At 72.2% G+C, this 57671-nt stretch carries 36 protein-coding genes (2 of these 36 cut by a window edge); 12 read left to right on the top strand and 24 right to left on the bottom strand.

Annotation, left to right across the window (positions count from 1 at the left end; genetic code table 11):
* The 4 genes in view from ABT245_RS06115 to ABT245_RS06100 are tightly spaced (at most 6 nt apart) and all read right to left on the bottom strand, a layout consistent with a single transcriptional unit that may run on beyond the window.
* Positions 1 to 64: the beginning of an ABC transporter ATP-binding protein gene (locus ABT245_RS06115; RefSeq protein ID WP_351729216.1), read on the bottom strand. The gene continues 911 nt to the left of window position 1, outside the view; the window shows 64 of its 975 coding nt (coding positions 1-64); it begins with the start codon at positions 62 to 64; its stop codon lies beyond the left edge, outside the window.
* Positions 65 to 69: 5 nt separating this feature from the next.
* Positions 70 to 1047 (bottom strand): ABC transporter permease, encoded by a 978-nt coding sequence (locus tag ABT245_RS06110; RefSeq protein ID WP_351729213.1) that lies wholly within the window; start codon positions 1045 to 1047, stop codon positions 70 to 72.
* Positions 1040 to 1963, bottom strand: coding sequence for an ABC transporter permease (locus tag ABT245_RS06105; RefSeq protein WP_351729211.1), 924 nt, complete (start codon positions 1961 to 1963; stop codon positions 1040 to 1042). The genes ABT245_RS06110 and ABT245_RS06105 overlap by 8 nt, the downstream gene beginning before the upstream one ends.
* Before the next feature lie 6 nt (positions 1964 to 1969).
* On the bottom strand, positions 1970 to 3592 hold the full coding sequence (locus ABT245_RS06100; protein ID WP_351729209.1) for a peptide ABC transporter substrate-binding protein: 1623 nt from the start codon (positions 3590 to 3592) through the stop codon (positions 1970 to 1972).
* A gap of 187 nt (positions 3593 to 3779) precedes the next feature.
* Between ABT245_RS06100 and ABT245_RS06095 the strand changes: the two genes are divergently transcribed.
* From ABT245_RS06095 to ABT245_RS06070, 6 genes are all read left to right on the top strand, one after another.
* Entirely contained in the window at positions 3780 to 4514 is a 735-nt protein-coding gene (locus ABT245_RS06095) for a class I SAM-dependent methyltransferase (RefSeq protein WP_351729206.1), read from the top strand.
* Between the two features lie 245 nt (positions 4515 to 4759).
* Positions 4760 to 6634 (top strand): ABC transporter substrate-binding protein, encoded by a 1875-nt coding sequence (locus tag ABT245_RS06090; protein WP_351729204.1) that lies wholly within the window; start codon positions 4760 to 4762, stop codon positions 6632 to 6634.
* Between the two features lie 43 nt (positions 6635 to 6677).
* Positions 6678 to 7742, top strand: a complete 1065-nt coding sequence (locus ABT245_RS06085; protein ID WP_351729201.1) for an ABC transporter permease — start codon at positions 6678 to 6680, stop codon at positions 7740 to 7742.
* Entirely contained in the window at positions 7739 to 8650 is a 912-nt protein-coding gene (locus ABT245_RS06080) for an ABC transporter permease (RefSeq protein ID WP_351729199.1), read from the top strand. The genes ABT245_RS06085 and ABT245_RS06080 overlap by 4 nt, the downstream gene beginning before the upstream one ends.
* Positions 8647 to 9645 carry an ABC transporter ATP-binding protein gene (locus tag ABT245_RS06075; RefSeq protein WP_351729196.1) on the top strand — a complete coding sequence of 333 codons (999 nt, stop codon included), beginning with the start codon at positions 8647 to 8649 and terminating at the stop codon, positions 9643 to 9645. The genes ABT245_RS06080 and ABT245_RS06075 overlap by 4 nt, the downstream gene beginning before the upstream one ends.
* Positions 9642 to 10634 carry an oligopeptide/dipeptide ABC transporter ATP-binding protein gene (locus tag ABT245_RS06070; RefSeq protein WP_351729193.1) on the top strand — a complete coding sequence of 331 codons (993 nt, stop codon included), beginning with the start codon at positions 9642 to 9644 and terminating at the stop codon, positions 10632 to 10634. The genes ABT245_RS06075 and ABT245_RS06070 overlap by 4 nt, the downstream gene beginning before the upstream one ends.
* Before the next feature lie 15 nt (positions 10635 to 10649).
* Here ABT245_RS06070 and ABT245_RS06065 read toward each other — a convergent pair whose 3' ends face one another.
* The 9 genes from ABT245_RS06065 to ABT245_RS06025 all read right to left on the bottom strand — a co-directional run bounded on the left by ABT245_RS06065 (position 10650) and on the right by ABT245_RS06025 (position 22190).
* Complete coding sequence (locus tag ABT245_RS06065; RefSeq protein ID WP_351729190.1) at positions 10650 to 11030, bottom strand: PIN domain-containing protein; 381 nt, start codon at positions 11028 to 11030, stop codon at positions 10650 to 10652.
* Positions 11027 to 11284, bottom strand: a complete 258-nt coding sequence (locus ABT245_RS06060) for a hypothetical protein (protein ID WP_351729187.1) — start codon at positions 11282 to 11284, stop codon at positions 11027 to 11029. Before ABT245_RS06060 ends, ABT245_RS06065 begins: the two co-directional genes overlap by 4 nt.
* 170 nt (positions 11285 to 11454) lie before the next feature.
* Positions 11455 to 12603 (bottom strand): ABC transporter ATP-binding protein, encoded by a 1149-nt coding sequence (locus ABT245_RS06055; RefSeq protein WP_351729185.1) that lies wholly within the window; start codon positions 12601 to 12603, stop codon positions 11455 to 11457.
* On the bottom strand, positions 12596 to 13654 hold the full coding sequence (locus tag ABT245_RS06050) for an ABC transporter ATP-binding protein (RefSeq protein WP_351729182.1): 1059 nt from the start codon (positions 13652 to 13654) through the stop codon (positions 12596 to 12598). The genes ABT245_RS06055 and ABT245_RS06050 overlap by 8 nt, the downstream gene beginning before the upstream one ends.
* A gap of 11 nt (positions 13655 to 13665) precedes the next feature.
* Positions 13666 to 14616 carry an ABC transporter permease gene (locus tag ABT245_RS06045; protein WP_351729179.1) on the bottom strand — a complete coding sequence of 317 codons (951 nt, stop codon included), beginning with the start codon at positions 14614 to 14616 and terminating at the stop codon, positions 13666 to 13668.
* Positions 14609 to 15541 (bottom strand): ABC transporter permease, encoded by a 933-nt coding sequence (locus tag ABT245_RS06040; protein WP_351729176.1) that lies wholly within the window; start codon positions 15539 to 15541, stop codon positions 14609 to 14611. The genes ABT245_RS06045 and ABT245_RS06040 overlap by 8 nt, the downstream gene beginning before the upstream one ends.
* Before the next feature lie 140 nt (positions 15542 to 15681).
* The gene (locus tag ABT245_RS06035) at positions 15682 to 17310 is read right to left on the bottom strand and encodes a peptide ABC transporter substrate-binding protein (RefSeq protein ID WP_351729174.1); all 1629 of its coding nucleotides are present in this window, start codon (positions 17308 to 17310) and stop codon (positions 15682 to 15684) included.
* A gap of 629 nt (positions 17311 to 17939) precedes the next feature.
* Positions 17940 to 19856, bottom strand: a complete 1917-nt coding sequence (gene typA, locus ABT245_RS06030; protein WP_351729172.1) for a translational GTPase TypA — start codon at positions 19854 to 19856, stop codon at positions 17940 to 17942.
* A 138-nt stretch (positions 19857 to 19994) separates the two neighbouring features.
* Positions 19995 to 22190 carry an ABC transporter family substrate-binding protein gene (locus tag ABT245_RS06025; RefSeq protein ID WP_351729169.1) on the bottom strand — a complete coding sequence of 732 codons (2196 nt, stop codon included), beginning with the start codon at positions 22188 to 22190 and terminating at the stop codon, positions 19995 to 19997.
* 323 nt (positions 22191 to 22513) lie between these two features.
* Between ABT245_RS06025 and ABT245_RS06020 the strand changes: the two genes are divergently transcribed.
* The 4 genes from ABT245_RS06020 to ABT245_RS06005 all read left to right on the top strand — a co-directional run bounded on the left by ABT245_RS06020 (position 22514) and on the right by ABT245_RS06005 (position 26535).
* The gene (locus ABT245_RS06020) at positions 22514 to 22807 is read left to right on the top strand and encodes an Rv0250c family protein (protein ID WP_351729167.1); all 294 of its coding nucleotides are present in this window, start codon (positions 22514 to 22516) and stop codon (positions 22805 to 22807) included.
* A 68-nt stretch (positions 22808 to 22875) separates the two neighbouring features.
* Complete coding sequence (gene sdhC, locus ABT245_RS06015) at positions 22876 to 23694, top strand: succinate dehydrogenase subunit SdhC (RefSeq protein WP_351729165.1); 819 nt, start codon at positions 22876 to 22878, stop codon at positions 23692 to 23694.
* A gap of 19 nt (positions 23695 to 23713) precedes the next feature.
* The gene (locus ABT245_RS06010) at positions 23714 to 25762 is read left to right on the top strand and encodes a fumarate reductase/succinate dehydrogenase flavoprotein subunit (protein ID WP_351729161.1); all 2049 of its coding nucleotides are present in this window, start codon (positions 23714 to 23716) and stop codon (positions 25760 to 25762) included.
* Complete coding sequence (locus ABT245_RS06005) at positions 25759 to 26535, top strand: succinate dehydrogenase/fumarate reductase iron-sulfur subunit (RefSeq protein ID WP_351729158.1); 777 nt, start codon at positions 25759 to 25761, stop codon at positions 26533 to 26535. Before ABT245_RS06010 ends, ABT245_RS06005 begins: the two co-directional genes overlap by 4 nt.
* A 55-nt stretch (positions 26536 to 26590) precedes the next feature.
* Here ABT245_RS06005 and ABT245_RS06000 read toward each other — a convergent pair whose 3' ends face one another.
* Positions 26591 to 27658, bottom strand: a complete 1068-nt coding sequence (locus ABT245_RS06000) for a glycoside hydrolase family 18 protein (RefSeq protein WP_351729589.1) — start codon at positions 27656 to 27658, stop codon at positions 26591 to 26593.
* Positions 27659 to 27664: 6 nt separating this feature from the next.
* On the opposite strand from ABT245_RS06000, the gene ABT245_RS05995 reads away from it, so the two are divergent.
* A complete protein-coding gene (locus tag ABT245_RS05995) occupies positions 27665 to 28930 on the top strand; it encodes a hypothetical protein (protein ID WP_351729628.1) in 1266 nt (421 codons plus the stop codon).
* A gap of 173 nt (positions 28931 to 29103) precedes the next feature.
* On the opposite strand, the gene ABT245_RS05990 is transcribed toward ABT245_RS05995, so the two are convergent.
* The 6 genes from ABT245_RS05990 to ABT245_RS05965 form a co-directional block, all read right to left on the bottom strand.
* Positions 29104 to 31692 (bottom strand): SpoIIE family protein phosphatase, encoded by a 2589-nt coding sequence (locus tag ABT245_RS05990; RefSeq protein WP_351729155.1) that lies wholly within the window; start codon positions 31690 to 31692, stop codon positions 29104 to 29106.
* 364 nt (positions 31693 to 32056) lie between these two features.
* Positions 32057 to 32485 (bottom strand): ATP-binding protein, encoded by a 429-nt coding sequence (locus ABT245_RS05985; RefSeq protein WP_351729152.1) that lies wholly within the window; start codon positions 32483 to 32485, stop codon positions 32057 to 32059.
* A 100-nt stretch (positions 32486 to 32585) separates the two neighbouring features.
* Positions 32586 to 32996, bottom strand: coding sequence for a (deoxy)nucleoside triphosphate pyrophosphohydrolase (locus ABT245_RS05980; RefSeq protein WP_351729149.1), 411 nt, complete (start codon positions 32994 to 32996; stop codon positions 32586 to 32588).
* Between the two features lie 30 nt (positions 32997 to 33026).
* Positions 33027 to 33218, bottom strand: coding sequence for an SPOR domain-containing protein (locus ABT245_RS05975; RefSeq protein WP_351729147.1), 192 nt, complete (start codon positions 33216 to 33218; stop codon positions 33027 to 33029).
* A 290-nt stretch (positions 33219 to 33508) separates the two neighbouring features.
* On the bottom strand, positions 33509 to 34261 hold the full coding sequence (locus ABT245_RS05970; protein ID WP_351729145.1) for a GntR family transcriptional regulator: 753 nt from the start codon (positions 34259 to 34261) through the stop codon (positions 33509 to 33511).
* Positions 34262 to 34410: 149 nt separating this feature from the next.
* Positions 34411 to 35703, bottom strand: coding sequence for a DUF4190 domain-containing protein (locus ABT245_RS05965; RefSeq protein ID WP_351729143.1), 1293 nt, complete (start codon positions 35701 to 35703; stop codon positions 34411 to 34413).
* Between the two features lie 177 nt (positions 35704 to 35880).
* Here ABT245_RS05965 and ABT245_RS05960 point away from each other — a divergent pair, with 177 nt between their 5' ends.
* A complete protein-coding gene (locus ABT245_RS05960) occupies positions 35881 to 37080 on the top strand; it encodes a serpin family protein (protein WP_351729140.1) in 1200 nt (399 codons plus the stop codon).
* Positions 37081 to 37218: 138 nt separating this feature from the next.
* On the opposite strand, the gene ABT245_RS05955 is transcribed toward ABT245_RS05960, so the two are convergent.
* From ABT245_RS05955 to ABT245_RS05940, 4 genes are all read right to left on the bottom strand, one after another.
* Positions 37219 to 38466 carry an RICIN domain-containing protein gene (locus tag ABT245_RS05955; protein WP_351729137.1) on the bottom strand — a complete coding sequence of 416 codons (1248 nt, stop codon included), beginning with the start codon at positions 38464 to 38466 and terminating at the stop codon, positions 37219 to 37221.
* Between the two features lie 45 nt (positions 38467 to 38511).
* The gene (locus ABT245_RS05950; protein ID WP_351729134.1) at positions 38512 to 41976 is read right to left on the bottom strand and encodes a hypothetical protein; all 3465 of its coding nucleotides are present in this window, start codon (positions 41974 to 41976) and stop codon (positions 38512 to 38514) included.
* 193 nt (positions 41977 to 42169) lie between these two features.
* Positions 42170 to 42877 (bottom strand): type VII secretion system-associated protein, encoded by a 708-nt coding sequence (locus ABT245_RS05945; protein WP_351729131.1) that lies wholly within the window; start codon positions 42875 to 42877, stop codon positions 42170 to 42172.
* Positions 42878 to 42913: 36 nt separating this feature from the next.
* Positions 42914 to 57671 carry the 3' portion of a lonely Cys domain-containing protein gene (locus ABT245_RS05940; RefSeq protein WP_351729128.1) on the bottom strand. 8390 nt of this gene lie beyond the right edge of the window, so only the last 14758 of its 23148 coding nucleotides appear in the window; its start codon lies off the right edge, out of view — the gene reads right to left on this strand; it ends in the stop codon at positions 42914 to 42916.

Raw genomic sequence — 57671 nt, 5'->3', positions numbered from 1 at the left:
CGGCCCGGGCGACGCCGTCCCGCGTCCTGAACTCCACGCGCAGATCACGCACTTCGAGCAGCACCCGGCTCACCTCAGCCTCGGGTCGAGGGCGTCGCGCACCGCGTCGCCGAGCATGATGAACGCCAGAACGGTGATCGCCAGGGCGCCGGAGGGCCACAGCAGGGCGTGCGGGGCGTTGCGGATGTACGGGGAGGCGGCGGAGATGTCGATCCCCCAGGACACGCTGGGCGGTTTCAGTCCGACGCCGAGGTACGACAGGGTCGCCTCCAGCGCGATGTAGGTGCCGAGCGCGATGGTCGCCACCACGATCACCGGCGCGACCGCGTTGGGTGCGATGTGCCGCAGCAGGATGCGGGCCGGGGAGGCACCGAGCGCCCGGGCGGCCTGCACATAGTCGTTCTGCCGGGCGGTGATCACCGATCCGCGTGCGATGCGGGAGATCTGCGGCCAGCCCAGCAGCACCATGAACCCGACGACCGGCCAGACCGTGTTGCTGGTCACCACGGAGAGCAGTACCAGACCGCCGAGCACGACCGGGATCGCGAAGAACATGTCGGTGAGGCGGGACAGCACCGCGTCCCACATCCCGCCGAAGAAGCCGGCCAGGCCGCCGAGGACCGAGCCGAGGACGGTCACGCCCAGCGTGGCGCAGACCCCGACCGTGACGGACGCCCGTGCGCCGTACACGGTCCGTGTGTAGACGTCGCAGCCCTGGCCGTCGTAGCCGAAGGGGTGGCCGGGCATGGATCCCTCCTGGGCCTTGGAGAGGTCGCAGGCGAGGGGGTTGCCGGAGGCGATCAGCGAGGGCCACAGGGAGATCAGCACAAGGAAGAGGATCACCAGGCCGGAGCCGACGAAGACCGGGTCGCGGCACAGGTCGTGCCAGGCGTCGGACCACAGGCTGCGCGGCCTGCCCCGGGGGCCGGTGCCCTCGGGCCCGCCGGGCGCCCGCTCCAGGGTGGCCGCCTCGCTGGTCGCGAGGTCCATCGCGCCGCCCATGCCGGCGGCGGAGACCGCACCGTCGGGCTCGTGCCGCTCAGGCATAGCGGATCCTCGGGTCGAGTACGGCGTACAGCAGGTCGACCAGCAGATTGGCGATCAGGAAGACCAGCACGAGGACGGTGACGAAGCCGACCACGGTCTGGGTGTTCTGCCGCACGATCCCCTGGTAGAGCTGGTAGCCGACGCCATGGATGTTGAAGATCCGCTCGGTGACGATCGCGCCGCCCATCAGGGCGCCGATGTCGGCGCCGATGAAGGTGACCACCGGGATCAGGGAGTTGCGCAGCAGGTGCCGGGTGATCACCCGGCGCCACGGCAGTCCCTTGGCGACGGCCGTGCGCACATAGTCGGCGCGCCGGTTCTCCACGAGGGAAGTGCGGGTCAGCCGGGTGACGTAGGCGAGCGAGACGGAGGCCAGGACGAGGCCCGGCACGATCAGCTGGCCGAAGGCGGCCTCCGGCGGGACCGACGGTCTGACCCAGCCCCACTCGACGCCGAGCAGCAGTTGGAGCAGCAGACCGGTGACGAAGGTCGGTACGGAGATGACGACCAGGGTGGCCAGCAGCACGCCCGTGTCGACGGGCCGTCCGCGGCGCAGTCCGGTCAGCACGCCCAGCGCGACGCCGACGACGATCTCGAAGAGGATCGCGACGATCGTCAGCCGGACGGTGACGGGGAACGCCGTCGACATCAGCTCGGTGACCGGCCGGCCGTTGAACGCGGTGCCGAAGTCCCCGGTGAAGACCTTCCCCATGTAGGTCAGGTACTGCTGCCACACCGGCCGGTCGAGGCCGAGGTCCCGTTTCAGCTGGGCGGCCGTCGCCGGGTCGCACTGCCGCTCGCCGCACAGGCCGGCGACGGGGTCGCCCATCACGTTCACCATCAGGAAGATCAGCAGCGTGGCCCCGACGAACACCGGGATCATCTGGAGCAGCCGCCGTACGACATAGCGCCCCATGACGGCTCAGCCGACCTTGATCTCGTTGTAGACGGGGACGCTGAAGGGGTTGAGCGCCACATCGGACAGCCGCTGCGAGTAGCCCGCGCTGCCGTTCTGGTACCAGAGCGGGATGGCGGCCATGTTGTCCCGGACGACCCGCTCGGCCTGCTGGAAGGTGGCGATCGATCTGCGGGTGTCGGTCTCGGCGTTGGCCCGGTCGACGAGCCGGTCGAAGTCCTTGTCGGACCACTTGCCGTCGTTGGAGGAGGCGCCCGTGTAGTAGAGCGGCTGAAGGAAGTTCTGGATGAGCGGGTAGTCCATCTGCCAGCCGGACCGGAACGGGCCCGTCATCCGGTGCCGGCCGATCCGGTCGCGGAAGTCGGCGAAGGTGCCGACCGGGCTGCCGACGCAGACCCTGTCGTTGCCGAGCGCGTTGTTGATGGAGTTGCAGACGGCGTCCACCCACTCGCGGTGCGAACCGGTGTCCGCGTTGTAGGTGATCGTGACCTGGCCGCCGGGGATGCCGCCGCCCTCCTGGACCAGTTTTCTGGCCTGGGCGGGGTCGTGGTCACAGGCCCTGCCGCACAGGCCGGCCTGATGGCCGCCCTCGGCGCCGAGCACGGGCGAGGTCCAGTCGGTGGCCGGGGTGCGGGTGTTCCGGAAGATCGTCTCGGTGATCTGCTTGCGGTTGATCGCCATGGACAGGCCGGTGCGGACCTTCTCCGCGCCGGGCCTGCTCCAGTTCTTGTCGTAGTACGGGAAGGCGAGGGTCTGGATGATGCCGGCGGGGCTGTTGATGTAGCGGCCTTCGAGATCGCTTCTGACGTTCTTGAGCTGCGCGGCCGGTACGTCGTCGACGAGGTCGAGGTTGCCGGCCAACAGGTCGGTGTAGGCGGTGTTGTTGTCCGTGTAGACCGTGAGGTTCACCCCGTCGTTGCGGGCCTTGTCGGCGCCGGGGTAGGCGTCCCACTTCTTCAGGGCCAGCTGGAAGCCCCTGGTGTAGGACTCGATCCGGTAGGGGCCGTTGCCCACGGGTTTGGCCAGCCAGGCCGCGTGGTCGGTGAAGAAGGCCCTGGGCAGCGGGACAAAGGCCGCGTAGCCGAGGGTGTCCGGGAAGCTGGAGAACTGCTGGTTGAGCCGGACCGTGAAGGTGCGGTCGTCGACGACCTTCAGTCCGGAGAGGGTGTCGGCGCTCTGGGCGCCGCGGTCCGGGTGGACCTTGTCGTAGCCGTCGATATAGCCGAAGAAGTAGGCGTTCTTCTGGTTGTTCCTCAGGCTCGCGCCGTAGTTCCAGGCGTCGACGAAGGACCTGGCGGTCACCTTCTCGCCGTTGGAGAAGGTCCAGCCGCCCCTGAGCGTGATCCGGAAGTTCCGCGAGTCCGTGGTGTCGATCTTCTGGGCCAGCATGTCCATGGCGTGGCCGGTCTTCGGGTCGTAGCGCTTCAGGCCCCGGAAGATCAGGTCGAGCACCTTGCCGCCCTGCACCTCGTTGGTGTTCGCGGGCTCCAGCGGGTTCTGCGGATCGCCCCAGGACGCGCTGAACACCGAGCCGCGCGGCGCGCCGGTGCCGCTTTGGCCGCAGGCGGCTGCCGCGAGCACCACCGCGGCCGGCAGGGCGGCCCGCGTGAGGTGTCTGGCTCGGCGCATGGAGTGCCTCCTTAGGACCACGCGGGTATGCACCGTGACGCCCACCCCCGAGCATCGATCGATTGCCCGCTCATATCACCGCAAGAGCTGGATAAAAGGCATGAGGGACACTCGTCGGCGCGACAGTCCACCCGTACGAGGGGTGACGCCTGCCCTTCGATCAGGCGGCGTGTGACACACTGCCGCGGTGGTCGATCGCTCGTTCAAGGATCTTTCGCTCGCCTCGCTGTACGACGCCCTCAACCCATGGGGTCCGGGCGACGACTTCTATCTGGACCTGGTGATGTCCGCCCGCTCGGTGCTCGATGTGGGATGCGGTACGGGCCGGTTGCCGGCGCGGGCCAGACGCGCCGGGCACGACGGCCGGCTCATGGGACTGGATCCGGCCGCCGCGATGCTCGTACAGGCGCGCCGACGCGAGCCCGGCGTCGAATGGGTGCTCGGCGACCTGCGGACCCGGCTGTGGGACGGCGGATTCGACCTGGTCGTGATGACCGGGCACGCCTTCCAGACGCTCGTGGACGACGAGGAGTTGCGGCTGGCGCTGCACGCCGTCAGGGCCGCCCTGGCACCCGGCGGCCGGTTCGTGTTCGAGACCCCGCATCCGGCGGCCCGCGCCTGGACCTGCTGGACCCCGGAGCACATACGCACCGTCGACGCCGCGGACGGCCGGACCGTACGGGTGTGGCGCGAGGTCGACGGGCCGCTCCTCGGCGACCGCGTGCGATTCAGGGAGACGTTCGACGGGGAGGGCTGGGACCGGCCGCGGGTCAGCCGCTCCACCCTGCGCTTCCTCGGCCCCGACGCGCTGACACGGCTCCTCGGCCGGGCGGGACTCGGCGTGGTGGAGCGGTACGGGGACTGGGCGCACGGGCCGTTGACGCAGGACAGCGCCGAGATCATCACCGTCGCGGCGCCCTGACGCTGAGCGCGGCCGGCACGGCGCCAGCGCGCCACCAGGCCCCCTTCACCGGTCTACACCAATGTTTGCTGTATCGAACATCAACTCGCTGTTTCCGCAGGCCAAAGGCGTAGGACACGGGCCGTTGACGCGCGCAGACCGCCGCTGATAGACACACTCATCACCCGCCCGGCGCCACCAGACCAGATCCGGCTGAAGTCCGAACAGGCTGTCCCTGTGCGAGCGATGACGCGAGGTCACGATTCATGAGCACGCAAGACCGGTACGGCAGAAGGCGTTCACTACCGAGAAGCCCGCGATCCCGTGCGGCCCGGCTCGTCGCCGCCGCCGGCGCCCTCGCCGTGACGCTCACCGCGGGCCTCGCCACCCCGCTCGATCCGGCGCCCCGGCGGGCACAGGCAGCCCCGGCCGACAAGGTCCTCACCGTCGCCGTCGCACAGAGCGTCGACTCGCTCAGCCCCTTCCTGGCGGTCCGTCTGGTCAGCACGAGCATCCTGCGGCTGACGTACGAGTATCTGACCGACTACGACCCCGCCGACGCCCACCCGGTCCCCGGTCTGGCCACCAGCTGGGCGCCGTCCGCCGACAAGCTCACCTGGACCTACACGATCCGCTCCGACGCCAAGTGGTCGGACGGACAGCGGGTGACCGCGCAGGACGCGGCCTGGACGTTCAACAAGATGATGACCGACGAGGCGGCCGCCACCGCGAACGGCAGCTTCGTCACCAACTTCCGTGAGGTGACGGCCCCGAGCCCCACCAAGCTGGTCATCGAACTGAAGAAGCCCCAGGCCACGATGACCGCGCTGGACGTGCCGATCGTGCCCCGGCACATCTGGGAGAAGGTCACCGACTTCTCGAAGTTCACCAACGACAAGACCTTCCCCGTCGTCGGCGACGGACCGTTCGTGCTCAGCGACTACCGGCCCGACAGCTATGTGCGGCTGAAGGCCAACAAGACGTTCTGGCGCGGGGCGCCGAAGTTCGACGAGCTGGTCTTCAAGTACTACAAGGACCAGGACGCGGCGGTGGCCGCGCTGCGCAAGGGCGAGGTCTCCTTCGTCGCCGGCTCGCCCTCCCTGACGCCCGCCCAGGCCGCCTCCCTCAAGGGCGAGAAGAACGTCCGCGTCAACGACGCCCCCGGCCGCCGCTTCTACGCCCTCGCCACCAACCCCGGCGCCAGGGCCAAGAACGGCGAGAAGTTCGGTGACGGCGATCCCTCCCTGCTCGACCAGCGGGTGCGCAACGCCCTGTTCATGGCCGTCGACCGCAAGGCCATCGTCGACAAGGTCTTCCAGGGCCACGCGGTCGAGGGCCAGGGCTATGTCCCACCGCGCTTCGCCGGCTACTTCTGGAAGCCGTCCGCGAGCCAGGAGCTGGCCTACGACCCCGCGAAGGCCGCCCAGCTCCTCGACCAGGCCGGCTACAAGAAGAACAGCGACGGCAAGCGCGTCGGCAAGGACGGCAAGCCGCTGAACTACCGCGTGCTGTGCCACGCCACCGACCCGAACGACAAGGCGGTCGGCCAGTACCTCAAGGAGTGGTGGGGCGAGCTGGGCATCGGCATGCGGCTCGACTGCCTCGACAACGTCACCGACCCCTGGCTCGCCGGCAAGTACGACCTCGCCTTCGACGGCTGGTCCGTCAACCCCGACCCGGACTTCGTCCTGTCCATCCACACTTGTGCGGCCCTGCCCGCAGCGCCGAAGGACACCGGGGCCACCGACAACTTCATCTGCGACAAGACGTACGACGACCTGTACGCGCGGCAGCTGGCCGAGTACGACTCCGCCAAGCGGGCCACCCTCGTCAAACAGGCCGAGTCGAGGCTGTACGACCTGGGGTACATGAACGTCATGGCGTACCCGAACGCTGTCGAGGCCTACCGCACCGACCAGATCAAGTCGATCACGACGATGCCCAAGGCCGCCGGCAACATCTACGGCCAGGACGGCTACTGGAGCTGGTGGTCGGCGGTCCCGGCCGACGACTCCGGCTCGTCCGGCGGCGGCGGTTCCACCGGCATCGTCATCGGCGTCGTCGCGGGCGTCGTGGTCCTCGCCGGCGCCGGGCTCCTCCTCGCGAGCCGCCGCCGCGCCACCGCCGACGACCGCGAATAGCCGATGCGTCCGACCCTCGCACCCACGCAGCGGGCGGCCCGCCATGGCCGCTGACACCGCGTCGACGCCGGCCGAGGCCGCCGGTCCGGTTCCCACCGGGCCGGCGGCCCGTGGGCCGCGGGCCCGCTCCTGGACCGGATACCTGCGCTACGGGGCGGCGAAGCTGGGCGGCGCCGCCGTCTCCCTGCTCGCCGTCCTCGTCACCGGCTTCTTCCTGTTCCGGCTGATCCCCGGCGACCCGGTCAAGACCCTGACCGGCGGCCGGCCCGTATCCGCCGAACAACTGGCCCAGTACCGGCGGGAGTTCGGGCTCGACCTGCCGCTGTGGGAACAGTTCACGGACTACTGCGGCAAGGCCCTCACCGGCGATCTGGGCACCTCGTACCAGTTCCGCGCCCCGGTCATCGACAAGATCACCGAAGCCCTGCCGAACACCCTGCTGCTGACCGGCACCGCGTTCGTGCTGTACACCGCGCTCGGCATGTACCTCGGCACCCGCTCGGCATGGCGGCACGGCCGCCTCGGCGACCGGCTGAACACCGGCCTGGCGCTGACCCTGTACTCCGTCCCGCAGTTCTGGCTCGGCCTGCTGCTCATCATCGTGTTCTCGGTGGGCCTCGGCCCCGTGCCCGGCCTGTTCCCGACCGGCGGCATGGAGTCGGGCGGCGAGGAGGGCTTCGCCTACATCCTCGATGTCGCCCACCACCTCGTGCTGCCGGTGATCACCCTGGTCGCCGTCGAGTACGGGCAGACCCTGCTGGTCACCCGCTCGGCACTGCTCGACGAGATGGGCAGCGACTATCTGACGACCGCGCGCGCCAAGGGCCTGCGGGACGACCTGGTACGGCGCCGGCACGCCGTACCGAACGCGCTGCTGCCCACCGTCACCCTCGTCTTCGTCAACCTCGGCCGGACCGTCGCCGGTGTGATCCTGGTCGAGACGGTGTTCTCCTGGCCGGGCCTCGGCGGACTCTTCTACCAGGCACTGAGCGTGCCCGACCTGCCCCTGGTGCAGGGCCTGTTCCTCTTCTTCGCCTCGGCGGTGATCGTCATGAACACGTTGGCCGATCTGCTCTATCCGCTGCTCGATCCGCGGGTGGGCCGATGAGCACCGAGGCGGCACAGCCCGGCCCGCGGGCCCTGGCGCGGCAGCGCCGCCGCCGCTCCGCCGCACGCTTCTGCCGGCAGTACCGCACCCATCGCGCCGGACTGCTGGGCCTCGCCGGGCTCGTGCTGTTCGCGCTCGCGGCGCTGACCGCGCCGCTGACGGTCGGCTCCGGCGTCTCCGACGTGACCGACGCGCCCGGCAGCCCCCTGGAGGCGCCGAGCGGGCAGTTCCCGCTCGGCACGGACCGGTTCGGACGCGATCTGCTGGGCCTGCTGATCTGGGGCTCGCGGGTCTCCCTGCTGGTCGGGCTGCTCGCCGCCGTGCTGTCGGTGGCGATCGGCGCGGTGGTCGGGATCTGCGCCGGACACTTCCGGGGGGCGTACGGGACCGTGCTGATGCGGATCACGGACTGGTTCCTGGTGATGCCGACGCTGGTGCTCGCGATCGCGCTGGCCACCGTCATGTCCCGCTCCCTCGGCACGGTCGTCCTCGCCATCGGTGTCACCTCCTGGCCGACCACCGCCCGGCTGGTGCGGGCGCAGACACTGGCGGTGGAGTCCCGTCCGTACATCGAACGGGCCAGGGCGCTCGGCGGCGGCCACTGGCACATCATGACCCGGCATGTGCTGCCCAACGTGATGCCGCTCGTACTGGCGCAGACCACGCTGATGGTCTCCTCCTCCATCCTCGCCGAGGCGACCCTGGCGTTCCTCGGTCTCGGCGATCCGACGGTCGTCTCATGGGGCGGACTGCTCCAGGACGCGCGTGAGGCGGGCGCGGTCAGCGCCGGCGACTGGTGGTACCTGGTGCCGCCCGGCATCGCGATCGCCCTGGTCGCGCTGGCCTTCACACTGTGCGGCCGCGCGGTGGAGTCCGTGCTCAATCCCAGGCTGGGGGTGGCCCGTTGACGCTCCTCGAAGTCCGGAACCTGACGGTGACGTACGCCGGCGGAGCCGCCGCCGTACGCGGTGTGGACCTCTTAGTGGCGGCGGGAGAGAAACTCGGGATCGCCGGCGAGTCGGGCTGCGGCAAGTCCACGCTCGCGCTCGCCCTGCTACGGCTGCTGCCCGCCGGCGCCCGGGTGAGCGGGGAGATCCTGCTCGACGGCGAGGACATCCTCGCGATGCGCTGGGGGCGGGTGCGGGCGGTGCGCTGGGCGGGCGCGTCGATCGTCTTCCAGGGCGCCATGCACTCGCTCAACCCCGTGCACCGGGTCGGCGACCAGATCGCCGAGCCGATCCTGCTGCACGGCCGGGCGACGCAGGCGGCGGCGCGGAAGCGGACCGGCGAACTTCTGGAACAGGTCGGCCTGCCCACGGCGCGGGCGACGGCGTACCCGCATGAACTCTCCGGCGGCCAGCGGCAACGCGTCATGATCGCCATGGCGCTCGCCTGCGACCCGCGGCTGGTGGTCGCCGACGAGCCGACCACGGCCCTGGACGTGATGATCCAGGCGCAGATCCTCCGGCTGATCGAACAACTCGTCAGCGAACAGGACCTGGGGCTGATCATGATCAGCCACGATCTGGCGGTGCTCGCCGACACCTGCGACCGGCTGGCGGTGATGTACGCGGGCCGGGTCGTCGAGGAGGGCCCGGCGCGCACGGTCCACGAGGACGCCCGGCACCCGTACGGCAGGGCGCTGTCGACGGCGTTCCCGCACATCGGCGACCCCGCCTCCCGGTTCGCCCCCCAGGGGCTGCCCGGCGACCCGCCCGATCCGTTCGCGCTGCCCTCCGGGTGCGCGTTCCATCCGCGCTGCCCCGTCGCCCTGGACGTCTGCGCCACCGAGAACCAGGTGCTGCGCGAGACGGCCGGGGGACGGCGGGCCGCGTGCGTACACGTCCCGGCCACCGTCCCGGGGCCGGCCACCGGGGCCGAGGACACCAGGAGCACCGCATGACGACACCAGCGTCGCCCCTGCTCAGCGCCCGGGGGCTGCAGGTGACCTTCCCCGGACGACACGGCGCCCCCGAGGCACGGGCCGTGGACGGCGTCGAACTGGACATCCGGCCCGGTGAGATCGTGGCCCTGGTCGGCGAGTCGGGCTGCGGCAAGACGACGCTGGCACGCTCCCTGCTCGGTCTGGAACGGCCCGCCTCCGGAAGCGTGCGCTTCGACGGGAAGCCGCTGGCGTACACCTCGCGGGCCCTGCGGGCCTATCGGCGCCGGGTCCAGCTGGTGCTCCAGGACCCCAGCGGATCACTCAACCCACGGCACACGGTGTACGACGCGGTGGCCGAGGGGCTGCGCATCCACGGGCATACGGGGGACGAACGGACGGCGGTCGCCGACGCCCTCTCCCGGGCGGGGCTGCGGCCGCCGGAGCGGTTCTTCCTGCGCTACCCGCACGAGTTGTCCGGCGGCCAGCGGCAGCGCGTGGTGATCGCGGGCGCGCTGGTCCTGGAACCCGAACTCCTCGTCGCCGACGAGCCGGTGGCCTCGCTGGACGCCTCGGTGCGCGGTGAGATCCTGGCCCTGCTGCTGCGGCTGCGCACCGAACTGGGGCTCGCCGCCCTGGTCGTGACCCATGACCTCGGTCTGGCCTGGAACATCGCCGACCGGGTCGCGGTGATGTACCTGGGCCGGATCGTGGAGACGGGCCCGGTCGAGGAGGTGCTGACCGCGCCCCGACACCCGTACACCCAGGCCCTGTTGTCGGTGCTGCCGGAGGCGCCGGGCGAACCGGTCGTGCTGGCCGGTGAACCCCCGGACCCCTCCCGCATCCCCTCCGGCTGCCGCTTCCGGGCCCGCTGCCCGGTCCTCGCGAACGGCGAGGCCGAGCGGGCAGGCATCGCCGACCGCTGCCGCACCGAGGACCCCGGCGTACTGAACGCCGGCGGCACGTCGCAGGCCGCCTGCCACTGGGCCGCGCAACGGGTCGGTGCCTGAGGGCGGCGGACCCGCTCACGAACTGAGATCGAGGATCCGGACCTTGCGCCCCTGCCAGCTTTGCGCGACGACCGTGGCGACGACCGCCCCGTCGGGTCGTTCGGGCGTCGGCCGGGCCGCGTACTCGACCTGTGCCGGAGCCCAGGTAATGTCGCGCGCGAGGGCCAGGACCGCGGGCAGGTCCAGTTCGAGGACGGCGATGCCGGGCATGGCCGCAATGTGCTCGGCCGTACCCGGCCGGGTACGGTCGGCTTCCACCAGCGCGCACGCGGGCGCGTACAGGTACCAACCGGGTACGGCGTGGGCACGGTGAAACAGGCGGGACGCCAGGACGTTTCCCGAACCGGCGGCCACCATCGCCGTGGCGTCGAGGATCACATGCAGGGAGTCGGTCACGAGCCGGCCGCCGCGGCCAGCCTGCGGTCGAGTTCCGCGTCCAGGTCGGCCTCCTCTGCCCCGCTGGGGTCGTAGCCGTTCCACTCCCGCAGCACAGCACGGGCCTGCGCGGCACGCTCGGCACGCTCGGCGGGTGTGAGCAGACTGTCGGCGAGCCGGGCGAGGTAGGCACGGAGCGACAGGCCCTCGCCGGCCGCTATCTCGGCGAGCCGGTCGCGCGCCTCGGCGGGGATGCGGATGTTGGCGTCAGACACGGGCGTATCCCTTCACTCACTACCAGTTCGGGGTACGGGTACGCACCCGTGGTCATGCTACACATGGGCGAGCCGGGCGGTGGTACGAACGGTCGGGATTCAGTGGGGCTGCCCCGGAAAACGCCGGTTCCCGGCGCCTGGGAAGGTGCCGGGAACCGGGGCGGCGGGGGTCAGGCCGCGTGGACTATGTCCTTCTCCTCGGCGAAGTGGCAGGCCGACTCGTGGGCCGCCGGGGCGTCCGAGGTCTTGAAGCGCTCGGGGACCGCCAGCAGCGGGACCTCCTGGGAGCACTTGTCCTGGGCCTTCCAGCAGCGGGTGCGGAAGCGGCAGCCCGACGGCGGGTTGGCCGGGGACGGCACATCACCGGTGAGGATGATCCGGTCGCGGTTCTCGCGGGCGTCCGGGTCCGGCACCGGGACCGCCGACAGCAACGCCTGGGTGTAGGGGTGCGTCGGGTGGTCGTAGATCTGCTCGTCGGTGCCGATCTCGACGATCCTGCCGAGGTACATCACCCCGACGCGGTCGGAGATGTGCCGGACGATCGACAGGTCGTGCGCGATGAAGATGTAGGACAGGTTGAACTCGTCCTGGAGGCGCTCCATCAGGTTGATGACCTGTGCCTGGACGGACACGTCCAGGGCCGACACCGGCTCGTCGCAGATGATGATCTCCGGGTTGAGCGCGAGGCCGCGGGCGATGCCGATGCGCTGGCGCTGGCCGCCGGAGAACTGGTGCGGGTACCGGTTGATGTACTCGGGGTTGAGGCCGACGACGTCCAGGAGTTCCTGCACCTTGCGGCGCCGGTCGCCCTTGGGGGCCGCCTCGGGGTGGATGTCGAAGGGCTCGCCGATGATGTCGCCGACCGTCATCCGCGGGTTGAGCGACGTGTACGGGTCCTGGAAGACCATCTGGATGTTGCGCCGCACGGCCTTCAGGGCGCGCCCGGACAGCTTGGTAATGTCCTGGCCCTTGTAGAAGATCTCGCCGGCCGTCGCCCGTTCCAGGTTCATCAGGAGCTTGGCGACGGTCGACTTGCCGCAGCCGGACTCGCCGACGATGCCCAGGGTCTCGCCCTGGTGCAGGTCGAAGGAGACGCCGTCGACGGCCTTGACCGCACCGATCTGACGCTTGAACAGGATGCCCTGGGTGAGCGGGAAGTGCTTCACCAGGTCGCGTACCTGAAGGATCGGTTCGCCATGCTCGACGGGCGCCTCGATGGCGGTGACCGCCTCGTCCTCGCTGCGGGCCTCGACGACGTCCACCTCGGAGACGTTCGGCGTGGCGTCCTGCGGCTCGTCGTTCTTGCTGAGCTCAGCCATGGATCGTCTCCTTCCAGAAGTGGCATGCCGAGGCCCGGCCCACCAGTTCGGTGCCGTCCTGCTCGGTGACGGGCAGCAGCTGCGGTACCTCGGTACGGCACACGTCCTGGGCCTTGGGGCAGCGCGGGTTGAAGGCGCAACCGGTCGGTACGCGCAGCAGGTTGGGCGGCAGGCCCTTGATCGCGTACAGCTCCTGGCCCTTCTGGTCCAGGCGCGGGATCGAGTCGAGCAGGCCCCGGGTGTAGGGATGCGCGGGACGCTTGTACAACTCGTGGACCGGGGCACGCTCCACGATCCGGCCCGCGTACATCACCGCGATCTTGTCGGCGACGTCGGCGACCACGCCCAGGTCGTGGGTGATGAGGATCAGGCCCATGTTGTACTCGCGCTGGAGTTCCGCGAGCAGGTCCATCACCTGGGCCTGGACCGTCACATCGAGGGCCGTGGTCGGCTCGTCGGCGATGATCAGGTCCGGTTCGAGCGCCAGCGCCATGGCGATCATGATGCGCTGGCGCATGCCGCCCGAGAACTGGTGCGGGTAGTCGTTGACGCGGGCCGCCGCGGCCGGGATCTTGACCCGGTCCATCAGCTCGATGGCCTTGGCCTTGGCGTCCTTCTTGGACAGGCCCTGGTGGACCCGGAACATCTCGCCGAGCTGGTAGCCGACGCTCAGCACCGGGTTGAGCGAGCTGAGCGCGTCCTGGAAGATCATCGCGATCCGGCTGCCGCGAAGAGTGCGGCGTTCCTCGGCGCTCATCTTCAGCATGTCGTGGCCGCGGAAGAGGATCTCGCCCTGCGGGATCTTGGCCGGCGGCATGTCGAGGATGCCCATGATGGCCTGCGCGGTGACGGACTTGCCGGAGCCGGACTCGCCGAGCACGGCGAGCGTCTCGCCGGCGTCGACGCTGTAGTTGACGCCGTTGACGGCCCGGACCACGCCCTCCCGGGTGTGGAACTCGACGTGCAGGTCGCGCACTTCGAGCAGCGGTGCACCGTCCGCGCCGCCGTCGCGGGACGACGGCACGGGAACGACTTCTTCGATGGTGGTCACGTACGCCTCCCTCAGCGCATCTTCGGGTCGAGGGCGTTGCGTACGGCCTCACCGAGCATGATGAATGCCAGCACCGTGATGCTGAGCATGATCGACGGGTAGAGCATGATCCACTGGGCGACGCGGATCTGGGCACCGCCGTCGGAGATGTCGTTGCCCCACGATACGCCGTTGAGCCCCAGGCCCAGGAAGGACAGCGTGGCCTCGGCGCCGATGTAGACGCCGAGCGAGATGGTCGCGACCACGATCACCGGGGCCAGGGTGTTCGGCAGGATGTGCCGGAACATGATCCGGGGTGTGCTCGCGCCCAGCGCCTTGGCCGCGTGGACGTAGTCGGCCTGCTTGGTGGTGATGACCGCGCCGCGCATCACGCGGGCGATCTGGGTCCAGCCGAAGAAGCCGAGCGCGCCGATGACGACCCAGGCGGTGCGGTCGGTGAAGGAGTTCAGCACGACCATCGTGCCCAGCAGGAAGGGGATGCCGAAGAACACGTCCGTGAGCCGGGACATGATCGCGTCCACGACCCCGCCGAAGTAGCCCGCGATCATGCCGACCAGGCCGCCGATCAGGGTGACGACGATGGTGGTGCCGAAGCCGACGGCCACCGAGGCGCGGGTGCCGTAGATCACCCGTGCGTAGACGCTGCGGCCCTGCTGGTCGTAGCCCAGCCAGTCGGCCGCGCCGATGTCCCCGAGGCGCGGCTTTTGCAGATAGTGCTTGGACAGGTCACCGAGGACCGGGTCCGCACTGGTGAACCAGCCCGGGAAGAAGGTGATGAACAGCAGGATCAGGATCAGCACACTGGAGACGATGAAGATCCAGCTGCGGCGCAGATCGGCCCAGGCGTCGCCCCACAGGCTGCGGGACTTCTCCGGTTTGGTCTCCGGCAGCGGTCCGCCCACCGCCGCGACCGCCGCCTCCTCGGCGGCGGCCTCGGGAACGGTCTTGGTCACGTCAGGCATAGCGAATCCTCGGGTCCAGGACCGCGTACAGCAGGTCCACGAGAAGGTTGGCGACGAGGTAGACGAGGACCAGTACCGTCACCAGACCCACGACGGTGGTCCCCTCGCGGCGCACGATGGACTCGTAGATGGTGCCGCCGACGCCCTTGATGTTGAACAGGCCCTCGGTGACGACCGCGCCGCCCATCAGGGCGCCCAGGTCGGTGCCCAGGTAGGTGACGACAGGGATCAGCGAGTTCCGCATCAGGTGGACACCCACCACGCGGCGCCGGGGCAGGCCCTTGGCGACGGCGGTACGGATGTAGTCGGCGCGCACGTTCTCGGCGATCGACGTCCGGGTGAGCCGGGTCACGTACGCGAGTGACGCGGTGGCCAGGACGATCGCGGGCATCAGCAGCTGGCCGTAGTCCGTCGAGTCGTTGACGTTGGGCTCGAGCCAGTGCAACTGCTCGGCGAAGACCAGCTTCAGGATGAAGCCGAGGACGAAGACGGGCACCGAGATGAAGAGCAGCGTGATGACGAGGACGACATTGTCCGTCGCCCGGCCGGCCCGCAGGCCCGCCACGACACCGAGGGTGATGCCCAGGACGACCTCGATGGCGAAGGCCAGCGAGGCGAGGCGGAGGGTCACCGGGAAGGCGTCGCCGAGCACGTCGGTGACGGGGCGGCCACTCGCGATCTGCGTGCCGAAGTCGGCGTGCAGAATCATGCCCTTCATGTAGTTGAAGTACTGCACCAGGATCGGCTGGTCCAGGCCGTACTCATGTCTCAGCGACGCGATGACCTGCGGGCTGCCCGCCTTGTCGCCGAAGAGCCCGCGCACGGGGTCACCGGGCAGGGCGTAGACCATGAGGAAGATCAGCAGGGTTGTCCCGATGAACACCGGGATCATCTGGAGCAGTCGTCGTGCGACGTAGCGCCCCATCGTGCCTCCATGTCAATCACGGCGGCAGCCGATGGGCCCTTTCCCCGCGCACCGTTGGACGATGCGTGCGGAAAGGGCCCCCCAGCCACTGCCGTCACCCCGGGGCGCGGGCGCCGCGCCCCGGGACTACGGGCTTGTGGTTACTTCTTGTGGACCTGAACGCCGGTCAGGATCGGGTCGCCGTCCTGGGCGTACTTGACGCCGCTGACGTTCTCCGAGTAGCCCGCGTTGACCTTGTAGTACCAGAGCGGAATGCTCGGCATGTAGTTCGGGAGCTGCTTCTCGATCTCCTGGTACTTCTTCTCCGACTCCTCCAGCGAGCCCGCGGCGTCGGCGGCCGCGATCTCCTGGTCGATCTTCTTGTTGGAGAAGCCGCCCTGGTTGCCGTCCGACTCGGTGCCGAACAGGTCGCGGATGAAGTTCGCGTTGAAGGGGTAGTCCAGCACCCAGCCGGAGCGGTAGAGGGACTTGACCTCCTTGGCGTCACGCGCGTTCAGGTCGGCCTGGAAGTCGGCCTTCGAGTCGCCCGTGCACTTCACACCGGTGGCCTTGGTGATGGAGTTGCAGACCGCCTCCACCCACTCCTTGTGGCCGCCGTCCGCGTTGTACTGGATGGAGATGGCGTTGCCCGGAACGCCGCCGCCCTCCTGGATGAGCTTCTTGGCCTTGGCCGCGTCGTACTTGGTGATGTCACCGGCGGCGTTCGGCTGGTAGCCGAGGACGCCCTTGGCGACCCAGCCGGTGGCCGGCTCACGGGTGCCCTGGAGCACGGTCTTGGTGATGGTGTCGCGGTCGATCGCCATCGACAGGCCCTGGAGGACCTTCGGGTCGATGTCCTTCCACTGCTTGGTGTAGAAGGCGACGGCGACGGTCTGGATCGCGGAGTATGCCTGGTCCACGGCGCGGTCGCCGAGGTCCTGCTTGTAGACCGGGAGGTCCTTGGGCGCGATCTGACGCAGGACGTCGACGTTGCCGGACTTCAGGTCCTCGTAGGCCGTCTCCAGGTTGGTGTAGTTCTTGAAGAGCACACCACCGTTCTTGGCCTTGTTCGGACCCTGGTAGTCGTCGTTGCGGGTGACCTCGATCTGCTTCTTGTGGTCCCAGCTGACGAACTTGTAGGGGCCGTTGCCGATCGGGTGCTCGCCGGCCGCCTTCGGGTCCTTGTAGAAGGACTCCGGCAGCGGGTCGAAGACCTCGTAGCCGAGCTTGTAGACGTAGTACGGGATCGGCTTGCTCAGCGTGATGGTGAAGGTGTTGTCGTCGACGACCTTCAGGCCGGACAGCTCCGTGGCCTTCGCCTTGCCCTTTTCCGGTGCGACGTCGTCGTAGCCCTTGATGTCGGAGAACCAGAAGCTGTTGGTCTGCTTGTTCTCCGGGTTGGCGGCCCAGTTCCACGCCTTGACGTAGGACTCGGCGGTCACCGGGGTGCCGTCGTGGAACTTCCAGCCGGGCTTCAGCTTGACCGTGAAGGTCTTGTTGTCCTTGGAGTCGACCGACTGCGCGTTGACGTAGACGATCTTGCCGCTCTCGTCGTAGTCGACCAGCCCGGAGAAGAGCGACTTGATGACGATGCTGCCGTTGGACTCCATGGTGTTGGCGGGCTGCAGCGGGTTCTGCGGCTCGCCGACCTCGACCGAGAACTTGCCGTTCGGGTCGACCGCGGCCTTGCTGTCGCTGCCCTTGTCCCCGTCACCACCACCGCAGGCGGTCGCGCCCAGCGCCACAACCGCGGCAATCGCGACCCACTTGGCGCTCTTGGCACCGCGCATGGGTTCCTCCTCATGAGTCCAATGGTTCACCGCATGGCGAGGCACGCGACACGGCACCGTCACCGGCGCCGGAGAGAGTCGAGTGCCCCCCTGCTCGTGAGTCGGCGCCACCTGAAAGCGCATGACCCGTTTATCCGAGCTCTACGCGCCTAACTATCTGCCATGAGCGAAGACCGAAACCACATTCCTAAGGTCTCGGTTCGATCACACCTGGCGCGAACATCTTCCAAAATCCGGACAAAGTGTTTGCCGAAAGATCCCTGCGAAACGGACTTGTTACACATCTATCGGCTCCGGCTGTCCGCATTCCGGACGCTCGGGGTCGGAAATCCGGTTGCGGTTAGACTCCGATCCATGCGGGGCCGATTCGGCGTACCCGCACACCCATGGGGAATCCGGTGCCGGGCGTCGTGCCCGGGCCCCGGAGCCGTCCGGCGCGCACCGGAGGCACAGCCGCCGCAGACCGCGGCCACAGACTAGTGGGGTTCGCTCGCGCCGCGGCGTCTCGCGGGCGGAACCGAGGGTTTTCCCTAACGGGGGCATTCTCTGAAGGGACATGACGAGCGGGCCGGGCCTCCCTGGGGAGGCCCGGCCCGCTCGTGGTCCAGGGACCGTGGACCGGGTCCGTCTCAGCCGTGCTTGGCGCGGCTCGCGGCGCGGGCCCGCTCGCGGGCGTCCAGGTTCACCTTGCGGATGCGGACCGCCTCCGGGGTCACCTCGACGCACTCGTCGTCGCGGCAGAACTCCAGCGACTGCTCGAGCGACAGCTTGCGCGGCGGCACGATCGACTCGGCCACATCGGCCGTCGACGAGCGCATGTTGGTGAGCTTCTTCTCCTTGGTGATGTTCACGTCCATGTCGTCGGAGCGGGAGTTCTCCCCGACGATCATCCCTTCGTACACCTCGGTGCCCGGCTCCACGAACAGCACGCCGCGCTCCTGGAGGTTGGTCATCGCGAACGCGGTGACGGCACCGGCCCGGTCGGCGACCAGGGAGCCGTTGTTACGGGTCTGCAGCGGGCCGAACCACGGCTCGTGGCCCTCGTGGATGGAGTGGCCGATGCCGGTGCCGCGGGTCTGGGTCAGGAACTCGGTCCTGAAGCCGATGAGCCCACGCGACGGGACGACGAACTCCATGCGGACCCAGCCCGAGCCGTGGTTGGACATGTTGTCCATCCGGCCCTTGCGGACGCCCATGAGCTGGGTGACCGCGCCCATGTGCTCCTCGGGCACGTCGATCGTCATGCGCTCGACCGGCTCGTGGACCTTGCCGTCGACGTCCTTGGTGACCACCTGGGGCTTGCCGACCGTCAGCTCGTAGCCCTCCCGGCGCATGGTCTCGACCAGGATGGCGAGCGCCAGCTCGCCACGGCCCTGGACCTCCCAGGCGTCCGGACGCTCGGTTTCCAGGACACGCAGCGAGACATTGCCGATCAGCTCGCGGTCCAGGCGGTCCTTGACCTGCCGTGCGGTGACCTTGCGGTCCTTGACGGCCGCCTTGTTGTCGGCGCCCTTGCCGGTGCCGCCGCGGCCGACCAGCGGGGAGGTGTTGGTGCCGATGGTCATGGAGATCGCGGGCTCGTCGACCGTGATCAGCGGCAGCGCGACCGGGTTCTCCGGGTCCGCCAGAGTCTCGCCGATCATGATGTCCGGGATACCGGCGACGGCGCAGATATCACCCGGCCCGGCCTTCTCCGCGGGCTTGCGGGTGAGCGCCTCGGTCATCATCAGCTCGGAGATCCGCACGTTCTGCACGGACCCGTCGCGCTTGATCCACGCGACCGTCTGGCCCTTGCGCAGCTCGCCCTGCTCGACCCGGAGCAGCGCGATACGGCCGAGGAAGTTGTCGGCGTCCAGGTTGGTGACATGGGCCTGGAGCGGGGCCTCCGCGTCATAGGTGGGCGCCGGGATGTGCTCCAGGATGGTGGAGAAGAACGGCTCCAGGCTGGTGGAGTCGGCCGGGACGGTGCCGTTGTCCGGCTTGGTCAGCGAGGCGATGCCGTCGCGGCCGCAGGCGTAGACGATCGGGAACTCGATCTGCTCCTCGTCGGCGTCCAGGTCGAGGAACAGGTCGTAGGTCTCGTTGACGACCTCGTCGATACGGGCGTCGGGCCGGTCCGTCTTGTTGATGCACAGGATGACGGGCAGCCGGGCCTGGAGCGCCTTGCGCAGCACGAAGCGGGTCTGCGGCAGCGGGCCCTCGGAGGCGTCCACGAGCAGCACCACACCGTCGACCATCGACAGACCGCGCTCGACCTCGCCGCCGAAGTCGGCGTGGCCGGGGGTGTCGATGATGTTGATGGTGACCGGGTCCCCGCCCTGCTTGGGGTGGTACTTCACCGCCGTGTTCTTGGCGAGGATCGTGATGCCCTTCTCACGCTCCAGGTCGTTCGAGTCCATGACGCGGTCGTCGACCTGGTCGAGCTGGTGGGCGGCGAAGGCGCCGGCCTGCTTCAGCATGCCGTCGACGATGGTGGTCTTGCCGTGGTCGACGTGGGCGACGATGGCGACGTTGCGGATGTCGTGACGCGTAGCGGTCACAGCCATAGTGCGGCGTACTCCCGGGGTGTGAGGAAGGCCCTCGCGTCGGTCCGTGTGACGCGGGCCCTGCCGGGCTTGACACGCCACGGCCTCACCCCATGTTACGGGGCGCCGCGGGAGGTGACCTCCTCAGCCCTCGGCGTCTCAGCCCGCGGACGGGCCCGGCGCCCCCTTCTTCAAAAATCCCATGTCCTCGTACAGGGGCGTCTGGAACCCGAAGGAGCCCGCGTTGACCAGGTTCTTGCGGGCGGCGGTGAGCTGCGGGCGCTGGTAGAGCGGGATGGAGCCGGCCGCGGCCCAGATGCGGGAGTCGGCCTTGCGGATCAGCGAGCGCGCCTCGTCCTCGTCGAGCGAGGCGACGGCCTGGTCGAAGAGCTGGTCGACCTGGTCGGTGCCGATCCGGGTGTAGTTCTGCTCGACGTTCACCGAGCCGTCGGCGGCCGGGACCGGCTTGGCGTAGATCGGGCGGGCGTCGGTGGCGGGGAAGGCGGAGGACGGCCAGGAGTACAGGGCGAGGTCGTACTGGCCGGACGCGATGTGGTCCTTGAAGTAGCTCTCGTCGGGGACCTTGCTGATCTCCGTGACGATGCCGACCTTGTCCAGCATCTGTGTGATCCGGTCGGCGACGGCCCGCAGGGACTCCGAGCCGGGGCCCGAGGGGAGCACGAAGCGGAGCGTGAGCGCCTTGCCGTCCTTGGCGAGCGGCCCGGCCGCGGGGGCCGGCGCGGCGGTGCCCCGCGGGGCGTACGCGCCGGGCGCGCCGCCCTGCGGCGGGTGCCTGTCGGTGTGCTGCCGGCCGTCCGGCGCGAGCCGCTTGTCGGCCTCGTCGCCCTGCTCGGCCACGCTGTGCTCGGCCGCGGGGCCCGCAGGGTCCTTCGGGTCGTCGTCTGCGGCCCGGTGCGGCGGCTTGTCGTCCTCGCCGACGACATAGGTGCCCTCCTTGCCGCCCTCGGACTCCTTGTCCGCCTGGCCGCCGGCCGCCTTGTCCGCCTTCTTCTCCGTGACCGGACCGCCGGGCACCCACCCGGCATCGGCGAGCAGGGACTGCGCCTCCGCGGTGTCCTGGCTGCCCAGGGAGCCGCTGCCGTCGGCGTAGGCGGACTGTCCGGACAGGGCGAGGTGGCTGCCGACCGGGACCGCGGGCAGGCCGAGGGGTCCGAGCACCACCTTGGCGAGCGCCTTGCGGTCGAGGGCGCGGGCGACGGCGCGGCGCACCCGCTCGTCGGCGAGCGGGCCCGCGGAGCCGTTGAGCGCGAGCTGGGTGTAGGCGGGCTCCAGGGACCTGCGGATCTCGACGTCGCGCAGCGCGTCTTGCTCGCGCAGATACGTGCTGATCTTCTGGCGTAGCTTCGTCGTGTCCTCGGGCAGTTCGTGGGACGGCAGGCCGTGCTCCAGGGCCCAGGAGCGCAGCTTCTTCGCTGAGGTGCGCCCGGCGCCCAGGAGGGGGGCGCCGCCGCTGCCCCGCGCGGCGAGGCCGATCCGCTCCACGTCCGCGGGGTCGATGTCGGTGAGGTCCACGGTGCCGTTGGCCAGCGCGGTGGCCCGCTGGTCGCGGGGCACGGCGTGCAGCACCAGCTGGGACAGCTTCGCGGGGCGCCCCCACCAGCGCGGGTTGCGGGTCAGGACGATGTCCTGGGCCTTGGTGTCGACCCTGTCGAGCCGGAACGGCCCGGCGGTGACCTGGAGCCCGCGGCGCGCGCCGTCGTTGAAGGCGTCGGGGGTGCCCATGACGTCCTTCGGGTACAGCGGCGAGAACAGCGACTTCCAGTCGGCGTACGGGCGGCTGAAGGTGACCCGGACCTCCAGGTCGTTGGCGCCGCGCTCGATCTTCTCGATGCGGTCGTAGCCGGCGTTGCGGGCGGTCCAGTAGGCGGTGTCCTTGCCGGACAGGGCGCGCCACTGGGCGGCGAAGTCGGCGGCGCCGATCTCCCGGCCGTCGCTCCACACGGCTTGCTGGTCGAGCTTGTAGAGGACGACCTGGCGGGGCTCGGTCTCGATGACCTTGGCGGACTCCAGGTAGTCGGGGTTGCGGACCGGGCGCCCGTTCTCGTCGAGCCGGAACATCGACGGCAGGACAGCCTGGGCGACCCGGTTGGTGCCGGTGTCCGCGTCGGCCTGGAAGGCGTTCAGGGTCTGGGGCAGCGCGTCCACGGCCCAGCGCAGCGTGCCGCCGTCGGTGACCTCGTCGCGGGCGACGGCGGCGATGTCCTGACCGGCCAGCGGACGGCTCGCCTCGTCTTCGGAGCCGCAGCCGACGAGGAAGGACACCGCGAGCGCACCCGCGGTGAGGAAGGCGGCCGAGCGCATGATCGCGCGCGGTCCGACGCCGACGTGGGACATCGTGCTACCTCCGGGGAGCCCGGTGACAAAGGTGGGTTCTGATCACGTTTGGCGGTATTTTGGAGCTGATCAGATCTACGGACTCACTGAAAAGGAAAGGGTTCGCCTGCCGGGGGCGACACGGCGACGGGCGCTGCCAAGCCCACCCGTGCGGCGCAACTCGCGCCCCGGCGCACACAGAGCGCGTGCGGGCGTGCGGCGGAGGGGCAGGATCCGCCAATCGCTGCACATGCCTTCACATGGGTAGGTGTGACGCGCAACACTCGCAGGCGCATGAACGTTGCCGCCTTGGGCCGTGAGGTCCGCGGAAGTGAGGTCACGTCATGTCCGTGCACGACGACCTGACGTCAGTCCAGCGCTATCTCGACGATCTGTTGCGCTCCGTCGGCCGCCTGGAGCAGCAGCTCGGAAGCGGCGGCGGACTGGAGATGCGCCGCGTCCGCGCGGACGCCGATCATCTGCGCGAGAGCGTGGCACTGCTGAGGGAGGTGGCACCCGGGCTCACCCCGCCGCGCCGCCCCGATCTCGTCACCATCTCCGACGCGCCGTACGACATCAGCCTGTGGACGGACTCGGACGACGAGGGTCTCGGCGCCCGCGACCGCCACGCCCCCTAGGCAGGGCCGCCGGCCCGCCCCGGGACGGCACCGCAGGCCCCGCCCCCGAACCCGACCGGAGTCATCCATTGGCCACTGGTACGGAACCTCCCAGCACCGGCGGCGTACGCACCCGTACACGCGCCGCGATCGCCGCACCGCATCTGCGGACCGACCGCTGGTGGCTGACCCCCGCCGTCACCGCGGCCGGCCTGTTCGCCTTCGTCGTGTACTCGACCTGGCGGGCCTTCGCCAACGCCGACTACTACGCGGCGCCGTACGTCTCCCCCTTCTACTCGCCCTGTCTGGCGGAGAACTGCCGGACGATGCACGCCGGCCCGAACGCCGATCTCTTCGGCGGCTGGTGGGGGATCTCCCCCGCGATCATCATCCTGATCTTCCCGCTCGGCTTCCGCCTGACCTGCTACTACTACCGCAAGGCCTACTACCGCAGCTTCTGGGCGTCCCCGCCGGCCTGCGCGGTCGCCGAGCCGCACAAGAAGTACACCGGCGAGACCCGCTTCCCGCTGCTGCTGCAGAACCTCCACCGGTACTTCTTCTACGCCGCGCTGCTGGTCGCCGGGGTCCTCACCTACGACACCGTGCTGTCCTTCCGCGATGCGCACTACCGCTGGGGCCATATGGGTCTCGGCACCCTCGTGTTCCTCGCCAACATCGTGCTGATCTGGGCGTACACCCTGTCGTGCCACTCCTGCCGGCACATCGTCGGCGGCAAGCTCAGGCACTTCTCCAAGCACCCCGTGCGCTACCGGACGTGGCAGTTCATCGGCCGGCTCAACGCCCGGCACATGCTGCTGGCCTGGGCGTCGCTGGTGAGCGTGGCGCTCGCCGACTTCTATGTGTACCTGCTCGCCTCCGGTGTCTTCGACGATCCGCGCTTCTTCTAGATTGGGGTAGGGCCTACTGATGTCCGTGGTCGACCGACAGGAGTGGGACGTCGTCGTGGTCGGCGCCGGCGGTGCCGGGCTGCGTGCCGCGATCGAGGCACGCGAGCGCGGCGCCCGTACGGCGGTGATCTGCAAGTCGCTGTTCGGCAAGGCGCACACCGTGATGGCCGAGGGCGGCATCGCGGCGGCGATGGCCAACGTCAACGAGCACGACACCTGGCAGGTGCACTTCCGCGACACGATGCGCGGCGGCAAGTTCCTCAACCAGTGGCGGATGGCCGAACTGCACGCGCAGGAGGCCCCGGACCGGGTGTGGGAGCTGGAGACCTGGGGCGCGCTGTTCGACCGGACGAAGGACGGGAAGATCTCGCAGCGCAACTTCGGCGGCCACGAGTACCCGCGCCTCGCCCACGTCGGCGACCGCACCGGCCTTGAGCTGATCCGCACCCTCCAGCAGAAGATCGTCGCCCTCCAGCAGGAGGACCACCGGGCGACCGGCGACTACGAGTCCCGGCTGAAGGTCTTCCAGGAGTGCACGGTCACCAGGATCCTCAAGGACAGCAGCCGCGTGTGCGGCGTCTTCGCCTACGATCGCGAGAGCGGCCGCTTCTTCGTCCTGAAGGCGCCCGCCGTGGTGATCGCCACCGGCGGCATCGGCAAGTCCTTCAAGGTCACCTCGAACTCGTGGGAGTACACCGGCGACGGGCACGCGCTCGCGCTGCTCGCCGGGGCGCCGCTGCTGAACATGGAGTTCGTGCAGTTCCACCCGACGGGCATGGTCTGGCCGCCGTCCGTGAAGGGCATCCTCGTCACCGAGTCGGTACGCGGCGACGGCGGCGTGCTGCGCAACTCCGACGGCAAGCGGTTCATGTTCGACTACATCCCCGACGTCTTCAAGGAGAAGTACGCCGAGTCCGAGGAGGAGGGCGACCGCTGGTACGACGACCCGGACCACAACCGGCGGCCCCCCGAACTGCTCCCCCGCGACGAGGTCGCCCGCGCCATCAACGCCGAGGTCAAGGCGGGCCGGGGCTCCCCGCACGGCGGGGTCTTCCTCGACGTGTCGACCCGCATGCCCGCCGAGGTGATCAGGCGCCGGCTGCCCTCCATGTACCACCAGTTCAAGGAGCTGGCCGACGTCGACATCACCGCGGAGGCCATGGAGGTCGGACCGACCTGCCACTACGTGATGGGCGGCATCGCCGTCGACTCCGACACGGCGGCGGCACGCGGCGTGCCCGGCCTGTACGCGGCGGGCGAGGTGGCCGGCGGCATGCACGGCTCCAACCGGCTCGGCGGCAACTCGCTCTCCGACCTGCTGGTCTTCGGGCGCCGGGCCGGCCTGCACGCGGCCGAGCACGCGGCGGCGTCGGCCGACGACCGGCCCCGGGTGTCCGACGAGCAGGTCGACGCGGCGGCGGCCGAGGCGCTGCGGCCGTTCTCCGCGGGCCAAGTGGCGGCGGGCGAGGCGCTGCGGCTGTCCTCCGCGGGCGAAGTGGCGGCGGGCGAGGCGCTGCGGCTGTCCTCCGCGGGCGGCGAAGCGGGTGGCGGTGAGGCGGCGGGCGGCCGGGAGGCGGCGGGCGGTCCGCCCGAGAACCCGTACACCCTGCACCAGGAACTCCAGCAGACGATGAACGACCTGGTCGGCATCATCCGCCGCGAGCCGGAGATGGAGCAGGCCCTGAAGAAGCTCGCCGAGCTGCGGACGCGGGCGCGGCGGGCCGGCGTCGAGGGGCACCGCCAGTTCAACCCCGGCTGGCACCTCGCCCTCGACCTGCGGAACATGCTGCTGGTCAGCGAGTGCGTGGCCCGCGCGGCCCTGGAACGCACGGAGTCGCGCGGCGGGCACACCCGCGAGGACCGTCCGGCGATGGACCGGGCGTGGCGCAACGTCAACCTGCTGTGCGCGCTCGCCCGCCCCGCCGACGGACTCGCGGACACGGACCCGGCGCGCGGCCGGATCGCCCTCACCCGCGAGACCACCGAGCCCATCCGCCCCGACCTGCTCGCCCTCTTCGAGAAGGAGGAGCTGGTCAAGTACCTCGCCGAAGAGGAGCTGTACGAATGAGCAGCTACGAGGCCCGTTTCAAGGTGTGGCGGGGCGACGCCGGGGGCGGCGGCCTGGAGGACTTCCGGGTCGAGGTCAACGACGGCGAAGTGGTCCTGGACATCGTCCACCGCCTCCAGGCCACCCAGGTGCCCGATCTCGCGGTGCGCTGGAACTGCAAGGCGGGCAAGTGCGGTTCGTGCTCCGCCGAGATCAACGGCAGGCCCCGGCTGCTGTGCATGACCCGCATGTCGGTCTTCGACCGCGAGGAGACGATCACCGTCACCCCGTTGCGCGCCTTCCCGGTGATCCGCGACCTGGTGACCGACGTCGGCTTCAACTACCAGAAGGCCAGGGAGGTCCCGTCGTTCGTGCCGCCCGCGGACCTCGGTCCGGGCGAGTACCGGATGATGCAGGAGGACGTGGACCGTCCGCAGGAGTTCCGCAAGTGCATCGAGTGCTTCCTGTGCCAGGACACCTGCCATGTGGTGCGCGACCACGAGGAGAACAAGCAGGCGTTCGCGGGGCCGCGCTTCCTGATGCGTGTCGCCGAACTGGACATGCACCCGCTGGACGCCGCCGCCGAGACCGGCCTCGACCGGCGGGCCACGGCCCAGGACGAGCACGGCCTCGGCTACTGCAACATCACCAAGTGCTGCACCGAGGTGTGCCCCGAGGGCATCAAGATCACGGACAACGCGCTGATCCCGATGAAGGAGCGGGCCGTCGACCGCAAGTACGACCCGCTGGTCTGGCTGGGCTCCAAGATCAGGCGGCGGAGCGGCGCGAGCTGAGCACGCCCCTTCTCGGGCTGCCGCGGCGGACTTCGCTCGGCCGGGGCGCCGGCGGTCACCGGACCCAGCCCGAGCGGTAGGCCGCCCAGTCCGCCTCCGTCGCGGCGAAGTCCACGTACAGGGCGACGCCGAAGCGGGCCCGGTCGGCGTCCGTGCGGGACAGGCCGAGCCGGACGCCGCGCACGGCGGCCGGGACGGTCTCGGCGTGCGCCCAGTGTCCGAAGCGGTTCTCCCGGAAGAACGGCAGACCCATGAGCAGGTCGGTGGAGTCCGGGGTGACCTCCAGGGCCAGGGCGGTCTGCTGGGCCACATAGCCGCCGTACAGGCTCTCCAGCGGCTGCATGGTGTCGTACGACATCACCGCGATCTGGTCGACGCGGCGCGCCACCTGCCCGAAGTACGCCTGCGACCACCACTTGGGGTGGCCGGTGACCGCGCCGAACACGGAGTGCAGCGCGGGCAGCGGGTCGATCTGGTGGGCGGCGACGGAGAGCAGGGCGCCGTGCCGGCGGGTGACGCCGCGCAGGTCGTCCAGCAGCACGAGGTAGTCGCGGTCGCCGGAGTGCAGCGGTTCCAGGTCGAAGTGGGCGCCGTCGAACCCGGCGGCGAGGATCTGCCGGGTGCTGTCGACGACCGCCGCCCGGGTCCCGGCGCGCTCCAGGCGCAGCCCGTCGGGGCTCTCGGTGGCCAGTACGTCGCCCAGCCAGGCCTGGACACGGACGCCGGGGAGCGCGCGGTGTACGGCGTCGGTCAGCCAACGCGCCCTCGGATACGCCGACTTGGGCAGGGTGCCGTTGTGCTCCAGCGGCCCGGAGTGCACATACAGATCACGGATGCCGGTGCCGTGCAGCCGCCGCGCGAGCGCCGCGACATCGGCGTCCTTCTTCCGCCCGTCCACCCAGGCGTGCCCGAGCCAGATCGCGTCCCGGTTCCGGGTGTACGTACCGTCGGCCGGCTCCCCCGCGTAGTTCACCCGCAACGCCACCCCCGCGGCGAGCAGAGGCAGAACCACGACAAGCACCACCCCAACCGTACGACACCCGGGGCGCCGTCCCCGCGCGCGCCCGCGTCGGCGCCCGCCGGGTCCGACCGGGAGGCCCGCGCCGCCCTGGTCGCGGCCGATGACGCCGTGCGCACCAGCCGGGAGGAACTGACCTGGGCGAAGGCGCGGTCCGGGCCCGCGCCCGTCGAGCCGTTCGCGCGGGCCCTGCGGGCGGCCGAGACCGAGTTGTCCGCCGCGTTCGCGATACGACGGCGCTACGAGGAGGGGCTGCCGGGGGACGCCGCCGCCCGGCGGCAGGCGCTCGTGGGGGTGGTCGGGCGGTGCGCGGAGGCCGGCCGGCGGCTGGACGCGGAGGCGGCGGCCTTCGACCGGCTGCGGGCGCTGGAGCGTGACCTGGGCGGGGCGCTGGACCACGCGGAGCGGCGGTGCCGGGCGCTGGCGGGGCCGACGGCGGGCACGGGGGCGACCGTGGCCGAACTGGGCGAACGCTATGGACCGATGGCCGCCGAGCCGGTCCGGGGCCATCCCGAACAGGCCAAGGACCGGCTGCTGTTCGCCACCGCGGAACTCGACCGGGCCCGCCGGGACGCCGACTCCGACGACACCGGGCGGGCGGTCCGCCATCTGCGGGCGGCCGAGGGCGCCATCACCCAGGCGGACGTCTTCGTGGGCGGCGTCGAACGGCTGGCCCGGCAGCTGGCCGAGGCCGCGGCGCTGGTGCCGTCGGCGCTCACCGGAGCGGAGGCGGACCTGGCCCAGGCCCGGGGCCAGGTCCCGCGGGCACCGGCCGCCCGGCCGGGGGCCACGGGCCGGCGTGGGGCCGCCGGTGCACCCGCCGCCCGGCCGGGCGCACCGCCGCCGCCCCAGGGCCGGGCGGCCGCGTACCGGATTCCGTTCGGTGAGTTCCGTGCCCGGCTGGCCCACGCCGACGCCGTTCTGGCCGCCGTACGGGGGAAGCTGACCGGCGGGCCGTACGACCCGCTGGACGCGCTGCGGCGGATCGCGCGGGCCGTCGAGCCGGTCGGGGCCGGCCGCTCCGGCGCCGTACCGCTCGGCGGGTTCCTCGCCGCCCGCGGCGCCACCGAGATCGCCGAGGACTTCGTGACCACGCACCGGGCGGCGGTGGGCGCCGAGGCCCGCACGCTGCTGGCGGAGGCGGTGCGGCTGCTCGCCCGGGGCGACACCCGGGCGGCGGACGAACTCGCCCGCACGGCACGGGAGTTCGCCGAACGAGACGTACGCATCCACGGCAACCCGTACACCGGTGAGTCCGGGTACGCGGCCGGCCTGGCCGGTGCCGTCCTCGGCGGCGTCCTGCTCGGCGAGGACCCGGACGGCGGCCCACCGGCAACCTTCGGCGGCCCCCGCAGCCGGGACCGCCTCCGGCCCTGAGCGCTCCGCTGAACGTGCCGCGAAGTGCCCGGCGGTCGGCTACGGCTTCATCGTGGCTGGTCGCGCCCGCGCGAAGCCGCATAGCGACACAGCCCCGCGCCCATTCGGGGCGCCTGTCGCGGCGGAGCCCCATAGCGACACAGCCCATGCCCCTTCGGGGTGGTGACGAAGCGTCAGAACAGGCTGAGTAGGGCTTCCGCTGGGTCTGTCAGGGGGTTTTCGCCGTCGGGGAGGGGGAGTTCGAACCAGACCGTCTTGCCGCGGGGCGTGCGCCGGGAGCCCCACGCCGCGCTGAGCAGGCCGACGAGTTGCAGGCCCCGGCCGCCCTCGTCGGTGTCCCGGGCCCGTCGGCGGCGCGGCTGGACCAGGCCGGAGTCCCAGACCTCGCAGACCAGGGTGCGGTCCAGCAGCAGACGGAGTCTGATCTCTCCCTCGCCGTACCTGAGCGCGTTCGTCACCAGCTCGCTGACCAGCAGCTCCGTGGTGTCGACCAGGGGTTCCAGGCCCCAGCCGAGCAGTTGCCCGCGCGCGTACTCACGGGCCCGGCCCACGCTGCGGGGCTCACGCGGCAGCGTCCAGTCGCCGACGGACTCGGCGGGCAGCCCCTGCACCCGTGCCATCAGCAGCGCGATGTCGTCCTCGCCGTGACGCGTGTCGAGGGTGTTGAGGACGTGGTCGCAGACGTCCTCCAGCGCGCTGGTCGGATCCGTCAGCGCGCCCACGAACGCCTGAAGGCCCTCGTCGAGCGGATGGTCACGGGATTCGACGAGGCCGTCGGTGTAGAGGGCGAGCAGCGCGCCCTCGGGCAGTTCGACCTCCACCTCCTCGAACGGCTCGCCGCCCACGCCGAGCGGCATGCCGGGCGGCACGTCCAGCATCAGCGCCGCCTCGCCGGGCTCCACCAGCACCGGGGGCAGATGCCCGGCGTTGGCGAACGTACATCGCCTGGTCACCGAGTCGTAGACGGCGTACACGCATGTCGCCAGGTAGACCTCGGACAGGTCCGCGTCCCGGGACTGGCGGGCCGTGCGGGTCGCCTGCTGCACCCCGCCGGGCGTGCCGAGGCCCCGGGCGATCTCGTCCAACGCGGACAGCACCTCGGCCGGTTCCAGGTCCAGCAGGGCCAAGGTGCGTACGGCCGTGCGCAGTTCGCCCATGGCAACGGCCGCGCGCAGACCGCGGCCCATCACATCGCCGACCACCAACGCCGTGCGGTGGCCGGGGAGTTCGATGACGTCGAACCAGTCGCCGCCGACCTCCGTGGCCGCGTTGCCGGGCAGATAGCGGCAGGCGATGTCGAGTCCGGAGGCCTCCGGGTCGCCCGGCGGCAGCAGGGACCGTTGCAGTATCAGGGCGCGTTCGTGCTCGCGCCGGTACAGGCGGGCGTTGTCGATACAGACCGCGGCGCGCGCGGCCAGCTCCACGGCGAGGTCCCGGTCGCGGTCGCCGAACGGTTCGCTGCCCTTCGTCCGGGAGAACTGGGCGAGGCCGACGACCGTGTCGTGGGCCATCATCGGAACGGCCAGCGTGGACTGGACGAGGCCGCCCTCCTCGGCGGGGACGGTCTGCGGGCGTGCGGTGCGCAGGGCGGTCCCGCAGGGCGAGTTGAAGGGGTAGTGGTGGACCGCGCCGACCGCGACCGGCGAGCCGCCGCCGAGAATCGGCGCGCCGGAGACCGCGCTGGCGAAGGCGACGCGGCGCAGTTCGGCGCTGCCGTCGGCGAGGCCCGGCGGGGTCTCGTCACCGGCCAGCAGCCCCTGGTAGAGGTCGACGGAGGCGAGGTCGCAGAAGCCGGGGACGACCACATCGAGGAGTTCCCGGGCGGTGGTCTCCAGGTCAAGGGAGTTCCCTATCCGGGCGCCCGCCTCGTTGAGAAGGGCGAGATTGCGTCGTGCGGCGGCGGCCTCCCGGGCCGCCTCCCGGCGGGCGGTGATGTCCGTGCCGAGCCAGGCGATGCCGAGCGGGCGACCGCTGCCGCTCTGCACGCGGTAGAGGTTGACGGACCAGTGCCGGCGTTCCTCGGATTCCGGGACGAAGCCGGTGACATGCATGTCCGTGATGGATTCGCCGGTCTCAAGGACCCGGCGCAGGGTGGCCGCGATGCGCTCCGCCTCGCCCCGTGGCAGATAGTCGTGGACCCCCCGGCCGCGGTGGTCGTCGGGTGCGCCGCCGAAGATCGAGGCGATCCGCCGGTTGACGCGGCGCACCCGCAGCTCGGTGTCGATCAGGAAGAACCCGAACGGGGTTTGACCGAAAATCGCCTGCGAGGCGGCGAGGTCGGTCTCGATACTGCGCAGGGTGCGGACGTCCACGACGATGCAGACGGCGGCCCTTTCGCCCTCGGCGGTGCGGGTGGGCATGACGTAGACCTCGGCAAGGCCCTCCTCGCCGCGCCCGCCGCCCGGTCCGTCCGGCACCCGGAAGGGGACCACACCGGTCCACTCCCGTCCGTCGAGGACCTCGGCCATCTTCCGCTGGCCGCGCTCGCGCTGGTCGGGGTCGACGAACGCCTCGATGGGATCCATGCCCACGGCGCGTTCGGCGGGGATCCCGAAGAGCTGCTCGGCCCGCAGACTCCACTGGTCGACGAGCCCGCCGGGGCCGATGGAGAAGGAGGCGACCTTGATGTAGTCGTAGATGGAGCCGGGCGGGCTGCTCTGCCACATGGCGTCGCCGGGCGCCGCGGCAGCCGCCACGCCCCGGGCCCTCGCGCCGTCCGACGGGTCCTCGGACTCCGTGGCCTTCGCTGGTATCTCGCTCACGCGAACCGTCCCCTCCAGCTCACCGCGCCCGGTACCGGTCACCGGGGGCGGCTGCCCGCAGTATCCAGCACTACGGGCCCGCACGACACGGTGTTCACGATCACAGCCTGGTCCAGGCGCTGTTCGGGCCGGGCCGTGACAACATTTCCAGTCTTCTAACCAGGGAGCACGCCGTCGAATCACGTCCCCCGGCAGCCGCCGCCGGACGGCCGCCGAGAGTGGACACCACGGCTCACTGTGTCCATCGTTTCCTGCCGTTTCCCGCCATTTCCCGCGGTTTCCCGCTGTTCTTGCCGTTCTTGGGTTCTTGCCGTTTCCTTCCCCCTTCCGCACACCACCGCTCCGCTCCCCTCGCCCCGGCGGTTCAGTTCGGCACCGCCAGTTCGAACCAGACCGTTTTACCGCTGTCTGCGGGCCGGGTCCCCCAACTTCGCGAGGAGTTGGCGACCAGTTGGAGACCGCGGCCGCTCTCGTCGTCGGGGCGCGGGACGCGCTCGTGCGGCAGATCGGGGAGCGGGTCGGAGACCTCCACCCGCAGGGTGGCGCCGAGGTTCGCGGAGCGGACCAGGCGTACCCCGATGGGACCCGTCGCATGCCGCAGGGAGTTGGTCACCAACTCGCTCACCAGGAGCGCGGAGAGGTCGGCGAGGCTGTCGAGCCCCCAGTCCCGCAGTTGGTCGCGGACCGCGCGGCGGGCGGTGCGCACGGAGCCGGGCTGCGCAGGAAACGTCCATTCGGCGCAGTCGCCTTCGGTGTCGATCACGCCGATCACTTCCCAGGCCAGCGAACCCATCCCATGTCCGGTTTCGTGGGGTTAATAGGCACATACCCGATATCCAGGGGCCAGTACCGCATGGATAGGCGCACCGTGGCACGAACGGCGTACAGGTTGCTCAGCGGGCGTCCGAAGTCAGTCGGCCCATCACTTCGCGCACCGCGGGGACGTCCTGGTCGAGCCAGTCCACCTGCCAGATCTCACCGGGGGCGAGCAGCCGCAGCGCGTCATGGTCCTGAAGGGGTTCGGGGGCGGCGGAGCCGGGGCGCAGCCGGACGGTCCACACCCGCAGCACATACGGGGACTTCAGGGGCCACTCCCCCGGGACGCGCTCGACGACTTCGGCGTCGACGCCGAGTTCTTCGCGCAGTTCGCGCACCAGGGCGTCCTCGGGCCGCTCACCGGGTTCGACCTTGCCGCCGGGCAGTTCCCAGCGGCCGGCCAGTTCGGGGGGTGCGCTGCGGCGGGCGGCGAGCAGGCGGCCGGCGTCGAGCAGGGCGGCCGCCACCACCACGGTCCGTTCGGTCATGCGCCGGAGCCTACGGGAGCGCGGTCCGGCTCATCTGCCGACGCCCTCTCCGATCTGGCCGATGCGCTCGACCCAGTAGAGCTGTTTGTGCCCGCGGTCGTCGAGACTGTCGGCGATCTTCTGGGCCTCGGCGCGGGTCGCGTACCTGCCCACGCGATAGCGATTGCCGTTGTCGTCCTGCCGTATGACGAGCCAGGGCAGTAAGACCGTGCCGTCGCTCATCGCACCCCTCCGCCGCCCGTCGCCCCGCCCTCTAAGGAAACAGCAATCCGCATATGCCCGAGCGTACGCCCAACCTTCACTCAGCGAATACGGCTTTTCACAAAGAGGTACGCAACCAGCCAGAACGCCGGGGGCGCATCATGCCGAGCGCGCCCCTCGTGCGTCCCGTCGCACGGGGCCGGGGCGCGCCCGGCACAGTGCGGGCCACCTGCGAGGACGGCCGGATCCCAACGGCCCGCCGGGGCAGGCGGATCCGAGTGGTGTGACGCCGAACACCCGGGGGGTGTGCGCTACTTCACCGGCAGGTGGTACGAAACCCGGTAGCGGTCCGCGGGGATCACCACGTCCGCCGTCTCGACCGGCCGCCCCGAGGCGTAGTAGGTGCGCTGGACGACCACGACGACATGTCCGGGGACGCCGCCCAGCACATGCAGTTCTTCGGCGAGGCCGGGACGGGCGCCGACCTCCTCGGTGACGTTGTCGACGATGACGTCGATGGCACGCATGCGCTCGACGACGCCCATGCCGCCGAGCGGGCCCTCCTCGGGGAGCATCACCGGCGTGCGCCCCGTGACGGCGAGGGGTTCCCAGGAGGTGGAGAGCATCATCGGCTCCCCGGCGTCCCGGAAGAGGTACTTGGTGCACATCACGCGGTCGCCGGCCCGGATGCCGAGCCGCTCGGCGATGACGCCGCTCGCCTCGGTCTGCTCGCTTCTGGACTCCCAGGTGCCGCGGGCGGTGACATCGGCCTGCTCCTGCCGGAAGGGCGTGGCGCCGCCGTCCGGCCGGTACCCGGAACGGGCCACGCGCCGGGGCACGGGCCGCTCGCGCACATACGTCCCCGACCCAGAGCGCCCCTCGACCAGGCCCTCGGCCATCAGCACCTTGCGCGCCTCCAGCGCGACGGTGTCCGAGACGCCGTACTCCTGGCGGATCCGGGCCTGTGAAGGGAGCCGGGTGTGCGGTGGCAGTGAACCCTCGACGATCTTCTTGCGGAGATCACCCGCGACGCGGAGATACGCCGGCTGCTCACCGAAAGTCACTGGCCGCTCCCATCAGGTTGTACAGACAGCAACAGCCTGGCAACCGTGGGTTGGGAGGTGCAAGCAAAGGCCAGAGAATCACTCGATGTGATTACTTACGGCCGGGGAAGGCCGTGCCCAGGCATTTTTTCTCCCCGCTCCCGACGCGCTCACACCTCCATGCCGGTGCCGCCTGGGCCGCCGCCCGTGCCGCTGCCGCCGTCCGCCGCCGACGGCGGGGTCGTGGCCAGCCCCAGAGCCTTGCGCGCCGTGACCGACCGCTTCGGGTCAAGAAGGTCGTACCCCTTCTCGTAGTGCTCGTAGAAGGTGTCCACGTCGCCGGACCCGGCGGCCTTCGACCACTGCGCCCGGGCCTTGTCCAGATCGTCCGCCAGGGCCGCCACCGGCCCGCTCGCGCCCGCCGGCCAGTCGTGCCCGCGCAGCATCCCGGCCTGCTCGTCCAGCGCCGCCGACACACGCCGCGCCCACGCCCGGTGGCCCGGCAGGTCGTCCTCGACGTACTCGGTGTCGGGCGCGGTGTCGAGGGCCGCGTTCAGGACGTGCGCGGCCTTCAGATAGGCGACCTGGTCGGCGTCGAGGACGGTCTCGTCGTTGCGCAGCGAGCCGGTCAGCGGCTCGCCCTCGACCGTGTTGCCGAACAGGCAGGTCACCGCGCGGTCGCCGATGGACCAGCTCTCTGTGGTGGGCACGAGGTAGTACACCTCGACGTCGTCGGGCACGGCCCAGGCGTCCATCGCGTAGCCGTCCTGGAGCCCGTAACAGCGGTCGCCTGCCGTCTCGTCCAGCGCCTCCTGGCCCGGGTAGGGGCCGCCGGGCAGGTCGAAGGACGCGAACACCTCGGCGTCGTGCTCCCCGTCGCAGTCGACCGTGTCGACGTCGTAGGTCTCGCCGCGCAGCGAGCCGCCCGGCGCGTTGACGCACTCGCCCTTGGACAGTGTGAAGACGGCGTCGTCGCGTGCGCCCTCCTTGACCCCCTCCCAGAACGCGCCCGCCCCGCCCGTGGCGAGCATCAACACCCACAGCCCGAGCCCGAGCCCGGACAGCACGGAGCCGCCGATCGCCAGCCCCCTGCCGCGTTCCGCGCGCCGTTTGATCTGCCGGAGCGCGACCAGCCCCAGCACCAGGCCCACGCCGGGCAGACAGCACAGGATGCCGAGGACGAGGGAGGAGATGGCGAGCCCGTTGACGGGGGCCGGCCGGTTGTAGGGGCTGTAGCCCTGCCCCCACGCCGAGTACGGCGGCTGCCCGTACGGCTGCCCGTAGGGACCCTGCTGATACGGACCGTGCTGGTACGGATCCTGCGGATACGGACCCTGCTGGTAGGGGTCCTGCGGGTACGGGCCGGGGCCCTGCGGACAGGGGCCTGGCTGGTGCGGAGACGGACCGGGCTGCGGGGAGTGCCCTTCGGGCTGGTGGGGGCCGGGGGGCGGGGGTATGGACACCGGTACCGTGCTCCTGGGTTCGGACGGCGGCATTGCTGAACTGATGTACGACTTCGCGCATGGTAAGCGCGTTACGGGTGGGGGTGGAATGCGGGTCACGCGTGCGACGGTTCCCGCGGTGCACGGTCCGGCTCACTGGCCCCCGCCTCGCTTCGAGGACGAGTGGGAGAACGACGAGTGAGCGAGCTGACGCCCGAGACGGTCCGCGCGGTCAATGCGCTGACGGCGAGCTGGGCCGGGGCCTCGGCCGAGGGCACCGTGCTCTCGGCCGCCGGGGTCTGGCCCCTGCTGGCCTTTCTCGCGGACGGGGCGGCGGGCCCGGCCCGCACCGAACTGGCACGGGCCGTCGGGGTGCCCGCCGAGCAAGCGGCCGGTGCGGCACGGGAGTTGCTCGCCGCGCTGCACGGCATGCCCGGCCTGGGCGCCGCCCTCGGCCTGTGGACCGGCCGCACGCTGGACGTACGGGACGAGTGGCGGGCCGGGCTGCCCGCGGACGCCCACGGCAGGCTCGACGACGACCCCGAGGCCGCGCAGCGGGCCCTCGACGCCTGGGCGGCGAAGCGGAGCGACGGACTGATCGAGCGGATGCCCATCACACTGACGCGGGACGCCGACATGGTGATCGCCACCGCCCTCACCGTGCGCACGGACTGGCCGCGCCCCTTCACGGAGCAGCCGCGCCGCCCGCAGACCGGGCCCTGGCGGGGGCGGGCCCTGCTCGGACTGCACCGCAGGGGCGTGCGGCCCGACCGGATCGGCGTGGTCAGCGCCGCCGAGGGCATGGTGACCGCGCTGAAGGTCCCCGGAAACAACGGCATCGACGTCCATCTGCTGCTCGGCGAGGAGCGGATGAGCCCCGGACAGGTCCTGCGGGCGGGCGTCGGGGCCCTGGAGCGCACGCTGCCGGTCGTCGGGGGCGGCCAACTCCCCTACGGGCAGGTGGGACCGGGCCTGACCGTGGAACGGCAGCCGTCCCTCACCCCGGAGCCGGTCGTCCTCGACGTCACCACCGTGGCCTTCGACGTGCGGGCCGACCACGATCTGCTCGCCCTGCACCAGGTGTTCGGGCTCACCGGCGCGCGGGACACCGGCCGGGGCCACTTCCCCGGGATCAGCGGCTCCCCGCTCGCCATCGGGGCGGCCGCGCAGTCCGCGGTCGCCCGGTTCGGCGCGCTCGGCTTCCGGTCGGCGGCGGTGACGGCCGTCATGGCCGCGCCGGGCGGCATACCGCAGTACCGCCACGAAACCACCGTCGTCCGCGCCGTCTTCGACCGGCCCTTCGCCTTCCTGGCCACCCACCGCCCCACCCGTCTGGCCCTGATGGCGGGCTGGGTGACGGGGGCGGTGGACTATCCCTCGGGGCCCGGTTCAGTGTGAGGGCCCGCCCGGCGGACGGCTCGACGTGAGGACCCGCCCGGCGGACGGCTCGACATAAGAGTCCGCCCGGCGGACGGGGAGGACGCAGCCGACCGTGGTGAACTCCGGTCGGCTGCGCACCCGTTCGGGCGGTCTTGCTCAGGGCTTGACGAGCTGGGAGATCATCCAGCGCTGCGCGCTCAGTTGATTGTCGCCGCACTTCACCACGTAGAGCCTGGCGTCTTCTCCGCCGTTCTTGCCGCCGGTCACGCTCATGCACAGGTTGCTCGCGATGTTGCGGATCCAGTAGCCCTGCGGCCGGGGGTCCAGCCACCACTGCTGGTTGTCGGCGTTCGTGCCGTCGCAGTAGTACTCGCTGACCTTCGTCTGGGGTGACACGCTGCCGTAGTACGGCAGGTCAAGGCACAGTCCGTCCTTACGGTTCGTGACGACGAACAGGCTCGCTCCCCCCGGCCCGCCGTCCGGGTCCGTCACCTTCAGGTCCCAGAGCATGTTGTCCGCGGAGTTCGTGATGCAACTGTGCTGGTTCACCGCGCCGTCCACCGAACCGTGCCCTTCGCCGGGGATATCGGCGCACCTGCCGGTCGCGACGTTCAACAGCAGCACGTTGACCCGGTTGGAGAGCGCGTTGACCAGCTGCCGGGTGGTGGGCGCTGGCGCCTTCTTCACCTTCGTCCCGGTCTGCGGCTTCGCCGTGGGCCGCACGACGGCCCTCTCCTTGACGACGGGCCGGGGTGCGGCCTTCACCTCGGCGGGCGACGCGCTCGGCGAGGCGGACCTGGACGGGCTCGGCGAGACCGAGGCCGAGGGCGACGGGGACTCGGCCGCGTAGGTCGCGGCCGGTTTGTCGTCGGACAGACCGGCGTCGAGCGTCGTACCGGCGACGGGTGCCGTGTTGACGGTGCGGTTCCCGTCGTCATCGCTCAGGCCGAGCACCAGAAACGGTACGGAGATCAGCACCGCCCCCGCGATGGCGGCCGCGGCCAGCATGGGGCCGCGCGGCCGTCCCGGCGATGCCCCCGCCGCGTCCGGATCGTCCGGGCCGTCGTCGCCCCCGGCGAAGAGCACACCGGCCGATGCATCGGGCTCCGGCCCGTCGGACGCCGCCGCCTGCCGCTGTCGTTGTTCCGGCTCCGGCTGGTGTCCCTGCGCGGCGGATGCCGGTTCCGCGGTGGCGGACGCGGAGCGCCGCCCGAAGAGCCGCCTGGGGGCGGGCGCGGGAGACGCCGGTATCGGTATCGGGGCGGCCGGATCGGGGCCGGGGTCGGGGGTGCGCGGTCCGAGGCCCGCGCCGGGGTCCTCACCCGGCGGTGGCACGGACACCGCGCGGCGAACGGCGACGGAGGGCGTCGTCTCGCCGGCCGGAGGTTCGTGCTGACGTGGCATGAACACTGCTCCTTGTCGATGAGTGGGGGGTGCTGTGCCCTCGCGTCAGCTCTCGCCCGGGGCGCCGACGGGTCCGGCGCACCGGTCGGGCCAGTCGCCCGCGCCGGGGCCCGTACGGTCGGTCAGGGCGTGGTCGAGCCGCGCGAGCGCGGTGTCGTCGGCGTCCTCCGGAAGGGGGGACACCGCCTGGGTGTCGGGCAGTTGACGCAGCAGCACCAGACGGATCGCGGCGTCGGTGCGCACATCGAGCACCTTGAAGGCGGTGCCCGGGGCGAACACGACCTCGTCGCCGCCGTCCAGCAGCTGCCGGACCCGGCGGCCGGTGATCGACCAGATCGCGAAGCCCACGCCCGCGACCCGGTCCTCGCCGGCCGGGTCGAGCGGCAGCCCGCTCAGCGGCGCGGGATCCCGCAGCACATCACCGGGCCGCGGTACGCCGAGGCCGGGCGCGTCGGTACCGCCGCGCAGCACGGCACCGCGGTACGACGGCAGCCGCCCGAGCCCGGACGCCAGACACCTGGCGTAGGGCACGAGGCGCTGCTCCCCGGCCCGCAGGGAACGCCTCAACTCCGCGTGCCCGAGGGGGCCTTCGCCGTTGCGGAGGTACATGCGCAGCGCGATCAGGTCGGTCCGGGCCGCCTCCTGTTCCTCGCCCCGCAGCGCGGGCATACCGGCCAGCGCCCGGTTCACCGCGGCGCTGTGCCGCTCCCACACCGGCTCCGCGAGCCTGCGGAAGGAGTCCCGCTCCGGGGTGGTGCTGCGGTGCCGCGGCGGCACCGGTACGGCGGGCAGCGGCCGGCCGCCGCCGGTCCCGGCCGGGGGCGGGACCGCGGGCGCGGGGGCCGGGGCGGCACCGCCGTCGTCCGGCTTACGCGGGACCTCGGTGCGGGGTGCCTCCGTCCGTGGCGCCTCCGCTGTCCCTGGCGCCTGCGCTGTCCGTGGTGCCTGTGCTGTCCGTGGTGCCTCCGCTGTCCCTGGCGCCTTCGTGCTGGGGGCCTCCGCGCGGGGGGTCTCCGCGCGGGGGGTCTCCGTTGTCCCTGGCGCCTTCGTGCTGGGGGCCTCCGTGCGGGGGGTCTCCGCGCGGGGGGTCTCCGCGCGGGGGGCCTCCGCGCGGGGGGTCTCCGCGCGGGGGGTCTCCGCGCGGGGGGTCTCCGTTGTCCCTGGCGCCTTCGTGCTGGGGGCCTCCGTGCGGAGGACCGCGGTCGGTTCGGGAGGGGACGGTGGCCGGGGTACCGCACCGCCCGCGGTCGGTACGGGACGCGCGGGCGCGATGGGAGCGGCGGGGGCACCGACGGCCACCGGCCCCGGGCGGGGCGTCCGCGGCGCGGACACCGGGCCGGACGCCGGCTCGACGGCCACGGGGGCCGAGACCACCGACTCGGAGGAGGCCGAGGAGGGCCGCCCGGAGGACGCCTCGGAGAAGGCCGAGGAGGACGGCCCGGAGGACGGCCCGGGGGAGGTCGCGGAGGGCGGCTCGGAAGACGGCCCGGAGGATGGCTCGGAGACCGGTTCCGCTGCGGGTCCCGCGAGCGGTGTCGCGACCGGCTCTGACACCGGCGTAGAGACCGGGACGGCGACCGGCTCGGGGGTCGGCTCGGGCTCCGGCTCGGGGGTCGGCCCAACGGGTGACGACATCGGCTCCGAGGGTCCGCCGGCCGGAGCGCCCCCGGACACGGTGGCCGGGCGGCCAGGGGCCGTCGGGCCGGTCCCCGTTCCGCCGGTCGCGGTTCCGCCGGTCCCCGTTCCGCCGGTCCCAGTTCCGCCGGTCGCGGTTCCGCCGGTCGCGGTGACGGGCACCCGGCTCGGCTTCGTCGGCTGGGGCGGACCGTCCGGGCCGGGCACGGCCACGGCGACTGCCGCGCCGCCGCCCGGAACCGATGCCGCGGCACCGGCCGCCGCGCCCTCTGCGACGGCACCGGCCGCCGTCAACGCCGGCGGTGCGGGCCGCGAACCGGCCCCCCGCACGGGCCCGTTCACCGGACCGTTCACCGGGCTGCCCGCCGGGCCGCCCGTGCGCACGGCGGGCCCGTCGCGCCGTGCCGGAGGTGCGGGCCGTGCCGCCGGGGCGAAGCGGATGACACGCAGGGCGTGCTCCGCCGCCAGGATGCGCAGGGCGCGACCGCCGTCGGGCGTGGCGGCGTGCACGTCCAGGGTGGTGCGGGCGCGCAGGTCGGGGGCGAGGCGGCCGAGGAAGCGGGACAGCACGGGCCAGAGGGAGGCGTCGAGCCGGTCACCGGCCCGGCCGACCTCGATGACCGGGCCGTCGATGCTCACCGGCCGGGCGCTTCTCGGCGGCGGGGTGCCGTCGCGGGGCCCCACCCACAGCCCGGCCCGGGTGACCACGGCCTGCCACGCGTCGGAGAGGCCGATCGCGCCGTCCGCCGAGGCCCCGAGGTCCGGCACCGGCGAGGACCAGCGCAGCAGCCGGGGAGCAGGGGCGGACCGCGGGCCCTGCGCGGGTCCGGCGTCCGGGCCGGGCACCGGCTCCGGTGCCGTCTCCCGCGCGGGCAGGCACATCACCGCGTCCACGAACGGCAGCCAGCGCGGATCCCCGTCCGGGCCGACCAGCACGGACCGTACCCGGTAGGTGCCCAGCGGGCCGTCGGCGGCGAAGAGCGGAAGACCGGTGGTGACCTCGACCTCCGCGTTCAGCAGGGCGGCCACCGACTGGCCGAGCGGCAGCAGGTCCCGGCGCCCCCCGGGGACGAGCCGGACCCCGGGGCGCACGGCGGCCGGCAGCGCGCCGAGGAGTTCGGCGACATCGGTCGCGACGACGTCCTCGCCCCACGGCACGCCGACGACCACGGCGAGGCGCCTGGGGTCCACCGGTATGGCGTGGAACAGATCGCCGGGCCGGGGCGCGCCGGCCTCGGCCGGACGGATCAGCAGGCCCGCCGGGATCTGGTCCACCACGCAGCCGTCCGCCGTACGGGCCGGCGTGCGGCGCACCGCGGCCTGCCAGTCGGGCGCCGGGGTGCGCGGCCCGAGCGGTTCGGGTTCCTGCCCCGCGGCGAACCGCCACCAGCCGCCGTCCCCCGGCGGTACGAACACCGAGCCGCCGGGCACCACGAGGACCGGTCCGTCGGGGGCCTCGACCGTCAGGTCCCAGGACTCGGCGATCCGGCGGGCCAGGGCGGGCCGGTCGGTGCGGTCGTGTCCGGCACCGGACATCACCAGCCGCACCGACCGGGTGCCGGTGTCCCGCAGGGAGTCGAGCGACTCGCTCAGCCGGGGCCAGAGCGCCGCCGCGGCGTCGCCCTCGGCGACGGCTGCGATCGTGACGGTGCCGTCGTCCGCCGCGCGCAGCGCGCGGGCGAGGTCGGCGACGTCGGCCGGGAGCAGGGTGTCGTCCATGGGCAGGCGGAGCAGGAGCAGGCCGTCATGGTCCTCGACCAGTACCCGCGGTTCCGCTCCGGGCGCCCGACCCGGTGCGGCGGCGCCCTCGCGCTCGGTGCGGGAGGCCGCGCCGGCGGCACGGCGGCGGGCCGGACGGCCGTTCCAGCGGCTCATCCGACGTCCTCCCCCGGCGTACTCGTCTCACACACCCGTACGCCTCTTCCCAACCCACATGCCCTACGTTGCAGTTCCACCGGTCACACGCCCGTTCCACGTACTCACGAAGCCCTCGATTCACTCAACTAACTCTGAACCAACAGTGGTTGCCGACGAAGCTCGAAATCGATGAACGTCCGGCGACACAAGATCACCGGGTCCGTGCCGACGTGTGCGCACCGTCCGCGGCGCCGGCCTCCACCCCGGTCTCAGCCACGGTCTCGGTGTCAGCCATGGTCCCGTGCGCGATCGTCTCCGCCAGTGGTCCGGGTTCCAGGACGGCACCCGCGGGGCTGGACGGGTTGACGTACAGGTGGTGTCCGGGCGGGAGTCGGGGCAGCAGGTCGTCCGTGGTCCGGCGCGCGAAGGCGAAGCCGCCGACGAGGGCGAGGTGGACGGTGGAGGTGAAGACGGGAACCACGGGGGTGCCGTCCGCCGCCGTCGCGGTCACCGGCGAGCCGTCGGGCAGTGTGAGCACCGCGAGGTCCGCGGCGGCCAGGGCGTGCGCGACGTCCTCGGGCGGTCCGTAACCGGTGACGGCGAGTTGGAGGGCGGCGTCGACGGCGTCGGTGGGCTCGGGCCAGCCCAGGGTCTGCGGTGAGGGGCGGTAGGCGTCGTTGTCCTGCCACTCCTCGATCTCCCCGCCGGCGCCGGAACGCCACCGGCCGGCCACGGCGAAGTCGGGCGGCATGCCCTCCCCGCGCCAGCCCGGATCGACCGCGCTGATCCAGTGGTCCGGGGCGAGCCGGGCGGCCTCCACGACTTCCTCGGGCGGCTCGGGCGGGGCGTCCCGGAAGGCCGTACCGGTGTCCTGCGATGCGGTCGAAGCGGTCGGCGCGGTGGTGGGCTGAGGAGTCATGAGGTCGTCCAGGTGGTGGGAGAGGCGATCGGGGGATCACGGTCGGTTCAGCAGTGGTTCGTCCGCCGGGGACGGTTCGAAGTGCCGTACGGAGCCGTCCCGTTCGGTGAGCGTGATGCGGATGCCGAGATCGGCAGCGGCCAGGACGGCGGCGGTCTCGGTGACGGTGGCGTCGGCGTCGCCCCACTGCCGCAGCAGGCGGTACCGCTGGGCGAGGGAGAGGGTGACCTCTGCCGGTGTCAGCCCTCCCGCGAGGGTGGCGTATCCGAGTTGGTCGCCCGTCAGTTCGGCGCCCACAGCCTTCAGTTCGCCGATGGTCAGCGTGGTGCGGGTTCCTGCCCAGTCGTCGGCGGCGAGGCGCGGGACACGGTGCGCCGCGTCGGGTTCGGCGAGCCGGGACTCGACCCAGCGGTGCAGCGCGTCGGCGGGGTCCGGCCCCGAGAGCACCGCGCCCAGGCCCGGTCGGCCGAGCCGCCCCGGCGCCCCGGTGTGCAGCGCGCCCGCCAGGGCTGCCGGCAACCAGTCGCCGCCGCCCACCGGCTGACGCAAGGTCAGCACCGTGGCGTCCGGGTCCGGGGCGGACGGCCGCGGCGCCCGCGGGGCCACGGCGACGGGGACCGTCGGGGACACGGAGGACCTGGTCCCGGGGGCGGCGGAGGCGCGGGAGGACGTCGAGGTGCCGCCGGGCACGGCGACGGGGAGCGGGACCGTGGCCGGGCGCCTGAGCGGCCTCGGGCGGATGAAGGTCCAGTCCCCGCTCCTGCTGTACTCCGTGGTGGTCATCACGAGGTCGATCACTCCCGTCGACGGGTCCTCCCGGAGATCCGTCCGGCGCCGGGTCGCGACGACCACGCGGCTGACGGCGTCCCGGCCCGCGAGTGCCTTGCCGAACATCCGGGTGTCCGGGCCGAGACCCACGGGGACGATGCGCGTCTCGCTGGGGGGCGTCGCCCTCATGTCGGGATCGTGGCGGATCAGTTCGGCGACCTCCTCGTAGGGCACGGACCGGGAGGTCCCGTCGGGCCACGGCATGGCGACGGTGTCCGGTTCCGTGCCGGGAGCCAGCACCACGACGTACGGGGTGCCGCGGTCAGGTCCCGTGGTCCACGGAGTGGGGTAGTCCGGCTGAGTGCGGCCACCGGTCGGATCGAGCACGGCGTACCGTCCGGTGTCGAGCAGGCCGGTGTACGGGTGCGGCGACCAGTTCCGTCCCACGGCACGGTCGCTCGTGCCGAAGACGCGGGTGCTGTCGTCCAACGCGCCGTGCCGTTGCAGGTCGAAGGCGGCGAGCGCGGTCGCGCTGTGGACGTCACGGCCGACCGCCGCCGCCGCGGCCGCCGTCCACAGCAACGTCTCCCGATGCGCCGGGTCACCGGGATTCTCGCCCGGCGGCAGGTGCAGCACCCGCCGGGTGAGGTCATCGGCGTCCGGGTGGTCGTCCACCGCCTCGACGGCCCTGACGGTGGCCCACAGCAGCCACTGGCGGTCAGCCGGGGTGACGCTCCGGCCGGGCGGAATCCCCAGCACCTGCCGGGCCCGCGCATCGAGGTCACCCGTGGCCAGCAGCTCCCGTGCCCGGTCGACGGCCGGGAGGGAGACGAACGCCGACAGGGCTGCCGTGCCGTCGGCGTCCACAGCGGCACGCGCCGCCTGAAGCGTGGCACGCACATCGGCCGGGTCCAGGGACGGGGGCAGCGGGGTACCGGCCACGGGCCACCGTCCGGTGTGCGCCCAAGTGACCCGCTCCAGCAGATCGAGGGTGAACGCGCCACCACCCGCGCGGTCCGCATCCCGCCGCCGCATGACCTCCAGGGCGCCGAGGCCGCTCAGCAGCGCCCGGTGGGCGTTGCGGTCGTCCTCCACCTGGACGCCGAAGGTCAGCCGCAGGGCGCGTACCAGCCGCAGGGCGGTGTCCCGCTTCTCCCGCGCGTCGATCCGCAGGCCGCCGAGACCGGCGGTCTCGGCGACGGCGTCCAGACCGTCCTGGTCGGGCTCCGGCCGCGTCTCCGTCCAGTCGGCCAGGGACCCCAGGGCGGACGTGTACACCCCCTGTTCGGCCTTGCGACCGTCGTTCCAGAAGACGTGCATGCGGTTGGGGGAGAAGACGGTGCGCTTGTTCTCGTTGGCGACGTCCTGGGCGACGGACGTGACCGCGAGGCGGTCGGCGACGAAGGGGGTGGGGCTGTCGTAGCCGACCTGCTCGCCGCTGGCGGCCGCGTCACCCCAGCACGAGATGAGCACGATCGGAACATCGCGGGCGAGTCTGCGCAGGCTGGGCCGGCGGCGCAGATAACGGCCGGTCGACGGGCCCGGCATGTTCCTCGGTCGGGAGTCGGTACCGACCACGTGGTTCAGGCCCGGCCGTCCGTGCAGCCACAGGAAGTAGGGCTTGCGCCCACGCCACGGCACGGGGCGCGGGGCACCGACCGGCCTCTCGGTGATCGGGTCGACGGCATACCACTGGCTGGACGACACCAGGTCCGCGACGCTTCCTTCGCGCAACCACTGGCCGTCGCCGTCCATCAGCATCCGGCCGGTCGAGCGCCCGTCCAGGGGCATGGTGACGCTCTTGATCTCGTCGGCGTGGACGGTGGTCCCGTCGGTCAGAAGCAGCTCCGCCGGCCCGTCCGACGGGTCGGCTTCGGCCCAGTCGTCCGGCTCGCTCGCGACCCAGGCGCCCAGCGGCAGCCCGGCGTCACGGTCGTCCAGCACGTTGACGCGACGGCGGGCGCTGTGCGGATACCTGCCCAACACCGGCGTACCGGTGTGTGCCCACACCGTCCGACCGCTGCGGAACGCGGCCCGGCCGGGCAGTTCCAGGCCCATGTCGGCGGCCTTCGGCGAGACCAGGACCACCGGAACGGCGGGGTCGGCGCGCGTCAGGACGGGATCCATGGTGAGGAGTTCGGCGAACACCTTGGGGGAGATCCGCCACCGCCTGCCGTCGGGCAGCGCCAGCTCGACTGCCGTGTGGTCGCCGCCCGCCGTGGCGACCAGGTACGGGTCGGGCGCCCCGGCCCGCGCCGCCCAAGGACCGGGCTGGGGCGTGCTGGTGAAGTTCCTGAGCGACACCACGTGAAACTCGGCGGTGTCGACTTCCTTGCCCGCCTGGTCCGTCCACTGGCGGCCCCGCGGTGTGCCGTCCGGCGCGGTGAGCAGGGTGTCGTCCGAGAACAGGCCCTGCCGGCTCAGATGGAAGGCGGTCAGGGCGGCCGCGCCGGTGGCCCGCCCGGCTGCCATCGCGTCGGCCACCAGGTCGTAGAGGTCACGCAGTTCGTCCGGCACGGCATCGGTGTCGAGGGAGTTCCCGGGTGCTGCCGAGTGACCGCTCTGGTGCGCGGGAGCCTGGGCGGCGGCCGGGACGGCGGCCGGGACGGCGGCCGGGTCGGCGGCCGGGTCGGCGTCTGGGCGGCCCAGAACCAGTTCGGCGACCTCGGCGAGACTCAGCGAGGAGGGCCGGGTCCCGAGGGGATCGAGCCCTGGGTAGAGCCGCCGCAGCGTGTCGAGCACGGGGGACAGCGGCGACCGCTCGACGTCGATGACCGCACGGCGCCGCTCGGCACGCCCGTCCGTCGCGACAGCCCTGTCGCTCGCCGGTCCGCTACGGCCCCCGCTGCGCACGGCGATCGGGAAGTCCTCGACGCGGGCCTGTCTGCCCCGGCGCGCCCCCACCGCGGCCAACGCCGCGCCCGAGGCTGCCAGTTCACGGCCGATCGCGGCACGCAGCGCATCGGCCACCGCCTGCGCCCGGCCTTGACCGGTGCGCTCCGCCTGCCGCACGGCCCCGGAACCGATCGCGAACCGGGGGCCGTTGCCGTACCCGGTGACGGCGATCTGGGGTAGGCGAAGCCCGGCGCTCACATCGCGCAGCCCGTCGGCCACGATCTGCCGCGCCAGATCATCGATCTGCCGCAGCCCTTCCTCATCGAGGCCCTTGTCGCCCTCGACGAAGTCGAGGTACGGCCGGGACGGTGCCCGGACCGGTACGGCGGCGGTCACCGCGAGCGTACGCGCCGGGTGCGGTGAGCGCGCCTTTGCGGAGGCGGGCACGTCACCGGCCGACGGGGCACCGGGCCCCGGGGACGACGTGGCGCGGACGACCGGAGCGGGCGCGGCACCGGACACGGACGACGACGTGGGCACGGGCGCCGCAACGGGAGGCGGATCCGGGGTGGGGTGCGGATCCAGGGTGGGGTGCGGATCCAGGGCGGGGCGAGGGTCCGAGGCGGGACGCGAGTCCGAAGCAGGACGCGAGTCCGAAGCAGGACGCGAGTCCGAAGCAGGACGCGAGTCCGAAGCAGGACGCGGGATCGTGGGGGAAAGCTTGCCCGGATCGGAGTCGGGCTTCGCACCATGCCGGACGGACAGCTCGTCCAGATCCGTGTCGGACAGATCCGTGTCGGACAGATCCGTGTCGGACAGATCCGCGCTGGACAGATCCGCGCTGGACAGATCCGTGTCGGACAGATCCGTGTCGGACATCTCGTCGTCCAGGTCGGACCAGTCGTCGGAACTCGTGTCGGTGTCCGCGCCGACCGCCGCTTCCGGTGCCGGTGCCGGGGGCGGGGCGGCGGCGCTGAGCGGGGTGAACTCGGTCGCCGGGGCCGCGGCGGTGACGACGATCGGCGACCGGCCCGTCGGTGGCGGCGAGAACTGGGTGAGCTGCCGCGCCTGCCACGCGTCGCCGGGCTTGGTGGCGGCCCAGTCGGCGGCGGAGCTTCCGCCCACGGAGAACGGCCCGTTGTTCCCGGCGCGCCCCAGTCCCGCCATCCCCCATGACGTCCAGACGGGCCGGGCCGTGGCCCAGGAGACCTCGTGCCGCAGCGGGAGCGGGGCGCCGGGCTGGGGCGCCGCGGCACCGGCCGGCGCTCCGGCCAGCACGATGTCGGTGGTCAACAGGTCACGGCCGACGAGATCGGGGTCGCGGGCGATGAGTTCGGCGACCTCCGCGTCCGGCACGGCGAACCGTCCGCCGGGCAGGTTGAGCCAGGTCCGGCCGGAGCCGGCACCGCCCACCGAGACGACGTACGCGGGATCCTTGCCCTGGGCGAGCCAGGGCGAGGGGGCCTCGCCCGTGCGGCGCAGCCCGCCGCCGGGCCCGGGCGTCACGGTGCCCAGAACGGACGCGTCCAGGTGCGCGCCCGTCGGCAGCGGTTGCGCCCAGTTACGGCCGGACGGCCGGCCGGCGGCGTCGCGCATCCCGGTCTGCGCGGCGAAGGCTCCCCGTTCCTCAAGGTGGAACGCGGCCAGCTCGACCAGGTTGTTCGGGTTGCGTCCGGCGGCGATCGCCCTGGTGGCCAGCCAGCCCAGCTCGACGCGTTTCGCGGGGTCGGGCGCGTTCAGGTGCAGCACCCTGGCGGCGGTGCCGCCCACGTCGGCCACCCCGCTGAGCCATTCGAAGGATCTCACCTGGGCCCAGAACAGGCGTGAGGTCTCCCGCTCGCCGACCGTGGCCGACGGGTCCAGGCGCAGCACCTTGGCGGCCGTCGCCGAAGGGTCCTTGAAGGAGCGTGTCTGCTGGGCGACCCCGACGAGGTGCGGCACCCGGACGAAGTCGGTCAGCGCGGTGCCCTGGGGCGCGGCTGCCGCCCGCGTGAGCAGACCGCGGTAGGCGGCGGCGTCCACCGGGCCCGGACCGCCGCCGTGGTCGCGCCGGTCGGCGAAGGCCGCACGCTGGAACAGGTCCATGGTGAAGGGGCCCGTCCCGGCCAGCTTCGGATCCCGGTGCCCCATCGCCTCCAGCGCGCCGATGCCGCGGAGCAGGTCGTCGTAGGAGGGGTCCTCGTCGATGCCCGGGCCGAGGGCCAGCCGCAGCGCTCGCACCAGCCGCAGGGTCCGGTCGAGGATCTCCCTCGGCACCGGTCCCGCGTCGGTGTGCAGGCCCGCGGTGCGGGCGCGGTCGGCCAGTTCCGCGTCCAGCGGCTCGGGCCAGAACTCCAGGATCCGGCCGTACCGCCCTTGCGCGTCGGTGTACACCCCCTTCCAGAAGCTCGGGTTCGGGCCGGTCGTTTCCTGGTGACCGGTGGCGCGGTCCACGGCCTGTACCCGTTTCCGCGTGCCGTTCGCCACGATCTGGGCGACCGGCAGGTCCGCGAGCGGATCGGCGGTCGGCGGCAGGGAGACGGCGACGTTCCCGGCCGTGTTCGCGTTCCCGCCGTCGGCGCTTCGACCGGCCCAGCACGCCTCCAGGTAGATCCAGTCCTGGTCGCGGAGCCGGCGCACGCTCGGCCGTCGCTTGAGCCAGCCCGTGAAGCTCTCGCCGGACGCGCGGTAGGTCCTGCCGTCCTCCTGCGGTACGGACAGGCTGTCCGGCAGGCCGTGCAGGATGAGGTGGTACACCCGCTCGCCGGGACGCGCGCCGGTGTTCAGCGGGATGGCCGGGGTACTGGCGAACGAACCGGGGTGCACCTGCCGATAGGACGTGATCTTGTGGAGGTTGCGATACAGATGCTCCCGTTTCCCGGCCAGTTCGGCGGGGCTGAACAGCGCCCGGCCGAGCTGCGGGTGGCCGTCCTCGTCGGCGACGAGGGCGAAGCTGACCATCCGGCGCTCCCACTCGGGGACGTCCGTGCGGTCCTCCGGTACCACCTCGCCGGGGCTGCTGCGGATCCAGTCACCGCGTGGCACGCCCGGTTTCTTCTCCAGGGTGAGCGTGGCGGGCGTCACGTCGTCCGGTGTGCTCAGGGCGGGCGTACCGCTGGTGGACCACACCTCGCGGCCGAGCCGGTCGGCGAGTGCGCGCGGCAGCTTCAGCTCCCCGGCTCCGCCGCGCGGGACGACCAGCACCACGGGGACGTCCTGGGGCAGTTGTGCCAGCACCGGGTCCATGGCCAGCAGTTCGACGAACACCTCCTGCCCCACCGTGACCTCGGTGCCGTCGCGCAACTCCACGGTGACCGCCTCGGAGTTGCCGCCCGCCAGGAGCACGAACGGTCGTGGCCGACCCGGCGCCGGCCGCCACGGTGCCGGCCGGGGGTCGTTCGCCTCGAATGTTCCGTCGTGTTCGACGAGCACCGCCGTGGTGTCCAGGTTCAGGTCCAGGTGCTCGCCGGTGCCCGGCCGGTCGATCCAGTTGCGTCCGTACGGGGTGCCGTCGGAGCCGGTGAGCGCGGTCGCCGGGGACTGGCTGCCCCGGAGGGTGAGACCGAAGGCGGTCAGCGTCGCCAGGCCGCGGGCCTGTGCCACGGCCGGGTCGAGGGCGATACGGAACAGGTCCCCGTGGTGCTCGTCGGTCACCGCGGTTCCCGGGTCGAGGAGCAGCACCTCGCGGGCCACGGCGTCCAGGTCGAACGGCCCCTCGCGCAGCGCGGAGTCCTGCGCGGACTGCCGTAGCCGGTCCAACCGTCCGACGGTGTCGTGCAGTTGCGCATACAGCCGGTTGCGGGTGATGCCGCCACCGAAGATCCGGACGAGTGCCTGGTGGTACCGGGCGTCGGGGGCGGGCGGTGCGGGAGCGAGTGTCTCCTCCGGTTCGGGTGTGTCCAGGTCCATGTCCGCCGAGCCGAGGGAACCAGTTGGGGAACCAGGATCGACGGGCGCGGAGGTCAGTGTCCGCGGGCCGGCAGAGGTGCCGTTGGACGTGGTGACCGGGGGCGGGGCGGGGGCCGGAGCCGTGGCGGGGGGTGGGGCCGTGACCGGAGCCGGAGCAGGGGCCGTGGCAGGGGCCGTGACCGGAGCCGGAGCCGGGGCAGAGGCAGGGGCCGTGACCGGAGCCGTGACCGGAGCCGGAGCCGGAGCAGGGGCCGTGACCGGAGCCGGAGCCGGGGCAGGGGCCGTGACCGGAGCCGTGACCGGAGCCGGAGCCGGGGCAGGGGCAGGGGCAGGGGCAGGGGCAGGGTCCGTGACCGGGGCCGGGGCAGGGGCCGTGACCGGAGCCGGGGCAGGGGCAGGGGCCGTGACCGGGGCCGGGGTCGGTAGGGGCGGGGGGCGGTGGAGGGTCCAGTTGCTGTCGTTGTAGGGCGGCGGCACGGTCAGTTCGAGGGACATCGTGTTCTTGGTGGCGTCGTGACGCAGTTCCAGCGGGCGCAGAGTCGCGATCACGCCGCGGCCGACGGAGGCCCGGTCCGTGAACAGGTCGACGAGTTTCCCGGTGTCCGGGCCGAGGCCCACGGGGACGACACGCACCCCGCTGACAGGCGTCATGCCCCGCATCACCCGGTCATGGCGGGCCAGTTCGGCGATTTCCGCGTAGGGAACGGACCGGGTCGTCCCGTCGGGCCATGGCATGGCGACCGTGTCCGGTTCGGCACCCGGGGTGAGGAGCACGAAGTACGGGTGGCCACGATCAGGTCCCGCGGCCCACGGCGTCGGATGTTCCGACGACGCACGCCCCCCGGTCGGATCCACCACGGTGTACCGTCCGGTCTCCAACCGGCCGGTGACCGCACGCGGTGACCAGTTCCGCCCCGCAGCACCACCACCCGTGGAGGAGACGAGGCTGCCGTCGTCCAACGCACCATGCCGCTGCAGGTCGAAAGCAGCGAGCACGACCGGACTGTGGACGTCACGGCCGATCGCCGCCGCCCCGGCAGCCGTCCACAACAACGCGTCCCGATGCGCCGGATCACGGGGGTCCTGCCCGGCCGGCAGGTGCAACACCCGCCGGGTGAGGGCATCCGCGTCGGGATGGTTGTCCACCGCCTCGACAGCCTTCACCACGGCCCAGACGAACGCCCGGCGATCAGCCGGCGTGACACTCTCCCCCGCCGCCATGCCCAGCACTTGGCGGGTCCGCGCAAGCGGACCACCCGTGGCCATCAGCAGCTCCCGCGCCCGGTGCACGGCAGGCAACGAGACGAACCCCGACAACTGCGCCTGGCTGTCGGCGTCCAGAGCGGCACGCGCGGCCCGGAGCGTGGCCCGCACATCAGCCGGACGCAGGGACGGGGGCACAGGTTTTCCGGCCACTGGCCGCTGTCCGGTGTGCGCCCATGTCACCCGCTCCAGCAGATCGAGCGTGAACACACCCCCGAACGCGTAGTACTTATCCCGCCGCCGCATGACCTCCAGAGCGCCCAGCCCGCGCAGCAGTTCCCGGTATTCGTTCCGGTCGTCCTCCACCGACACCCCGAAGATCCGACGCACGGTGCGCACCAGCCGCAAAGCGGCATCCCGCCGCTCTCCCGCACCGATGGCCGGATCGTCCAGACCCGCCATCCGCGCGACGGCGTCCAGACCGGCCTCATCCGGCTCCGGCCGCACCTCCCGCCATTCGGCCTGGGTCCCCAGAGAGGATGTGTACACCCCATGCCGGGATCCCCCGCCAAGGTCCTGCGTCAAGTGCGTCCGGTTCGGCGCGAAGACGGTGCGCCGGTTGTCGTTGGCGACGTCCTGGGCGACGGAGGTGACCGCGAGGGGATCGCTGACGAAGGGGGCGGGCCGGTCATGGTCGGGCCGTTCCTCGCTCGCGAGGCTGTCCGCCCAGCACGAGATGAGCACGATCGGAACGTCCGGGGCGAGTCTGCGCAGGCTGGGGCGACGGCGGAGGTAACGGCCGGTCGAGGGGCCCGGCATGGTTCTGTGCCGTCCGTCGGTACCGACCACCTGGGTTCGCCCGGGGTTTCCGTGCACCCACAGGAAGTAAGGCTTACGCCCCTTCCACGGCACCGGACGCGGGCCACCGACCGGCTCGTTGGTGAGGGGGTCCAAGGCGTACCACTCCGTGGACGACAGCATGTGGGAGGCGTCCGGTTCACGCGCCCAGTGGTCACGGGTGCCCATCAGCATCCGGCCGGACGAACGGCCGTCGACGGGCAGGGTGACGCTCTTGATCTCGTCGGCATGGACGGTGGTTCCGTCCGTCAGGGGCAGCTCCGCCGACACGTCCGACTGGTCGTCCTGGGCCCAGTCGTCCGGTTCGCTGGCGATCCAGGTGCCCAACGGGTGTTGCATCACACGTTCGTCGGACACGTTGATACGCCGGCGGGAGGTCTGCGCATCCTCGCCCAGCCTCAGGCGACCGGTGTGGGCCCAGACCGTCCGCCGGGTACGGAACGAGGTCAGACGGGGCAGGTCCAGGCCCATGTCGGCGGCCCTCGGTGAGACCAGTACCACCGGAACGTCGCGGTCCTGGCCCGCCAGGACCGGATCCATGGTGAGGAGTTCGGCGAACACCTCCCGGGAGAGCCGCCACCGCCTGCCGTCGGGCAGCGCCAGCCTGACTGTCTCGTGGTCGCCATGGGTGGCGACCACGTACGGGGCGCGCGCGCCGGCCTTCGCCCAAGGTCCGGGGAGGGGAATGCCGTTGCTCCCGGTCAATGGCACCTGGTGATACGTGGCGGTGTCGTCGGCCTCCTTGCCGGCTTGTTGGATCCAGTTTCGGCCCCGAGGTGTGCCGTTCTCGGTGAGCAGGGTGTCGTCCTCGAACACGCCCTGCCTGCTCAGGTGGTAGGCGGCCAGGGCCGCCGCGCTGGAGTCCCGCCCGGCGGCCATCGCGTCCGCCACCAGGTCGTACAGGTCACGCAGCTTGTCCTGCCCGGTGCCGCGGGCGGCAGCCGTGCCGGCGGGGAAGCTCAGCGCAAGGTCCGCGACCTCGTCGAGACTCAGTGACGACGAGGTGGATCCGAAGAAATCGAGTTGCGGGTAGAGCTGTTGCAGCCTGTCGAGCACGGGGGACAGCGGCGACCGCTCGACGTCGATGACCACCCGGCGCCGCGCGAGGGGCCCGTCCGCCGCATAGGTCATACCGCTCACCGGGACCGTACGCCCCCCGCTGCGCACGGCGACCGGGAAGTCGTCGACCCCGACCGCCTTGTTCCAGCGCGCCCGCACCTCCGCCGACGCCGGACCGGACGCGGCCAGTTCACGGCGGATCGCGGCACGCAGCTCGTCGGCCACGGCCTGCGCCCGGCGCCTGCCGGTGTGCTCCGCCTGCCGGACGGCGCTGGAACCGATGGTGAACCGGGGGCCGTTGCCGTAGCCGGTGACGGTGATCTCGGCAACGCTCAGCCCGGCGCTCAGTTCGCGCAGCCCCTGGGACACGATCTCCTTGGCCAGTTCACCGATCCGCTGGAGCCCGTCCTCGTCGAGGCTCTTGTCGCCCTCGGCGAAGTCGATGTGCGGCCGGGGCCGTGCCGGGACCGGTACGGCGGCGGCCACCGAGAGCGTGGCGGCCGAGTGCTGGGAGCGCGTCTCACCGGATGTCCGCACATCGGCGGCCGGTGTGGAACTCGTCAGGACAGAAGACGCGCTGTCAGAGACCCGCGCGGCCACACCGACGTCCGAGACGTCCGACGTGAGCACGGATGCCGTGGCCGAAACAGACGACTCGGACACAGGCCCCGGGACGGAAGCGGGCGACGCGGGCGCGGGGGGCGGAACCAGAGCAGACGACCCGGGCGCGCGCGCCGGGACAGGAGCGGCCGACGCGGGCACGGGCCTCGGGACAGGAGCGGGTGGCTCGGGCGCCGGGGCCGGAGCAGGTGACTCGGGCGCGGCGGGCGGGGCCGGAACAGACGACTCGGACACGGACGCCGGAGCCGGAACAGACGACTCGGGCGCGGCGGGCGGGGCCGGAACAGACAACTCGGACACGGACGCCGGAGCCGGAACAGACGACTCGGACACAGGCCCCGGGACAGGAGCGGGCGACGCGGGCGCGGGGGGCGGAACCAGAGCAGACGACTCGGGCGCGGGCCCCAGGACAGGAGCGGGTGGCTCGGGCGCTGGGGCCGGAGTGGGTGGCTCGGGCGCGGGGGGTGTCGGGGTAGTCCGGGGGACGAAGTGGGTGTCGGTCCGTTCCGGGGGGCGTAGGCCCAGATCGCCGCGGAGCCGGTCGGCGAGCGTCCTCGCCTCCCTCCGCGAACCGCCCGTCACCAGCAGGTCCGCCACCTGCCGTACGGCATCCCGGACATGGTCCACGGCGAGCCGGGGGTCGGCGAAGGCGGACTCCCGCTCCACCCGGGTGATCAGACCGAGGGCCCGGTACCAGTTCCGCCGGATGTCCCCCCGGTTGGCTCCCGGGTCGGCTTCCAGCGCGCTGTCCGCGAACCGCGCGTACGTCTCGTTCCACAGCCGCAGGGTCGCGCGCGCGGCGACGGCACGGATCGGCTGCGGCCAGTGACCGGTGCCGACCATCAGCTCGCGGACCTGGTCCACCGGATCGTCGGCGTCGTAGATGCCCTCGGGGTCGGAGATGCCGAGTCCTGAGCGATCGGCCGGAAGGTCGCTATCCGTCAACTGCCGGGCGATCCACCGACGTTGGGACTCGTCGAGGTCGGAGACCGGGACGTCGAGCGCGGCCGGGTCCACGCCCAGCCCCCTGTCCACAGACGGCTCGGTCGCCACCGTCGTCACCGGCGTCGTCAGCGACGTCGACTCCGTCGGCGTCACCGGCTTCGACTCCGTCTCCGTCACCACCCGCATCGGCGGAGGCGGGGGCGGAGGTGGAGGCGTCGAAGCGGGCGGCGCGGGGAGCGGTGAAGTGGTCGTGGTCGTCCGCTCGGTGACGGCCGTCGCGGGGGCGTGCGGGCGGGGCAGGGCGGACAGGTAGGAGTCGCCCCGGCGGTACACGGTCGCCTCGCCGACCGGTCCGGTCGCGCGCGGCCCCGCGCCGGAGTACCGCCGCGTGGAGCCGTCCTCCTCGACCACCGTCAGGTTCACGCCGAGCGTGCGCGCGGTCAGGGCCGCGGCCAGGTCGGCCGTGTCGTCGTCCCAGCGGCGGGCCCGCTGCACATGGAGCCGCACCAGACTCCGCCGCTGGAAGGGGGTGAGCCCGTCGCGTACGGCGTCGGTCAGGCGTCCCCCGTCGGCCTCGACACCGGCCCGCAGGGCCGCGTCGCGTGAGAAGCCGCGGCCGATCCTGATGTCCAACTCCCGCGTGTGGAACACCGCGTCCGGATCGAGGGCCGGGTCGTCGGGCATGTAGCGGCTGCGGGCCACCCGGGCGGCCAGCTCGGCGAGGGGCATGGGCCGGCCGCCGAGGGCGTGGGCGACGGCAGCGAAGAAGCCGTTGCCGTCCACGTCCGGCCGATGCAGGTCGTAGACCCGGCTGCGGCCGTCGGGTTCGGTGGCGGTCAGGGTGCGGTGGTCGGTGGCGGCGTCGAAGCGTACCTCGGCCCGCGCCGGGTCCGGCTGCCAGGGCGGCCGTGCGTAGGCGGGACGGGTCCCCCGGCCGGCGCCGCCGTCGGTCCCGCTCCTCTCACCGCCGTCCCGGTCACCGCCGTCCTTCTTGCCGCCGTCCTTCTTGCCGCCGTCCTTCTTGCCGCCGTCCTTCTTGGTCTCGTCCTTCTTGCCGTCGTCCTTCTTGGGCTCCGGGGGCTTGCTCTCGCCGTCGGCCGGCGGCGGGGTGAAGGTGACCTCGGCCGGTTCAAGAGTGGTACCGAGCTGCCGGCGTCCCGCCTCGGTGGCGTTGAGCTGGTGCCAGCGGGTCAGCCGGTCCACGCCCTCGCGCACCCGTGCGTACTCGCCGGCCAGTGCCTCGGCGGTGGTGCGGGCCAGCTGCAACCGCCCGGTGAACGCGTTCAGTCGGGCCCGTGCCTCGTCCCGGAGCCGCCGGGCCTCACTCACCTCGAACGCCGCAGCCCGCCGCAGGTCCGCCAGCCGTTTCCCGGCCCGTTCCAGCTGCTCCTCCTGCAGTGCGGCCCAGCCGTCGTGCTCGGGTTCCGCGGACTCGGTCTCGGCCTGGACACGCCGGTGGGCGTCGCGGGCCGCGACGATCTGCGGCAGGGTCTCGGGGTCGCGGGCGACGAGCCCGGCCAGGTCCCGCTCCGCCTGTTCCAGCGCCGTCTCCAGCCGCGCCCCCTCGCCGCGGCGCAGGTCCCAGTACTTCTTGTCGGCGGCCGTCCACGCCTTGTCCGCCTTGGTGACCGCGTCCCACGCCTTGGCCAGCTTCGGCGGGAAGCGGATGTCGTCGATGAGGCCGAGGTCGCGGGCGATGTCCTCACGCACCCAGGCCAGCACTGCGGTGTCGGTGGCCACCGCCTGCGGCGCGCGGGCGGTGTCGCCGAACGGGCCCCGCAGCAGCCGTACCGCCCCGCTGTCCTTGACGTGGTGACGGACGGCGGCCACGCTCAGCCAGGTGGTGGGGATGGCGAACAGGAACGAACGCGTCGTGTTCGGCTTGACGTTGACCGAGGCCAGCCGGTCACCACTGGCGGTGAAGGCTTCGGAGTCGGCGGAGGAGTCACCGGGTCCGGAGGCTCCCATCTGGTTGGAGCCGGTGTTCTGCGTGGAGGTGACGGGCCCGCCGCCCAGCGAGGACTCGGTGGTGCCGACGCGGCTGGCGGACATGCCGCCGGCGCGCGTGTCCCGTTTGGGCGCCTCGTGCTTCATCCCGTCCGTGACGGCGAGCAGTTCGGCCCCGCCGAAGTCGGGTTTGGAGTACAGCGTCAGGTCGCCGTCCGCGCCGCCGAAGAAGCCCCGGTCGGTCAGGCCCGGCACCTGGTACCCCTGCGCGGTCAGCGTGCGGTCGTAGAAGGCGGTCAGCGCCCCGTTGCCGGTGCCGTCCTCCAGGTTCTGCGCGGAGCCGGTGCCGGCCCGGGTCAGCGGGGTGTCCAGCGCCTTGCCGAGCAACTGCTCACTCGGCCGGCCGTCCCGCGGCACCTGGAGGGAGGAGTCGTACGCGGCCGCCAACGCCAGGGTGTTGGCGTCGTGCAGCTGGTCCAGGCCGATGATCCGGCGGACCTTGAAACCGTCCTCGGGCAGGGTGAACGGTTTTGTGCCGCGGTCGCCCGGATGCGGCACGTCGTGCCAGCCGCCCGGGCCCATGGCGCGCGGCAGGGCCACCTTGCGGGGAGCGCCGGGCGGCGCGAGGGCCGGCGGGGCGAGCGGATCGGGTTCCCCGGCGCCGCCTTCG

It is taken from the genome of Streptomyces sp. NPDC001508, from assembly GCF_040298665.1.
Lineage (GTDB): Bacteria > Actinomycetota > Actinomycetes > Streptomycetales > Streptomycetaceae > Streptomyces.
Note: the sequence above shows the minus strand (reverse complement) of the source record. Positions and strands in the feature narration are given on the sequence as shown.

Coding starts and splice junctions, on each gene's coding strand:
- ABT245_RS05985 (WP_351729152.1), bottom strand. CDS start 32,485: ATGGGTTCGCTGGCCTGGGAAGTGATCGGCGTGATCGACACCGAAGGC.
- ABT245_RS06045 (WP_351729179.1), bottom strand. CDS start 14,616: ATGCCTGACGTGACCAAGACCGTTCCCGAGGCCGCCGCCGAGGAGGCG.
- ABT245_RS06100 (WP_351729209.1), bottom strand. CDS start 3,592: ATGCGCCGAGCCAGACACCTCACGCGGGCCGCCCTGCCGGCCGCGGTG.
- ABT245_RS06090 (WP_351729204.1), top strand. CDS start 4,760: ATGAGCACGCAAGACCGGTACGGCAGAAGGCGTTCACTACCGAGAAGC.
- ABT245_RS05950 (WP_351729134.1), bottom strand. CDS start 41,976: ATGAGCCGCTGGAACGGCCGTCCGGCCCGCCGCCGTGCCGCCGGCGCG.
- ABT245_RS05945 (WP_351729131.1), bottom strand. CDS start 42,877: ATGACTCCTCAGCCCACCACCGCGCCGACCGCTTCGACCGCATCGCAG.
- ABT245_RS06035 (WP_351729174.1), bottom strand. CDS start 17,310: ATGCGCGGTGCCAAGAGCGCCAAGTGGGTCGCGATTGCCGCGGTTGTG.
- ABT245_RS06105 (WP_351729211.1), bottom strand. CDS start 1,963: ATGGGGCGCTATGTCGTACGGCGGCTGCTCCAGATGATCCCGGTGTTC.
- ABT245_RS06020 (WP_351729167.1), top strand. CDS start 22,514: ATGTCCGTGCACGACGACCTGACGTCAGTCCAGCGCTATCTCGACGAT.
- ABT245_RS05955 (WP_351729137.1), bottom strand. CDS start 38,466: ATGCCACGTCAGCACGAACCTCCGGCCGGCGAGACGACGCCCTCCGTC.
- ABT245_RS05975 (WP_351729147.1), bottom strand. CDS start 33,218: ATGAGCGACGGCACGGTCTTACTGCCCTGGCTCGTCATACGGCAGGAC.
- ABT245_RS06085 (WP_351729201.1), top strand. CDS start 6,678: ATGGCCGCTGACACCGCGTCGACGCCGGCCGAGGCCGCCGGTCCGGTT.
- ABT245_RS06005 (WP_351729158.1), top strand. CDS start 25,759: ATGAGCAGCTACGAGGCCCGTTTCAAGGTGTGGCGGGGCGACGCCGGG.
- ABT245_RS06070 (WP_351729193.1), top strand. CDS start 9,642: ATGACGACACCAGCGTCGCCCCTGCTCAGCGCCCGGGGGCTGCAGGTG.
- typA (WP_351729172.1), bottom strand. CDS start 19,856: ATGGCTGTGACCGCTACGCGTCACGACATCCGCAACGTCGCCATCGTC.
- ABT245_RS06110 (WP_351729213.1), bottom strand. CDS start 1,047: ATGCCTGAGCGGCACGAGCCCGACGGTGCGGTCTCCGCCGCCGGCATG.
- ABT245_RS06010 (WP_351729161.1), top strand. CDS start 23,714: ATGTCCGTGGTCGACCGACAGGAGTGGGACGTCGTCGTGGTCGGCGCC.
- ABT245_RS06080 (WP_351729199.1), top strand. CDS start 7,739: ATGAGCACCGAGGCGGCACAGCCCGGCCCGCGGGCCCTGGCGCGGCAG.
- ABT245_RS06025 (WP_351729169.1), bottom strand. CDS start 22,190: ATGTCCCACGTCGGCGTCGGACCGCGCGCGATCATGCGCTCGGCCGCC.
- ABT245_RS06040 (WP_351729176.1), bottom strand. CDS start 15,541: ATGGGGCGCTACGTCGCACGACGACTGCTCCAGATGATCCCGGTGTTC.
- ABT245_RS06055 (WP_351729185.1), bottom strand. CDS start 12,603: ATGGCTGAGCTCAGCAAGAACGACGAGCCGCAGGACGCCACGCCGAAC.
- ABT245_RS05980 (WP_351729149.1), bottom strand. CDS start 32,996: ATGACCGAACGGACCGTGGTGGTGGCGGCCGCCCTGCTCGACGCCGGC.